Origin of the sequence: Candidatus Williamhamiltonella defendens (assembly GCF_900699045.1) — a bacterium.
Classification (GTDB): Bacteria; Pseudomonadota; Gammaproteobacteria; order Enterobacterales; family Enterobacteriaceae; genus Hamiltonella; species Hamiltonella defensa_A.
Window position 1 is genome coordinate 57,672 of sequence record NZ_CAADHL010000002.1, and the last position, 57,671, is coordinate 115,342.

Annotated in this window: 44 protein-coding genes, 2 tRNA genes, 1 other RNA gene and 11 pseudogenes; 32 read left to right on the forward strand and 26 right to left on the reverse strand. The window is 36.4% G+C overall.

Annotation, left to right across the window (positions count from 1 at the left end):
• The first annotated feature begins 38 nt into the window (after window positions 1-38).
• A complete protein-coding gene (locus CICURV3402_RS03370) occupies window positions 39-359 on the forward strand; it encodes a cation:dicarboxylate symporter family transporter (RefSeq protein WP_235667654.1) in 321 nt (106 codons plus the stop codon).
• Here CICURV3402_RS03370 and ispE read toward each other — a convergent pair.
• Window positions 269-1,156 (reverse strand): 4-(cytidine 5'-diphospho)-2-C-methyl-D-erythritol kinase, encoded by an 888-nt coding sequence (gene ispE, locus CICURV3402_RS03375; protein ID WP_158379852.1) that lies wholly within the window; start codon window positions 1,154-1,156, stop codon window positions 269-271. The genes CICURV3402_RS03370 and ispE overlap by 91 nt on opposite strands.
• Window positions 1,153-1,803 (reverse strand): lipoprotein insertase outer membrane protein LolB, encoded by a 651-nt coding sequence (gene lolB / locus CICURV3402_RS03380; RefSeq protein WP_158379853.1) that lies wholly within the window; start codon window positions 1,801-1,803, stop codon window positions 1,153-1,155. Before lolB ends, ispE begins: the two co-directional genes overlap by 4 nt.
• A 165-nt stretch (window positions 1,804-1,968) precedes the next feature.
• On the opposite strand from lolB, the pseudogene hemA reads away from it, so the two are divergent.
• The 6 genes and pseudogenes from hemA to yjgA form a co-directional block, all read left to right on the forward strand.
• Window positions 1,969-3,237: pseudogene (gene hemA, locus CICURV3402_RS07350) on the forward strand (glutamyl-tRNA reductase); the annotation flags it as partial.
• Window positions 3,238-3,339: 102 nt separating this feature from the next.
• A complete protein-coding gene (prfA, locus tag CICURV3402_RS03390) occupies window positions 3,340-4,422 on the forward strand; it encodes a peptide chain release factor 1 (RefSeq protein WP_158380009.1) in 1,083 nt (360 codons plus the stop codon).
• Between the two features lies 1 nt (window position 4,423).
• The gene (prmC, locus tag CICURV3402_RS03395; protein ID WP_158379854.1) at window positions 4,424-5,281 is read left to right on the forward strand and encodes a peptide chain release factor N(5)-glutamine methyltransferase; all 858 of its coding nucleotides are present in this window, start codon (window positions 4,424-4,426) and stop codon (window positions 5,279-5,281) included.
• Window positions 5,282-5,385: 104 nt separating this feature from the next.
• Window positions 5,386-6,078 carry a DUF1190 family protein gene (locus CICURV3402_RS03400; RefSeq protein WP_158379855.1) on the forward strand — a complete coding sequence of 231 codons (693 nt, stop codon included), beginning with the start codon at window positions 5,386-5,388 and terminating at the stop codon, window positions 6,076-6,078.
• Between the two features lie 19 nt (window positions 6,079-6,097).
• Window positions 6,098-7,257, forward strand: a pseudogene (locus tag CICURV3402_RS03405) (glutathionylspermidine synthase family protein).
• A gap of 25 nt (window positions 7,258-7,282) precedes the next feature.
• Window positions 7,283-7,840 (forward strand): ribosome biogenesis factor YjgA, encoded by a 558-nt coding sequence (yjgA, locus tag CICURV3402_RS03410; protein WP_158379856.1) that lies wholly within the window; start codon window positions 7,283-7,285, stop codon window positions 7,838-7,840.
• A gap of 52 nt (window positions 7,841-7,892) precedes the next feature.
• On the opposite strand, the gene CICURV3402_RS03415 is transcribed toward yjgA, so the two are convergent.
• A tRNA-Pro gene (locus tag CICURV3402_RS03415) sits at window positions 7,893-7,969 on the reverse strand.
• A 118-nt stretch (window positions 7,970-8,087) separates the two neighbouring features.
• Here CICURV3402_RS03415 and hemB point away from each other — a divergent pair.
• The 3 genes and pseudogenes from hemB to fre all read left to right on the forward strand — a co-directional run bounded on the left by hemB (window position 8,088) and on the right by fre (window position 11,934).
• Window positions 8,088-9,083, forward strand: a pseudogene (gene hemB, locus CICURV3402_RS03420) (porphobilinogen synthase).
• A gap of 640 nt (window positions 9,084-9,723) precedes the next feature.
• Complete coding sequence (gene ubiD, locus CICURV3402_RS03430) at window positions 9,724-11,211, forward strand: 4-hydroxy-3-polyprenylbenzoate decarboxylase (protein WP_158379857.1); 1,488 nt, start codon at window positions 9,724-9,726, stop codon at window positions 11,209-11,211.
• Window positions 11,212-11,934: an NAD(P)H-flavin reductase gene (gene fre, locus CICURV3402_RS03435; protein ID WP_158379858.1), complete on the forward strand. Its 723-nt coding sequence runs from the start codon at window positions 11,212-11,214 to the stop codon at window positions 11,932-11,934.
• A gap of 40 nt (window positions 11,935-11,974) precedes the next feature.
• Here fre and rpoH read toward each other — a convergent pair whose 3' ends face one another.
• A complete protein-coding gene (gene rpoH / locus CICURV3402_RS03440) occupies window positions 11,975-12,832 on the reverse strand; it encodes an RNA polymerase sigma factor RpoH (protein WP_158379859.1) in 858 nt (285 codons plus the stop codon).
• Between the two features lie 198 nt (window positions 12,833-13,030).
• Here rpoH and lpcA point away from each other — a divergent pair, with 198 nt between their 5' ends.
• From lpcA to asnB, 9 genes and pseudogenes are all read left to right on the forward strand, one after another.
• Window positions 13,031-13,651, forward strand: a complete 621-nt coding sequence (gene lpcA / locus CICURV3402_RS03445) for a D-sedoheptulose 7-phosphate isomerase (protein WP_158379860.1) — start codon at window positions 13,031-13,033, stop codon at window positions 13,649-13,651.
• Window positions 13,644-14,429, forward strand: a pseudogene (locus CICURV3402_RS07830) (class II glutamine amidotransferase). Before lpcA ends, CICURV3402_RS07830 begins: the two are co-directional and overlap by 8 nt.
• Window positions 14,426-15,388 carry an ABC transporter permease gene (locus CICURV3402_RS03455; RefSeq protein ID WP_158380010.1) on the forward strand — a complete coding sequence of 321 codons (963 nt, stop codon included), beginning with the start codon at window positions 14,426-14,428 and terminating at the stop codon, window positions 15,386-15,388. Before CICURV3402_RS07830 ends, CICURV3402_RS03455 begins: the two are co-directional and overlap by 4 nt.
• The gene (gene sapC / locus CICURV3402_RS03460; RefSeq protein WP_158379861.1) at window positions 15,375-16,274 is read left to right on the forward strand and encodes a putrescine export ABC transporter permease SapC; all 900 of its coding nucleotides are present in this window, start codon (window positions 15,375-15,377) and stop codon (window positions 16,272-16,274) included. The genes CICURV3402_RS03455 and sapC overlap by 14 nt, the downstream gene beginning before the upstream one ends.
• Entirely contained in the window at window positions 16,274-17,266 is a 993-nt protein-coding gene (gene sapD, locus CICURV3402_RS03465) for a putrescine export ABC transporter ATP-binding protein SapD (RefSeq protein ID WP_158379862.1), read from the forward strand. The genes sapC and sapD overlap by 1 nt, the downstream gene beginning before the upstream one ends.
• The gene (locus CICURV3402_RS03470; protein ID WP_158379863.1) at window positions 17,266-18,081 is read left to right on the forward strand and encodes a peptide ABC transporter ATP-binding protein; all 816 of its coding nucleotides are present in this window, start codon (window positions 17,266-17,268) and stop codon (window positions 18,079-18,081) included. Before sapD ends, CICURV3402_RS03470 begins: the two co-directional genes overlap by 1 nt.
• An 89-nt stretch (window positions 18,082-18,170) precedes the next feature.
• Window positions 18,171-18,950, forward strand: coding sequence for an enoyl-ACP reductase FabI (gene fabI / locus CICURV3402_RS03475; protein ID WP_158379864.1), 780 nt, complete (start codon window positions 18,171-18,173; stop codon window positions 18,948-18,950).
• Window positions 18,951-19,183: 233 nt separating this feature from the next.
• Entirely contained in the window at window positions 19,184-20,899 is a 1,716-nt protein-coding gene (gene yejM / locus CICURV3402_RS03480; RefSeq protein WP_158380011.1) for an LPS biosynthesis-modulating metalloenzyme YejM, read from the forward strand.
• A gap of 13 nt (window positions 20,900-20,912) precedes the next feature.
• The gene (gene asnB, locus CICURV3402_RS03485; protein WP_158379865.1) at window positions 20,913-22,577 is read left to right on the forward strand and encodes an asparagine synthase B; all 1,665 of its coding nucleotides are present in this window, start codon (window positions 20,913-20,915) and stop codon (window positions 22,575-22,577) included.
• Window positions 22,578-22,627: 50 nt separating this feature from the next.
• Here the strand turns inward: asnB and CICURV3402_RS03490 are convergent.
• A pseudogene (locus CICURV3402_RS03490) lies at window positions 22,628-23,174 on the reverse strand (DUF721 domain-containing protein).
• Window positions 23,175-23,279: 105 nt separating this feature from the next.
• Here CICURV3402_RS03490 and secA point away from each other — a divergent pair.
• Window positions 23,280-25,988 (forward strand): preprotein translocase subunit SecA, encoded by a 2,709-nt coding sequence (gene secA, locus CICURV3402_RS03495; protein WP_158379866.1) that lies wholly within the window; start codon window positions 23,280-23,282, stop codon window positions 25,986-25,988.
• Between the two features lie 667 nt (window positions 25,989-26,655).
• On the opposite strand, the gene adk is transcribed toward secA, so the two are convergent.
• The 11 genes and pseudogenes from adk to CICURV3402_RS06605 all read right to left on the reverse strand — a co-directional run bounded on the left by adk (window position 26,656) and on the right by CICURV3402_RS06605 (window position 36,846).
• Entirely contained in the window at window positions 26,656-27,306 is a 651-nt protein-coding gene (gene adk, locus CICURV3402_RS03500; protein WP_158379867.1) for an adenylate kinase, read from the reverse strand.
• A gap of 168 nt (window positions 27,307-27,474) precedes the next feature.
• The gene (gene htpG / locus CICURV3402_RS03505; protein WP_187306946.1) at window positions 27,475-29,397 is read right to left on the reverse strand and encodes a molecular chaperone HtpG; all 1,923 of its coding nucleotides are present in this window, start codon (window positions 29,395-29,397) and stop codon (window positions 27,475-27,477) included.
• Window positions 29,398-30,174: 777 nt separating this feature from the next.
• Window positions 30,175-30,765 (reverse strand): annotated as a pseudogene (gene recR / locus CICURV3402_RS03510) (recombination mediator RecR).
• A 21-nt stretch (window positions 30,766-30,786) separates the two neighbouring features.
• Window positions 30,787-31,113 (reverse strand): YbaB/EbfC family nucleoid-associated protein, encoded by a 327-nt coding sequence (locus tag CICURV3402_RS03515; protein ID WP_158379869.1) that lies wholly within the window; start codon window positions 31,111-31,113, stop codon window positions 30,787-30,789.
• Between the two features lie 41 nt (window positions 31,114-31,154).
• Window positions 31,155-33,075: pseudogene (gene dnaX, locus CICURV3402_RS07610) on the reverse strand (DNA polymerase III subunit gamma/tau).
• A gap of 43 nt (window positions 33,076-33,118) precedes the next feature.
• Window positions 33,119-33,676 carry an adenine phosphoribosyltransferase gene (gene apt / locus CICURV3402_RS03525; protein WP_158379870.1) on the reverse strand — a complete coding sequence of 186 codons (558 nt, stop codon included), beginning with the start codon at window positions 33,674-33,676 and terminating at the stop codon, window positions 33,119-33,121.
• Between the two features lie 274 nt (window positions 33,677-33,950).
• Window positions 33,951-34,115 carry a TfoX/Sxy family DNA transformation protein gene (locus CICURV3402_RS07615; RefSeq protein WP_407079072.1) on the reverse strand — a complete coding sequence of 55 codons (165 nt, stop codon included), beginning with the start codon at window positions 34,113-34,115 and terminating at the stop codon, window positions 33,951-33,953.
• 145 nt (window positions 34,116-34,260) lie between these two features.
• On the reverse strand, window positions 34,261-34,329 hold the full coding sequence (locus tag CICURV3402_RS07620; protein WP_407079075.1) for a hypothetical protein: 69 nt from the start codon (window positions 34,327-34,329) through the stop codon (window positions 34,261-34,263).
• A 392-nt stretch (window positions 34,330-34,721) separates the two neighbouring features.
• Window positions 34,722-35,309 carry an aminoacyl-tRNA hydrolase gene (gene pth / locus CICURV3402_RS03535; RefSeq protein WP_158379871.1) on the reverse strand — a complete coding sequence of 196 codons (588 nt, stop codon included), beginning with the start codon at window positions 35,307-35,309 and terminating at the stop codon, window positions 34,722-34,724.
• Window positions 35,310-35,345: 36 nt separating this feature from the next.
• Window positions 35,346-36,293, reverse strand: coding sequence for a ribose-phosphate pyrophosphokinase (locus CICURV3402_RS03540; RefSeq protein WP_158379872.1), 948 nt, complete (start codon window positions 36,291-36,293; stop codon window positions 35,346-35,348).
• Window positions 36,294-36,645: 352 nt separating this feature from the next.
• Window positions 36,646-36,846 carry a hypothetical protein gene (locus CICURV3402_RS06605; RefSeq protein WP_235667631.1) on the reverse strand — a complete coding sequence of 67 codons (201 nt, stop codon included), beginning with the start codon at window positions 36,844-36,846 and terminating at the stop codon, window positions 36,646-36,648.
• A gap of 362 nt (window positions 36,847-37,208) precedes the next feature.
• Between CICURV3402_RS06605 and ubiI the strand changes: the two genes are divergently transcribed.
• Window positions 37,209-38,393, forward strand: a complete 1,185-nt coding sequence (gene ubiI / locus CICURV3402_RS03550) for an FAD-dependent 2-octaprenylphenol hydroxylase (RefSeq protein ID WP_187306923.1) — start codon at window positions 37,209-37,211, stop codon at window positions 38,391-38,393.
• A gap of 81 nt (window positions 38,394-38,474) precedes the next feature.
• On the opposite strand, the gene ygfZ is transcribed toward ubiI, so the two are convergent.
• Window positions 38,475-39,452 carry a tRNA-modifying protein YgfZ gene (gene ygfZ / locus CICURV3402_RS03555; RefSeq protein WP_158379873.1) on the reverse strand — a complete coding sequence of 326 codons (978 nt, stop codon included), beginning with the start codon at window positions 39,450-39,452 and terminating at the stop codon, window positions 38,475-38,477.
• Between the two features lie 594 nt (window positions 39,453-40,046).
• On the opposite strand from ygfZ, the gene zapA reads away from it, so the two are divergent.
• The 3 genes from zapA to CICURV3402_RS03570 all read left to right on the forward strand — a co-directional run bounded on the left by zapA (window position 40,047) and on the right by CICURV3402_RS03570 (window position 41,411).
• The gene (zapA, locus tag CICURV3402_RS03560) at window positions 40,047-40,382 is read left to right on the forward strand and encodes a cell division protein ZapA (protein ID WP_158379874.1); all 336 of its coding nucleotides are present in this window, start codon (window positions 40,047-40,049) and stop codon (window positions 40,380-40,382) included.
• A gap of 77 nt (window positions 40,383-40,459) precedes the next feature.
• Window positions 40,460-40,638: non-coding RNA, 6S RNA (ssrS, locus tag CICURV3402_RS03565), on the forward strand.
• 161 nt (window positions 40,639-40,799) lie between these two features.
• Window positions 40,800-41,411 (forward strand): 5-formyltetrahydrofolate cyclo-ligase, encoded by a 612-nt coding sequence (locus CICURV3402_RS03570; protein WP_158379875.1) that lies wholly within the window; start codon window positions 40,800-40,802, stop codon window positions 41,409-41,411.
• 1 nt (window position 41,412) lies between these two features.
• On the opposite strand, the pseudogene serA reads toward CICURV3402_RS03570, so the two are convergent.
• The 5 genes and pseudogenes from serA to asd form a co-directional block, all read right to left on the reverse strand.
• A pseudogene (gene serA / locus CICURV3402_RS03575) lies at window positions 41,413-42,657 on the reverse strand (phosphoglycerate dehydrogenase).
• A gap of 4 nt (window positions 42,658-42,661) precedes the next feature.
• Window positions 42,662-43,318: a ribose-5-phosphate isomerase RpiA gene (gene rpiA, locus CICURV3402_RS03580; protein WP_158379876.1), complete on the reverse strand. Its 657-nt coding sequence runs from the start codon at window positions 43,316-43,318 to the stop codon at window positions 42,662-42,664.
• 86 nt (window positions 43,319-43,404) lie between these two features.
• Window positions 43,405-44,280, reverse strand: coding sequence for an O-antigen ligase family protein (locus tag CICURV3402_RS03585; protein ID WP_235667632.1), 876 nt, complete (start codon window positions 44,278-44,280; stop codon window positions 43,405-43,407).
• A 409-nt stretch (window positions 44,281-44,689) separates the two neighbouring features.
• Window positions 44,690-45,511: pseudogene (locus tag CICURV3402_RS07365) on the reverse strand (glycosyltransferase family 2 protein).
• A gap of 95 nt (window positions 45,512-45,606) precedes the next feature.
• Window positions 45,607-46,716: an aspartate-semialdehyde dehydrogenase gene (gene asd, locus CICURV3402_RS03590; RefSeq protein ID WP_158379878.1), complete on the reverse strand. Its 1,110-nt coding sequence runs from the start codon at window positions 46,714-46,716 to the stop codon at window positions 45,607-45,609.
• A gap of 90 nt (window positions 46,717-46,806) precedes the next feature.
• Here asd and CICURV3402_RS03595 point away from each other — a divergent pair.
• Window positions 46,807-46,894 (forward strand) — tRNA-Ser (locus CICURV3402_RS03595).
• A gap of 151 nt (window positions 46,895-47,045) precedes the next feature.
• On the opposite strand, the pseudogene CICURV3402_RS07160 reads toward CICURV3402_RS03595, so the two are convergent.
• Window positions 47,046-47,138: pseudogene (locus CICURV3402_RS07160) on the reverse strand (tyrosine-type recombinase/integrase); the annotation flags it as partial.
• Window positions 47,139-47,421: 283 nt separating this feature from the next.
• Here CICURV3402_RS07160 and CICURV3402_RS03600 point away from each other — a divergent pair.
• Window positions 47,422-48,177: a YciC family protein gene (locus tag CICURV3402_RS03600; protein ID WP_158379879.1), complete on the forward strand. Its 756-nt coding sequence runs from the start codon at window positions 47,422-47,424 to the stop codon at window positions 48,175-48,177.
• A 1-nt stretch (window position 48,178) separates the two neighbouring features.
• A complete protein-coding gene (locus CICURV3402_RS03605) occupies window positions 48,179-48,736 on the forward strand; it encodes a septation protein A (protein ID WP_158379880.1) in 558 nt (185 codons plus the stop codon).
• Between the two features lie 48 nt (window positions 48,737-48,784).
• Here the strand turns inward: CICURV3402_RS03605 and CICURV3402_RS03610 are convergent, their stop codons facing one another.
• Both CICURV3402_RS03610 and CICURV3402_RS03615 read right to left on the reverse strand, forming a co-directional pair.
• Window positions 48,785-49,495, reverse strand: a complete 711-nt coding sequence (locus CICURV3402_RS03610) for a TonB family protein (RefSeq protein ID WP_158379881.1) — start codon at window positions 49,493-49,495, stop codon at window positions 48,785-48,787.
• Window positions 49,496-49,571: 76 nt separating this feature from the next.
• Window positions 49,572-50,297, reverse strand: a complete 726-nt coding sequence (locus CICURV3402_RS03615) for an Ail/Lom family outer membrane beta-barrel protein (protein ID WP_158379882.1) — start codon at window positions 50,295-50,297, stop codon at window positions 49,572-49,574.
• A 479-nt stretch (window positions 50,298-50,776) separates the two neighbouring features.
• Between CICURV3402_RS03615 and cls the strand changes: the two genes are divergently transcribed.
• The 5 genes and pseudogenes from cls (at window position 50,777) to dusA (ending at window position 55,893) form a co-directional block, all read left to right on the forward strand.
• Window positions 50,777-52,243: a cardiolipin synthase gene (gene cls / locus CICURV3402_RS03620; RefSeq protein ID WP_158379883.1), complete on the forward strand. Its 1,467-nt coding sequence runs from the start codon at window positions 50,777-50,779 to the stop codon at window positions 52,241-52,243.
• 486 nt (window positions 52,244-52,729) lie between these two features.
• Window positions 52,730-53,152 carry an H-NS family histone-like protein gene (locus tag CICURV3402_RS03625; RefSeq protein WP_158379884.1) on the forward strand — a complete coding sequence of 141 codons (423 nt, stop codon included), beginning with the start codon at window positions 52,730-52,732 and terminating at the stop codon, window positions 53,150-53,152.
• 258 nt (window positions 53,153-53,410) lie between these two features.
• Window positions 53,411-54,241 (forward strand): annotated as a pseudogene (gene purU / locus CICURV3402_RS03630) (formyltetrahydrofolate deformylase); the annotation flags it as partial.
• Window positions 54,242-54,493: 252 nt separating this feature from the next.
• Window positions 54,494-54,718 carry a hypothetical protein gene (locus CICURV3402_RS06610; RefSeq protein ID WP_235667633.1) on the forward strand — a complete coding sequence of 75 codons (225 nt, stop codon included), beginning with the start codon at window positions 54,494-54,496 and terminating at the stop codon, window positions 54,716-54,718.
• 134 nt (window positions 54,719-54,852) lie between these two features.
• Window positions 54,853-55,893: a tRNA dihydrouridine(20/20a) synthase DusA gene (gene dusA / locus CICURV3402_RS03640; RefSeq protein ID WP_187306924.1), complete on the forward strand. Its 1,041-nt coding sequence runs from the start codon at window positions 54,853-54,855 to the stop codon at window positions 55,891-55,893.
• Between the two features lie 94 nt (window positions 55,894-55,987).
• Here the strand turns inward: dusA and CICURV3402_RS03645 are convergent, their stop codons facing one another.
• Entirely contained in the window at window positions 55,988-56,125 is a 138-nt protein-coding gene (locus tag CICURV3402_RS03645) for a hypothetical protein (RefSeq protein WP_187306925.1), read from the reverse strand.
• Window positions 56,126-57,671 lie beyond the last annotated feature (1,546 nt).

Consider the following 57,671-nt stretch of genomic DNA (forward strand, 5'->3'; position numbering starts at 1 on the left):
TGAGTATGCTACTCACCCCTTATGTTGTCTGGAGCATGATGACAAAAATAGTTGCCACTACTGATGTTCATCACATATTGAAATCAGGTCATTTTGTGATTGCCTCTTATGTAGGTTTGGGGATGATATTTTTAGTACATGCCTTGTTGCTCTTTCTTTCAGGTGTTGCTCCGAGAAAATTTTTTCGGCACGCTTGGCCTGTTTTTACTTTTGCGTTTACCATCCATTATAGCACGGCGAGTATTTCTCTTAATATTGAAGTTGCAACTCATCGGTTGAGGGTGTCTGAGTCTATTGCTAATTTTTTCAGCTTCCTTTTTAAAGGAGAAATTTGGGTGCTATATGTCACAAAACCATAGATCCCCTTGGGAACCTTCTCGAGTATGTCACGTGCCTCGGATTCTGTATTAAATTCACTAAAAATACAGGCGCCCGTTCCAGTTAGGCGTGCCGGCGCATATTTTGAAATCCAAGAAAGCAGTTCATCAACTTTAGGAAAATGTTTTCTTACAATAGATTCGCAATCATTATGATAAGGTGCGTCCAAAAGTGTTGATAGTGAGCGTCTGGGCGTGTTCCTTTTTAACTGAGGATCAGAAAAAACCATTTTGGTTGAAATCTTCACATCAGAATATAAAACTAAATACCATTTTAGGGGCCATTTAACAGGTTGCAGACGATCTCCTACACCCTCTGCAAAAGCTGAGTTTCCATAAATAAAAACAGGGACATCTGTTCCTAATTTTAAACCTAGCACTGCCAGTTCATTTTCGCTAAAATTGAATCTCCATAAGTGATTCAGGGCCAATAACACCGTTGCCGCATTAGAGGATCCACCCCCTAATCCCCCTCCTATTGGTACGTATTTTTTAATGCTGATCTCAGCCCCTCTTGGTAAAGAGCCTGTTTGTGATTTTTTTCTTGGCTGCTGTTGTAACAAACGTGCCGCTCGAACTACTAAATTTTGATCATGACTCACATTCGGGATGGGCGTCATTAAAAGGATTTGTTCGTCTTGGCGAGGCACAATCGTGATTTCATCCCCATAATTGAGAAAAATAAACAGGGTCTGCAATTGATGATAACCATCAGGCTGCTTCCCTGTGATATAAAGAAATACGTTAAGTTTTGCTGGAGAAGCCAAAACCAGTTTCATTTTAATATCCAATGATTTATTTTGAGTGTCATTCTCTGATCTTGATGATTTGGAGAAATTAAATATAGTTCAAGCCGTTCAGGCAATATTGGCGTTATTTTTGTATTGTAAGCTTGATAGTAGACCTTCCAGGTTTGTTCTTTTGTGTGATGAATCAGCATTTTTAGGCAAGATTGGTGATTCAAAATGATCTCATCAGCATCGCTCGATGCGCCTATAATCCAACGAGACAAATCTTCCAAAGGAATCGGTATTCCCGTGAATTTGAATAAAATCTCTTCTGCATCACCCTTTATCTCGCCTTGATCTTTATATTTAGCCATATCAACACGTCCATTGGTCACTTTCAGTTCAAATGCAGTTTGGCCAAGATGGCTCATTAACAATAAATGATAATTTTTAGGTGAATATTGTTGCCAAAAAAATCGCGCAGAGGCCTTTTTTTTATTAGAAAAATAAGCCACTGATCCCTGAATTTGAAATTGTTGAATTTGTTTTAATTGATGCTGATATTCTTGCCATTGATCAGAAACGATATGATTTTTTAATACAGAAGAGAATTCGGGGGCTTTAAAAGCGCTACAGGCAGCTAGTAATAAAACACTCAATGGTAATAACCGATAAAAACAAATTTTAAAGATTAGCATATTGACATTCTCTTTTTTAAAAAAATAGGATCATGAATGGAGGGCTGTTTTTTATAGATGAGAAGGATCTCTTCTATCACGTTGAATCCCACTCAAACAGTAGACCTTACTTTATCTCTATAAAAGTTTTTTAACTTTTCAGATCATCATCCAAAATTTCTTGTCATGACTTTATTCGCGCTAGGTGTTAATAATAAAACAACAGCTGTTGCTTTACGTGAAAAATGAGTTTTTTACCTGATTGTTTTGAACAGGAGTTCCATCATTTAATCTAAACAACCCTGGTAAAAGCAGCGGGTTTTTATTCACATGCAATCGCATTGAGTTTTATATTAGCGCATAAAATCAGTTAGGTTGAGAAAAAAACTGATTCAATGGTTATGTGAATATCACTATCTGAAACCTGAAGAGCTGATTAAAAGCTTCTACAACCTGAAGAGCTGATTAAAAGCTTCTACTAGTATTATGATGTTTAGGCGGTTGAGCATCTGATGTGTGTTGTGATCAGTCTAGACTGTCTGATATTAGGAGATCTACAAATTTTGGATCAAATTAAAAAGCATTTACTCGATCTCAACCGCACCAAATCCTGTCTTATGACCTAAAGCGGTTATTTCAAAAATCTTTTTCAGTCGCAAAACAAGTGTAAACTGAAACTGATATTGGTGTAAACGCTGTCTCTTTTGCGTTTTCTGCCTGCAGTCTAGCGAGGCGGATTTTTAAATCTCTTTCTAAAGTTACCGTATTATTAATTAGAGCAGAAGAAACCATTGAGTTGATGGCGCGTCATCTATTTAAACATAAGGTAAACGTCTTATTATTGCAAAATTATACTTTTGAAAAGGCACTTTGCTTCGGAAATGACTTCGGCACCGATGTCATCATATTCCAGGAGATATAGCATCCCGTTTATATGAAGCCAATATCACCATAAGCTCAATAGCTAGCCAGTTGCCATCATTGATAAAAACATGATTAAGGAAGCGCTTAAAAAACAACGACATTAGCCCATGATTTTTATAGATATTACGGTATTAAGAGACATGAGCCCGAAGTCGGTCATGTGCCAAATGTTTACCTCTATAATATCGATGACTTATAAAGTATTATTGAACGTCATCTTGCACATCGAAAAAAAGCCTTTTTCAAATCGGAGTCGATTATGAAATAAGAAAGTCTTAATTTTATCTCTTGGGTCAGATTACAAAGTGCGTCTGAAATGATTCGTAAATATAGTTCTAAAGCAGATCAAATACAGATTGCTCGCGCAGAAAAAGCATCATCGGCGATGCAAAAAGGAGATAATCTAGAAAAACATTGTACGCATTGATACATAAGCTGAGGGATTAGCTGATTCATGCGCCAACCTCTTCTTTGAAAGAACTAGTTATTAATGGTGAGATTGAGCGCTTTAATTTTTTGCATGAGAGCTTAGAATACTCCAGACTACTTCATTTTAAAAAACAGGTTGCTAAAAAAGATACCCTAATTAAAAAACGATTTCTTATCTCTTTTGTTATAGGACTGGCATTACAAATGAAGCCATCTTTTATTAAAAAATTAGAAGCATTACAAGAGCGTCACCAAGAGTTGCAAGCGCACCTTGCAAATCCTTTGACCATTCAAGATCAAGAACGCTTTCGTATGATGTCTCGAGAATATTCTCAGCTCAGCAACATTGCTGAGCTTTTTATAGAATGGCTTAAGATACAAAATGAGATGATAGCTACGAAAAGCTTGTTGCAAGATCCTGAAATGCATGAAATGGCCACTGAAGAATTAGAAAAAGCTAAAATTCAAAGTGAGCAATTAACACAACAGTTACAAATTTTGTTATTACCCAAAGATATCGATGATGCAAGAAGTTGTTTTCTAGAAATTCGGGCAGGTACAGGGGGTGATGAAGCAGCGATTTTTGCCGGAGATTTATTCCGAATGTATGCCAGATATGCCGAATCGCATTTGTGGAAAATAGAAATCATCAGTGCTCATGAAGGTGAGCATGGCGGCTATAAAGAAATGATTACCAAAATTTCTGGGGAAGGGGTGTATGGGCAATTAAAATTTGAATCCGGCGGCCATAGAGTACAAAGAGTACCTACAACTGAATCACAGGGGCGTATTCACACTTCGGCTTGTACTGTTGCGGTTATGCCAGAAATTCCTGAAGAAGAGTTGCCCAAAATCACTTTTTCTGATTTGCGTATTGACACATTTCGTTCATCCGGTGCTGGTGGTCAGCATGTCAATACTACAGATTCGGCGATTCGCATCACACATTTACCAACAGGCATTGTGGTTGAATGTCAAGATGAGCGTTCTCAGCATAAAAACAAGGCAAAAGCGATGTCTGTATTAGGCGCGCGTATGCACGCCGCGCAGGTGCAAAAAAGACAACAGGTTCAAGCTTCTGAGCGGCGAAATTTGCTGGGCTCTGGTGATCGCTCTGATCGTCATCGTACTTATAATTTTCCTCAAGGTCGCGTCACAGATCATCGTATCAATCTCACCTTATATCGTTTAGATGAAGTGATGTCGGGTAAGCTAGATATATTAATTCATCCTCTTTTACGTGAGCATCAAGCCGATCTTCTTTCCGCATTATCTGAACAGGAATGAAATGAATTATCAGCAATGGTTTATTGATACCATTCAGAGATTAGCTCAAAGTGACAGCCCAAAAAGGGATGCCGAAATTCTTTTAGGATATGTGACAGGTAAACCTCGTAGCGTATTGCTTGGTTTTAGTGAGACAAAATTAACGGTGGAAGAACAGGCATCGCTTGAAATCATAGTGCACCGTCGAGCGCAAGGTGAACCTATTGCTTATTTGATAGGTGAACGTGAGTTTTGGTCTTTGCCTATCCATGTATCACCGGTGACCTTAATTCCACGCTATGATACCGAATGTTTAGTAGAGCAAGCGTTGAAATATATCCCCCCGGGGAGTTTACGTGTTTTAGATTTAGGTACAGGAACAGGGTGTATCGCCTTGGCTTTAAGGCGTGAGCGTTCAGATTGCACGATTATTGGTACAGATATAAAAGAAGAAGCCGTTAAACTGGCTGCTCATAATGCAAAAAAACTGGGGTTGCAACATCTTTCTTTTTTTCAGGGAAACTGGTTTTCGGCTATAAATGGATATTTTTCTGTCATTGTCAGTAATCCGCCTTATATAGATGCCGAAGATCCTCATCTTAATAAAGGCGATCTGCGCTACGAACCGCTCAGCGCATTGGTATCGGCAGATGAAGGTATGGCAGATTTAAAACACATTATCAGAGAAGCTCCACATTATCTGACATCCTATGGTTGGTTGTTACTTGAGCATGGATGGCAGCAGTCAGATAAAATACAAACATTATTCCATCAAACCGGGTTTTCTTCTGTTTCCACTTGTAGAGATATTGGAGGGCATCCCAGAGTGACATCTGGTCAATGGGTTCCTACAGCATTGAAGGCTAAAAATAGAAAATAAACACACTGTTAACAACGCGTTTATTTTTTGATTTTAGATTTTTTAAAGAATGCTAATAAAGCTGGTGATAAAATCTTTGAAATAAAAATGTGAGGTAAATGACTATGAAACAGATCTATCATATCCATAAAGAAAAATTACGTAAATCTTGGCGCGGTTATCGGCTTGCTCCTATTGCATTATCTATTAGCACGGTATTTTTTTTAACAGCGTGTGAAAAATCAGATCAAACCGTCTCGCTTTATCAAAATGCAGACGATTGCTCCAAAGCCCATCCTTCTATGAATCAGCAGTGTGTACAGGCATATCAAGTCGCATTAAAAGAGGCGATAAAAACATCACCTAAATATGCCAGTCGTGAAGACTGTGTCGCTGAGTTTGGTCAATCACAATGTACTAAAGTAACATCTGAACAGGCGGACATACTGGCCACTTCATCCACAACAGATAAAAATAGCACTGTACAACCGCAGGAAAGTTGTGGCATGTGGATGCCATTAATGGCCGGTTACATGATGGGGAAAATTATGGGCGGAGGATTCAATCAGCAACCTTTATTTACTTCTCAATCTTCCACTAGCCCTATGAAGGATAAGTTTGTGGATGCTACAGGAAAAAATTATGGAGCAGCAACTTATGGTCGTACCATGAATCTGCCTAAAAGTGCCCTTGCTCCAAAACCTTCTGTCACAAAAACCCTCACTCGAGGGGGGTTTGGCCAAACCGTTACTCAATATGCCTCAATAAAACAGGGCGGTATTTCTTCAAAATCCTTCTCTCGTAGGTCCGGGAGATAATACGTGCTAGTTTTTCGTTATGAAACATGTCACCATTAAAGAACGTCCAGATTGTCGTAAAAAAGCGGATGAATTTAATTTTTATTTTCACAGCATGCATGGTAAAGATTACTGATATGAAGAAGTTTACTATCAATTGACCCTCGCTCAGATTGAAGAACTAGAAAATACAACAGCAAAGTTGTATCAAATGTGCGTAGAATCTGTAGAAAAGTCGTTAATAGTGAAGAACAACTGACCCAATTTTATATTCCTCGGCATTGCTAGGATTTTGTAAATGATTCATGGAATACAAACCAACCTTCTCTTTACTCACGCCTGGATTTAGTTTATGACGCTCAAAACACCGTAAAACGTCTTAAGAATAATGTTGATCAGTCCACTTCGTTGTATGAAACGTACATGTTTTCAATGGTTGTGGCTGGAAGATCAAATACAAGCTCAACACTTAAGTATGGAAGCAGACTAGTATAATAGTTTGCAAGAAAAATTGATTCAGCGTTTTATTGATCTTAAATCTCAATATGGCTTTACTTTTTTATATTTTACCGCTTATCAGGAGAGTGAAGAGGGTCTTGCCACAGTGCAATATTTAAAATACTGTGCAAAGAAGCAGATCTGGAAGGCCGATTTCTTTTTATTGGCGAGATTGGGTTAGGGGAAAAGAGCGAATTGACTTACCTAGATGATCAGGTTATCCAATATTTGTTCAAGCTCTACCATTAGGAATTTATATTTAGAGAAATATTCTCAACGAAATTAGAAGGCGCTTATATTAGTTGGTCGGAACCTGATTGGAAAAGCTTTATTTCTAATAAAGCCCTGTGACTTTTGTTGTGGGAGATGTGTCCCCATCATCCTAATCTTTTATCTGCTTATTTTATTAATGATCCTGCCATCAATTTATCTAATTACGTGGTTAAACCTCTTTTTTCAATAGAAGGGGAAAACATTGAAATCGTAAAAGAATGTGAAAAGATCGCGCAATCTGCAGGGCCGTATGGGGCAGAAAAGAAGATCGTACAAAAATTTTACCTATTACCCCGTTTTTTCGACAGTTATACTGTGATAGTGAATAGGTTGATTCATGATTAACCCTATAGGATAGGCTTACGTGAAGATAATGAATTAATGATGCAAGACCTTGCACGCTTCTATCCACATATTATCTTGAATTGATGACTTGCCGATGGCTTAAATATTGATGAATAGCAATAAAAAATCTGAACATGGTCTTAATGAGAGAGTTCAAAGAAAAAATGATAATCATAAGCAATCTATTTTTGTCAGTAAAAGTAAATTAAAACGAGATGCTGCGGCATTAAAAAAATTAGGCCGAGAATTGATTGATTTAAGCAAACAGGCTTTAAAATATATTCCATTAGATACAGATTTACTAGCGGCTATTGAGCTGGCTCAAAAACTAAAAAAAGAAGGCTATCGACGACAGATTCAACTGATTGGCAAAATGTTACGCTCTCGACAAGAGCAGCTACAATCGATTAAAACTGCATTAAATGAACGATATCACTGTGATCGTGAAGATATTGTACTTTTGCACCAATTAGAAAATTTGCGTGATTCGCTTCTAGAAAAAGGAGACAGGACGATTGTGGACCTATTGCAACTGTATCCATTAGCAGACCGTCAACATATTCGGAGCTTGATTCGAAATGCTAAAAAAGAAAAAGCGGCTGATCAATTTCCAAAAGCTTCAAGACAAATGTTTGAATATCTTCGTCTATTATCAAAAAATAATTAAAAGTGATTGAGATAAATGAGAAAGAATAAAAAAGAGGATTTTACAGGCTATTTGGTCGGCATGAGAGGATTTGAACCTCCGACCCCCGCCACCCCATGACGGTGCGCTACCAAACTGCGCTACATGCCGAAATTTTTGGTGATCCTATCTTTTTTTTGTTTTTATGCAAGCTTTTAGCTGGTTGCTAAGAATATATTTATTTCAGAGATTCAAAACATCGTCATTAATTATTGACTCTTAAATCAAGATGCACCATCACTTAGTAAATCAATATGAATGCTTGCCTAAGCACTTGCCCTATCGTCGTATGCGCCGTGGGCGCAGATATCGTTTCAGACGTCGTTTACTGACTGAATATCATCGCAGATTAAATGACCTGATTTACCACGTATTTATTATAGAACGTTACTTTCGTCGTGAAGAGATCGTTTTGATGCCTAATATTTTTAGGATGAGCCTTGATCTCTTACTAAAATAGGCAGAGCAGGTTGCTCAATTCAGTATTCCTGTGATGGCTTTATTTCCAGTGATTGAGCCGAGCCTCAAATCATTACAAGCAGAAGAAGCTTATCATCCCGAAGGATTAGTGCAACGTGCAATTCGCTTATTAAAAATAATTTACTTCAGTTGGATGTCTTAGCTGATGTGGCATTAGATTCTTATACTGAACATGCTCAAGATGGTGTTATCAAGTATCTTCAGGATGTGATCAATAATCTCATTAACAAGATTTTAGGACGGTAGGCTTTTTCTCAAGTAGACGCAGATATTATCGTGTCCAGCAATATGATGGACGGGCGTATTAGAGTAATACGATCTGAATTTGAAAGTAAGGTTTTTATAATATATCAATCATAGCGTATGCAGGAAAATATGCTTCCTGTTATTATCGCCCATTCCGTGAAGACGTTGGTTCAAGCTATCATTTTAATAGGGGCTATAAAAACATATCAAATGTATCCCGCTAATACCGATGAAGCTTTACAAGAAGTGGCTCTAAATATACAAGAAGACGATGATATGGTCATGGTAAAACATGGTATGCCTTGTTTGAATGTTGTACGCCGAGTCGAATAGACTATTAGAGTGCTAACTTTTACTTATCAAGTCTCTGTTGAATATGCTATGCATCAATCCGCCATCCAAGACGAGATGAGTACAAGAAAAAGACGTTATTATGGAATTATTACTTTATTTTAAGCACGTGGGTGCAGACGCTATCTTAACTTATTTTGCGAAATAGATAGCAAAATGGCTAAATGAAAATGCTCAAAAATAAAAATCTTATTTTTTGAAAATCATTATTTTTAAAACTTTTTTAAACTTGTTGATGAAGCATATTCATCAATAAGATAGAACGCATTTTACCATCAGGTTCTGAATAAATTGATTGTAATCCAACAAAAGAGCCTTCGATGATTAAAACAAGATCGCTGGGCGCTTGGGATTACGAGAATAGACTAATTTATCGAGTGTCCGCTCTTGTATTTGAGTGATAACGATATCTGTAATCACCGCCCACTGGTTTCCAAAACACACAAAATATCTTATGGCACGTGTCGCTCTGATACAGTGGGTGTGAATATTGTGCGGATCAAAATGGATCAATAAATAATTGAAAAAAGGTTCTTCTACTTAGAAGCGCTTGCCTCTCAATCGCTTTTCGACTCTGACCAAGGATGTCAGAAAGGACACTTTTATCGTTCTAAAAGTTCTTAGGCTCAAAAAACTTATCCCCGCTTGCAATACAATAAATACCATGATTTTATCATACTGCAGTACGTTAAAAGACAATCAATAGTATAGTATATACGGTACTCTAAATAAAAACGCTGACAATATCTTATAAACGATTTATTTTAATTTTTAAAACGTGATCAATTATGAAATACAAAGATCTCAGAAATTTTTTAGTCTTACTTGAAAAAAAAGGGGAACTCAAACGTATCAATCAAACTATTGACCCTTTTCTGGAAATGACCGAAATTTCTGATCGTACTTTGCGAGCTAAAGGGCCCGCTCTGTTATTTGAGAAGCCAAAAGGGCATTCTATGCCGGTTCTGTGCAACCTTTTTGGTACTACTCAAAGAGTTGCAATGGGGATGGGACAGAAAGACATCAGCACCTTGCGTGAGCTGGGTCAGCTATTAGCTTTTTTAAAGGAGCCAGAACCCCCCAAGGGTTTTCGTGATTTTTTTTCTAAATTGCCAAAATTTAAACAAATTTTAAATATGCCGACTAAAATAATGACATCCGCGCCCTGTCAGGAAGAAATTTGGAAAGACAATGTAGATCTCAGTCGTCTCCCTGCGATGCATTGCTGGCCAGGAGATGTTGCACCGCTCATCACTTGGGGACTAACTATCACACGAGGTCCTCATAAAGAGCGACAAAACTTAGGGATTTATCGTCAACAGGTGCTATCAAAAAATAAGATCATTATGCGATGGCTTCCACATCGTGGCGGAGCATTAGATTATCGAGAATGGTATAAAACAAATCCTGGGCAACCCTTCCCTATTGCTGTCGCTTTGGGCGCTGATCCCGCAACTATTTTAGGTGCAGTCACACCTGTGTCTGATACACTGTCTGAATATGCATTTTCAGGTTTATTGCGTGGCTATAGAACGGAGGTCGTCAAGTGCCTTTCCTCTGATCTTCAAGTGCCCGCTAATGCTGAAATCGTTTTAGAAGGATATATTCAACCAGAGGAGACAGCTGCAGAAGGGCCTTATGGTGATCATACAGGTTATTATAATGAAACTGAGCATTTTCCTGTTTTTACAGTTACTCATATCACCAAACGACAGGACGCCATTTATCATTCCACCTATACGGGCCGCCCCCCTGATGAGCCTTCCATATTGGGGGCTGCTTTAAACGAGGTTTTTATTCCTATTTTGCAAAAACAATTTCCTGAGATTGTGGATTTTTATTTGCCTCCTGAAGGGTGCTCGTATCGTTTAGCCGTCGTCACTATAAGAAAGCAATACGCTGGCCACGCTAAACAAGTCATGATGGGCGTGTGGTCATTTTTACGTCAATTTATGTACACTAAATTTGTGATTGTTTGTGATGATGATATTAACGCTCGCAATTGGAATGATGTGATCTGGGCTATTACGACCAGAATGGATCCTGTAAGGGATACTCTATTAATAGAAAATACACCGATTGATTATTTGGATTTTGCTTCCCCTGTTGCAGGGTTAGGGTCAAAAATGGGCTTGGATGCCACCAATAAGTGGTCAGCAGAAACTAAACGCGTCTGGGGGCGGTCTATTAAGATGGATAAAAGTATTTGTGATCGCATTGATGCCATTTGGGACGAACTGAATATCTTCAATCAACAATCTATTAAGAAAAAATAAATGGCTACTCTAAACTGTAAAGTGAACTCAGTAGAATCCATTAACGATACAGTCTATCGGGTAAAATTAACGCCTTTAGGCGAATTTTCATTTCAGTCGGGGCAGTATTTGATGATCATCATGGGCGAAGGTAACCATCGTCCATTTTCTATGGCATCCACTCCCCTAGAAAAAAAAGAAATTGAATTACATATTGGGACTTCAGATTCTAACACCTATGGCATGGCCGTGATGGATCGTATTTTTCAAAATAGAGGGATTGATATTGATATCCCGCATGGTCATGCCTGGTTTCGTCAAGGCAGCCGGCACCCTCTTTTATTGATTGCCGGTGGGACAGGGTTTTCCTATGTACGTTCTATCTTATTGAGTGCGTTATCGGAACAACCTCATCGTGAAATATCCGTTTATTGGGGGGGGCGTGAATTAAAGCATCTTTATGATTTAGAAGCATTACAGGCCTTGAGTATCCAGCATTCAATGTTTACTTTTGTGCCCGTTATCGAACAAGCTCAGCCAAGTTGGAAAGGAAAAACAGGAACGGTATTAAACGCTGTTTTAGAAGATTATGAGCTGCTAACGGAACAAGAGATTTACATTGCGGGTCGTTTTGAAATGGCGAAAATTGCGCAAAAGCAATTTTGTGAAAGGCGCAATGCAAATTCAGCCAGAATTTATGGGGATGCTTTTGATTTTCTTAAAACAGCATCTCAAAATTTTTAGGAAAATCGAACTCCCGATTTTTTAGGTCCTTGATAAAAAATTAAATGCCTATGGATAAACGTAATTTTTTCATCGCATTTTTTTCTAATTGACGAACCCGTTCGGGAGATACACCATAACGATCCGCTAATTCCTGTAGCGTCGATTTGTTGTCATTATTCAGCCAACGCGCGCGAATAATATCTTGGCTACGTTCGTCTAAATCTTTTAATGCAACCCATAGACTGTCCGCCGCATGATTTCCCCAATTATTTTCTTCGATATTATCTGCAAAATCAGAATTTTTATCTTCCAGATACATTACAGGCGCAGGCGATTGACCCTCGCGAGATTCATCTTCTAATGGTAATTCAAATGCCATATCCTGTGCTGACATGCGTGATTCCATTTCTCGAACATCTTTACTGGTCACGCCTAATTCTTTTGCCACCATGTCAACTTCATTTTGACTAAACCAACCCAAACGTTGCTTCGCTTTGCGTAAATTAAAAAAAAGTTTGCGTTGAGCTTTAGTGGTCGCCACTTTAACGATTCGCCAGTTACGTAAAACGTATTCATGAATTTCTGCTTTGATCCAATGAACCGCAAAAGAAACCAAGCGTACACCCATGTTCGGGTTAAAACGTCGAACCGCTTTCATCAAGCCGATATTACCTTCTTGAATCAAGTCAGCTTGAGGAAGACCATAGCCAGAGTAATGACGAGCGATGTGTGAGACAAAACGTAAATGAGATAAAATAAGCTGCTTGGCGGCATTTAAATCGCCGTGAGAATGAAGACGTTCCGCTAAGGCCCGTTCTTCTTCTTCGGTAAGCATTGCATAAGAATTCGATGCTCTAAGATAAGCTTCTAAGCTACCATGAGGCATTAAAGCCAGAGTGGGCATTTCTTTCATCATGTAAACATCCTCTCATCAATTTTTAGTATGGATACTAATGATTCTTGAGATACTTTCTATTAAGGGTTAATTTAATCGCAGGATGCAATAAAATAAATTGCCGTATTGTAACATTGAAAAAAGAAGATTCAAGCATTAACCAATGAGCCTATGCTGATGGCTTAAACACTCTTACCGCATCAATAGAGAGAAAAGAACATGTGTATTGATTTAATTCGTTTTGAGTTACAGCAAGCAGCGCAGATTTTAAATCAGTTTATGAGCGAAGATAAAAATCTTGATCCTGTTAGACAGGCGGCTTTTTTGTTGATTGATACCTTTCACGCAGGTAAAAAAGTCATTTCATGCGGTAATGGGGGCTCTCACTGTGATGCGATGCATTTTGCTGAGGAACTAACGGGGCGTTATCGCGAAAATCGCCCCGGGTATCCGGCCATTGTAATTTCTGATGTTAGTCATATTTCTTGTGTCGGGAATGATTTTGGTTATGAGCATGTCTTTTCTCGTTATGTAGATTCAGTGGGTTGTGAAGGCGATGTATTATTCGCTTTGTCTACCTCGGGTAATTCTAAAAATATCATTAAGGCCATCCAATCAGCACGACAAAAAAAAATGAAAGTCATTATTTTGACGGGACAGATGGGCGGTGCAATGTCAAACCTTGCTGATGTCAAAATTTGTGTTCCTCATCATGGGTACGCTGATCGTATTCAAGAAATTCACATTAAAATAATACATATATTGATTTTTCTGATTGAACAAAAAATGGACATCAACAACGAATCTCTTAATTTTTTAAAGGAGGAAGGCAATGTGTGAATTGCTGGGTATGAGTGCCAATGTATCCACAGATATTTTCTTTAGTTTTACAGGGGTTATTAAACGGGGAGTACAGGTCCTCATAAAGACGGCTGTGGCATTACACTATACGAAGGCTACGGATACCATACATGCAAAGATTATCAGGCTTGCTTTCATTCGCTTATTGCTCGTTTTATACAAGACTATCTTATTAAATCTAGCATCGTAATCTTACATATTCGACAAGCTAACACTGTCTCATTAGAAAATATACATCCGTTTACTATGGCTGTATGCGGGCGATACTAGACTTACGCTCATAATGATCAATTTAAAGATTGCGAACAGCTGGATACGGGCGCTATAACACCTATTGAGAACACAGATAGTGAAGATGCGTTCTGTTGGATACTTAGCCAATTATCAAAGTGTTATCATTCTATTTCAAAGTGTTGGTCATCTGTGTTTATTTTATTGAAGAGTTATCAACCTAATTAAGAAAAGTAGGAATTTTTAATATGTTACTGTCTGATGGAGTGATATCTTATGGCCTTCTGCGCGACCCAATTGTTCTGGATCACCAGTCGTGCACTTTTTGGCAAAGCCACTTTATTAGATTAAGATATAGAAGTGGCTTTTCAACAACAGACCAACTCTGATGATGTGGTGAATGTAATAGCGACTAATCCACTCACTACTAACGAAACATGGGAAAATGATGCCAAGAGAATGTCTGCTTTTTCGCTTTTGCGAAAGCACGAGGGCATCATCAAAACAAAAAGTACTGATATCATGATCATTTTGGCTTTACATCGCGTTTTACTGTTTTTTATGATCCTGCCGATACTCTTGCTTATTAGTTTTAGCCTAAAATTTTTTCCTGTTTTAGCGCCTCTGCATCATATCTCCCTAGAACAAGCTTTCTATCATTTTTTTAATGATCTATTACAATGGGATTTCGGTGTTTCAAACACTAACGGGCAATCGATCACAGATCAAATCATAGTGATTTTCCCCGCTACTATGGAATTATGTTTTCTTGCGTTTTTGCTGGCCTTGTTTTTAGGTGTGCCATTGGGCATAACAGCAGGTATAACAAAAGGGAGGTGGCCAGATACCGTGATCAGTTTTTTAGCGTTGATCGGATTTTCGATACCCGTATTCGTATTGGCATTACTTTTCATCCTTTTTTTTTCCATGCACTTGAATTGGTTAGCTTATTTCGGACATTTTTCAACTTTAAATCACATTCAACAGGTCACGGGTCTGTCTTTAATAGACAGCTGGTTTTCTGTAACCAATAGAAAAGAGCATATGATAAATACATTAAAACATCTCATTCTGCCTGTCACTGTATTGACCATTCATTCCTGTAGTGAAGTCATACGCTTATTACGTATCAGTACCTATCATGTGATGAATCAAAATTATATTAAAGCAGCGGCAACACGGGGATTATCTCTTTTGACAATGATTTTTTATCACATTTTACCTAATGCACTGCCTCCCATCATCACCAAGCTAGGCTGGCAGTTTTCAACCATATTAAGTTTGGCGATGATCATCGAAGTAATTTTTGATTGCCCAGGATTGGGGCCCTGGCTGATAAACGCGCTCACTGATAAAGATTATGCGGTGCTCTCGGCCGCTGTCACTGCAATAGGTTCGACTGTGTTGATCATCTGTCTGATTGCAGATGTTTTAGGCATCCTCATGGCCCGTCCACAAAAAAAGGAATGGTATGCCCTTCGATAGCATTGGAAACGTTTATAGTGAAAAAAAACCACCCGGTATTTTAAAGACGATCTGGCAGATTTTTTACACAGATATACTGAGTATGACTGGTTTTTATGGTGTTCTCTGTTTGGTGCTAGTTTGTATTTTTGGACACTTGATTGCCCCTTATTCTGCTGATCTGGTTTTTGAAAATCAGATCTTATTGCCGCCTTCTTGGTCACATAATGGGAGCGTATCTTTTTTTTTTGGTACGGATGATCGAGGAAGAGATATTTTGAGCCGTTTATTGTCAGGAGCAGCGATGACCTTTGGATCAGCATTACTGGTTACCTGTATCGCCGCGTTATTGAGCTTATTGATAGGCGTATTGGGGGGTATGAGTCGAGGTTTTACGGCGTTCGTAATGAAACATATTTTTGATACTTTATTTGCTCTTCCTTCTTTATTGATAGCTCTCCTGATTGTGGCTTTCTCATCTCCATCTTTATTCAAAGCAACCTTGGCAGTTTTTTTGGCGATTTTACCGAGAATGACCCGCACTGTTTATGATCTAATCCGTGATGAGCTAGATAAAGAATATGTGATTACGGTTCGTTTGGAGGGTGCCTTAAAATTATATATTTTATTCAGCATTATTTTGCCTAATATTTCTGCAACGTTGGTGATGGAATTAACACGATCTTTATCCATGGCGATCCTTGATATTTCGGCACTTGGTTTTTTAAATCTAGGTGCCCCTTTTCCCTCATCAGAATGGGGGGCCATGTTAGGCAGCTCGATACATTTACTCAGAGAGGCCCCTTTGGCGGTTTTTTTTCCTAGTATATTGATTTCAATTAGTATTCTTTTTGTTAATATAGTAGGCGATGGCTTATACAGAGCTATCAATAAGAGTGTGCGGTGATGCCACTACTTGATATTCGTAATCTGACCATTACCATTATGACGACAGGTGGCCCTGTAAAAGCGGTTGACAGGGTCAGTATGATATTAAGTGAGGGCGAAATAAGAGGTGTAGTGGGTGAATCTGGCTCCGGCAAAAGTTTGATTGCCAAAGCCATTTGCGGTGTGAGCAAAGAAAGCTGGCGCATCACAGCTGATCGTTTTCGTTTCAATGATATTGATTTATTAAAATTATCCCCTCGTGCACGGCACAAATTAATAGGACAAAATATTTCTATGATATTTCAAGAGCCCCAGTCCTGCTTGAACCCTGCAAAAAATATTGGCATACAATTGATTCAATCAATACCAAGCTCGACCTACAAAGGTCGTTGGTGGCAAGTGTTTCGCTGGCGTTTGCGGCGTGCTTTTGAATTACTTCATCGGGTTGGTATTAAAGATCCGAAAAAAATGATGAAAAATTATTCTTATCAATTAACACAAGAAGAATGCCAGAAAGTCATGATCGCCATTGCATTAGCGAATCAACCCCGACTTTTGATTGCAGATGAGCCCACCAACTCGATGGAGTTAGCAACTCAAGCACAAATTTTTCGTTTTTTAACACGTTTAAATAAAAATAATGGTACCACTATTTTATTGATCAGTCACGATCTACACATGATAAGTCATTGGGCAGATCGAATTAATGTATTATATTGCGGTCAAACAGTAGAAAGCGCGGATCGGTATGAATTATTAAATACGCCTTATCATCCTTATACTCAAGCCCTGATCCGCTCAATGCCTAACTTCGGACATTTTCTGCCACATAAAAGCCGCCTGAATACTTTACCCGGCGTTATTCCTTCATTAGATCATTTACCCATCGGTTGTCGTTTAGGGCCTCGTTGTTCTTATGCACAAAAAATTTGTATTAAAACGCCTAAATTAAGACAAATAAAAAATCATGCTTTTGCCTGTCATTTTCCGTTAAACATGGAAGAGCAATAATGTCGGACTGTCTGCTTGAAGTGCGTAACCTCAGCAAAATTTTCTACTACCGTACAGGGTTTTTTTTTCAAAAATATGATGAAGCATTGAAGTCTGTCAGTTTTACTTTAAAAGAAGGTAAAACCTTGGCAGTGATAGGCAAAAGCGGCTCTGGCAAATCCACACTAGCCAAAATATTATCAGGCAGGATAGAGCAAACTGAAGGGGAGTTATTACTCAATGGCCATCTTCTTCAGTATGGTGATTATGCTTATCGTAGCAAACAAATACGGATGATCTTACCCGATCCGGATATATCACTTAATCCACGTCAAAGAGTGGGAGAATTATTAAATATCCCGCTTAAATTACATACCTGTTTAACGGATTTAGAACGTAAAAAACAAATACATAAAATTTTACGGCAGGTCGGTTTGTCTGCAGAACATGCGAATGATTACCCTCATATGCTCACTTTAAGTCAAAAACAACGTATCGCCTTAGCCTATGCGCTTATTTTGCAACCTAAAGTGATCATTGCCGATGAAATTTTGATTTCATTGGATATGCCGATGCAAGCTCAAATGATTAATTTAATGCTTGAATTACAAGAAACACAGGGTATTTCATATATTTATATCACTCAACATTTTGGCATCATCAAACACATCAGTGATCAACTGATAGTTATGAGCGAGGGGAAAATTATAGAGCATGGTCACACCGCTGAAGTTTTGGCTTCGCCTTTACATCATGTTACTCAAAACTTAATTACACGCCATTTTAGTCAAGTATTAACGGCGGGGTCTTGGCGTCAAGACAATAAAGATTTTTAATATTCGAATGCATTGATATTAAAAATATAGGGTTCGCCTATTTTCTAGCAGCCTCATTCCGTCAAAATCATCAAATAAGGATAATCACTATGAGTTTTCTTGCCGAAAAACGTATTCTCATCACAGGTATTGCTAGCAAGCTTTCTATTGCTTATGGAATAGCTCACGCCATGAAACGTGAGGGGGCTGAGCTAGCCTTTACTTATCAAAATGCAAAATTAAAATATCGCGTAGAAGAATTTGCCAAAAATTTGGAGTCAACATTGGTTTTTCCTTGTGATGTTGCCAAAGATAAAAGCATCGATGGTTTGTTCTTAGAATTATCTCAACATTGGCCTAAATTTGATGGTTTTGTGCACTCGATTGGTTTTGCGCCTAGAGATCAATTAGAAGGGGGGTATATTAAAGCGGTCACTCGTGAAGGTTTTCAAATTGCACATGATATCAGTAGCTATAGCTTCGTTGCTTTGGCTAAAGCTTGCCAAAAGATGCTCAACGAAAACGCGGCTTTACTGACCTTAACCTATTTAGGTGCTGAGAGAGTGATCCCAAATTATAACGTGATGGGTTTAGCCAAAGCTTCTCTCGAAGCGAATGTCCGTTATATGGCCAATGACTTAGGGCCAAAACAGATCAGAGTTAATGGTATTTCTGCTGGTCCTATTCGTACATTAGCCGCTGCTGGTATTTCGGATTTTCGAAAAATGCTGACACAATTTGAAAAAATGGCACCCATTCGTCGTACAGTGACAATCGAAGATGTGGGGAATTCAGCCGCTTTTTTGTGTTCTGATTTAGCAGCGGGCATCACCGGTGAGATATTACATGTAGATGGCGGTTTTAGTATTACGGCAATGAATGATAATTAATATCAAAAATCTATATTCCAGATCGAACGCTATTATCTTATCCGGATTCAAATGTTATCTTGAAAAAGTAAAAAATTAGCATTTTTTATTAAAGCAGAGAGTAAGTTTTTAATCAAGTACTGCAATGCCTGATGCCATTGATTGATATAGATGTTTTAATCAGAAAATAAATAGTTTCATTGAGTTAAGGATAAAAATTGGGCAAAAAATTGCATATAAAGCCATTGACTATTTTGCGCATGAAGCGTCAGCATTATAGAGAAAAACTCTCTCAGATGATCAGTTGGGGGCATTGGTTTGTTCTTTTTAATATATTTTTAACTTTAATATTTGGCAGCCGATATTTATTTGTATCTGACTGCCCCACTTCTTTTTTAGGGCGTGTTTATGCCTTGGTCGGTTGGCTTGGGCATTTTAGCTTTATTATTTTTGTGGTTTATCTTTTAATCTTATTTCCGTTAACCTTCATTATTTTTTCTCAACGCTTACTTCGATTTTTTTCTGTTATTCTTGCGACATCATGGCTGGCATTACTGCTTATTGATGGTGAAATTTTTACTCGATTTCATTTACATATGACACCTATGATATGGGCGTTTTTAATTAACCCTGAACAAACTCAAATGAGCCGAGATTGGCTGTGTTTGTTTATTGCTATACCGATTATCTTTTCGATTGAGATGTTAGTTAGTATTTTTTGTTGGCAAAAATTAAGAACATCCACAAAAAAAATATTTATTAATTTATTAATAGGGTTGTTTATTACTGCTTTCTGTACTTCTCATATTTTATACAGTTGGGCTGATGCGCATTTTTACCGACCTATTACTATGCAAAGATCAAATCTTCCTTTTTCTTATCCTATGACGGCACGCAATTTTTTGCAACAATATGGTTTATTCAATCAACAAAAATATGAAAAACAGCTGATAGAAAATGACAAAGTAAATGCGTCATCGATAGAGTATCCCCTGAGTAAACTTACTTTTGACGATAAAGGAAGTGGCTACAACTTATTGTTGATTGTGATTAATAACATCAAAACCCCTGATTTTGAAAAGGCGATGCTTAAAGCCGGCGCATTTGCTCAAGCGCATCTTCAATTTAAAAATCATTACAGCTCAGGGAGTAAAGAAGAAACTGGATTATTAGGGCTATTTTATGGAATTTCATCCACTTATCTTGATAGCATCTTATTTACTCGAAAACCCTCTGTGCTCATTTGCTCGCTAGAGGCACAAGGCTATCAATTTGGATTATTTTCCTCTGATGGTTTTAAAAACCTTCTGTATAGACAGGCTCTATTCACAGATTTTTCTTTGCCTGCGCCTATGTTACAGAGCAACCGAAAAACCACTGAAGAATGGTATAAATGGTTTAGTAAAAAATTAAATACGAGTCCATGGTTTTCTTATATTCATTTTAACACTTCCTCAACTGCTATAGAGCCATATGAGGCGCGTATCAAAAATATTGATCAACAGATTTCAGAGATAATAGATGTCCTGAAAAAAGATCATCAGTTCACTAAAACGGTTATTATTATTACAGGCACATATTCGGCTGCAGAAAATCAAAATAAAATAATTCCTTCTAAGGTGCCTCTGATCGTTTATTGGCCAAAGATCTCTATGCAAATCATCCACAAATTAACCAGTCATCAAGATATTATGGCGACGATCATGCAAAAATTGTTACATACTACAACGGCAGTTAAAGAGTATTCACAAGGTGAGAATCTTTTTACGCCTGAACGCCTATATCCTTGGATATTAACAAAAAAAAATAAAAAAATACTGGTAGTGACACTCAATACAATGATCGTTCTGGATGATAATGGCAGTTACCATACTTACGATCAAAGGGGGAATATAATCCAAAATGATACGTCAGGATTATCACTTTTATTGCAGGTTTTAACTGAAACAAAACGTTTTATTGCAGATTAATAGGAAAATGATTATGTGTTCTATTTTTGGAGTGTTGAATTTAAAAACAGACCCAGCCGAATTACGAAAAAAAGGGTTAGAAATGTCGAGACTGATGCGACATCGTGGCCCGGATTGGTCTGGTGTTTATGCTTGTGATAAAGCTATTTTGGTACATGAGCGTTTATCCATTGTTGACATCAATGGCGGCGCTCAACCTCTTTATAACGCGAAAAAAATCCATATTCTTGTGGTCAATGGTGAAATTTATAATCATCAAGCATTACGGGAAAAATATAAAGAACGATATGAATTCCAAACGGATTCAGATTGTGAAGTCATTTTGGCGCTGTATGAAGAAAAAGGAGAGCAGTTTTTAGATGAACTTCAAGGAATGTTTACCTTTATTCTTTATGACGAAGAAAAAGGCACTTTTTTAATCGGGCGTGATCACTTAGGGATCATCCCATTATATATGGGAGAGGACGAGAATGGTACCCTGTTTGTGGCTTCTGAAATGAAAGCGCTAATGCCTGTTTGTCAAACATTAAAAGAGTTTCCTCCAGGCAGTTATTTTTGGAGCAAAAATAAAGAAATCACCTCCTATTATCAGAGAGATTGGTTTGATTATCATCAAATCAAAGAGAATACAATAGATCAAAAACAACTGATAAAGGCATTAGAAGATGCTGTAAAAAGTCATTTGATGACGGATGTCCCTTATGGATTACTGCTTTCAGGCGGTTTAGATTCTTCTATTATTTCTGCTATCACCAAAAAATTCGCGGCACGCAGAGTGGAAAACAACCAATATACTGAGGCTTGGTGGCCACAACTGCATTCATTTGCTGTAGGTCTGGAGGGCGCTCCTGATTTATTATCTGCAAAAGAAGTGGCAAAAGCGCTCGGCACAGTTCATCATGAAATTCATTTCACTGTTCAAGAGGGTATAGATGCGATACGAGATGTGATTTATCACGTTGAAACCTATGATGTCACCACTATTCGTGCGTCTACACCCATGTATTTAATGGCTCGCAAAATTAAAGCCATGGGAATCAAAATGGTGCTCTCTGGTGAAGGATCAGATGAAATTTTCGGAGGCTATCTTTATTTTCATAAAGCGCCTAATGCGCAAGCATTTCACGAAGAGACGGTACGAAAACTACTGTCATTACATGTGTACGATTGTGCTCGAGCGAATAAAGCAATGGCAGCATGGGGGGTGGAAGCTCGAGTCCCTTTTTTAGATAAATATTTTCTAGATGTGGCAATGCGCATTAATCCAAAAGAAAAAATGTGTGGTCATGGAAAAATCGAAAAACAGATTTTACGCGAATGCTTTCAGTCTGACTTGCCTGCAAAAGTGGCCTGGCGTCAAAAAGAGCAATTTTCTGATGGCGTGGGTTACAGTTGGATAGACTCTTTGAAAAAAAAGGCAAATCAGCAAATCAGCGATCAACAGCTTGAAGCAGCACATCTTTGTTTTCCTTACAACACTCCAACATCGAAAGAAGGCTATTTGTATCGTGAGATATTTCAGGAATTATTTCCGCTACCATCTGCTGCAAAATGCGTTCCAGGAGGGCCTTCGGTGGCTTGTTCTTCCGCGAAAGCAATGGAATGGGATGCGTCTTTCAAAAAGAGCGCCGATCCTTCTGGCCGTGCAGTAGGGGAGATACATCAGTCCCCTTATTAAGCACGGTTTATCTGAAGAGGTTTTCTGGTACTGCTTGAAATTTTCCTCCTTTAGATCGGCGGCGTGGATGTCGAGTTGTTTACTAACCCTGCTAAACGTTTTAAGGCATCGCTGAGTTTTTTCGGACTCTTGCTCGCTAGGTTCACTAATTACTGGGCTGTTTTCAAGCTCAGGCAGCAGCGGTTTAATTCATCGATTTCTTTTTTTCATTCCTTCGAGTTTTTGTTTCGTATTGTGAAATTCTAACATTAAGATCGGATTAATCCTGATGTGGATTGAACACAATGATGGTAGAATTTGTTTTCTCAATGCTGAGAGAAGGTTAAGCTGTTCATAACGTAAACGCATCATCCAGCTTCCATTAGCAATGTCTAATACTAAAATATTTTGTCGATAATTGGCGACACGGCACCATGGTTGTAAAGGGGGTGACAACAATTTTTTTACAACCGCATTTAACTTAAGCAATCCAATGGCATGTTGCTCTATGTTTTTAGTTTGATCGGGTTGTGATAAAAGCTCTTCGAGCCTATCTTCTTGGCTTTCTTTTTGGAGCAAAATGTTGAGTCTTTGTGGTCGGCTTTGACGTTTTGGCATGTTTGAAACCTGTTTGATGATAAAATAGTTTTGCTTCAACCAAAAATACTGTACAGCATTTATCTTCTTTCTTGAACCTTTTGTCTTTTAGAGATACTCATCATCATGTTAATCAAATTACTCACTAAAGTATTTGGCAGCCGTAATGAGCGTACTTTGCGTCGCATGCATAAAGTTGTTGATCTGATCAACAGCATGGAATCAAAAATTGAACAATTATCGGATGAAGAATTATCTGCTCAAACTTCTCAATTTCGAGAACGTTTAGCGGCAGGTGAGGCATTACAAAGTCTACTACCAAAAGCTTTTTCAGTAGTACGAGAAACCAGTAAACGTGTTTTTGATATGAGGCATTTTGATGTTCAGCTCCTCGGAGGCATGGTACTCAATGAACGTTGTATTGCAGAAATGCGTACAGGTGAAGGTAAAACATTAACAGCGACTTTACCGGCCTATTTAAACGCTTTGACCGGACGAGGCGTGCATATTGTGACGGTCAATGATTATTTGGCCAAACGAGATGCAGAAAATAATCGTCCGTTATTTGAATTTCTTGGGCTTACTGTAGGTATTAATCTCGCTGGCATGAACTCGAATAGCAAACGTAAAGCTTATCAGGCTGATATCACTTATGGTACTAACAACGAATATGGGTTTGATTATTTGCGCGATAATATGGTGTTTAGTCCAGAAGAGCGTGTCCAACGGGAACTATATTATGCACTGGTAGATGAAGTCGATTCTAATTTGATTGATGAAGCTCGAACACCACTGATTATTTCTGGCCCTATTGATGATAGTTCTGATAGATACATTCAGGTCAATACACTGATACCTCACTTGATTCGACAAGAAAAAGAAGATTCAGATACCTTTAAAGGCGAAGGGCACTTTTCGGTGGATGAAAAATCCCGTCAAGTCTATTTAACAGAACGTGGCTTGGTTTTAATCGAAAAAATGTTAATAGAAAATAGCATAATGAAAGAAGGGGAATCACTTTATTCCCCTGCCAATATTATTCTCATGCACCATGTCACGGCAGCATTACGGGCACATATGCTTTTTATACGTAACGTGGATTATATTGTTAAAAAAGATGAAATACTCATTGTAGACGAACATACAGGGCGCACTATGGAAGGTCGCCGTTGGTCTGATGGCTTACATCAAGCAATAGAAGCTAAAGAAGGAGTGCACATTCAAAATGAAAATCAAACCCTTGCCTCTATCACCTTCCAGAATTACTTCCGATTGTATGAAAAATTAGCAGGTATGACAGGGACTGCGGATACGGAAGCGTTTGAATTCAGATCTATTTATAAATTAGACACCATCGTGATTCCTACAAATCAGCCTATGATACGCCAAGATTTAGTGGATTTAGTGTATATGACAGAGAAGGAAAAAATGGAGGCAATTATTAAAGACATTCGCTCACGTACTGCCAATGGGCAACCGGTTTTAGTTGGCACTATTTCCATTGAAAAATCAGAACTTATCTCTTCTGAACTACAAAAAGCAGGTATCCAACATCAAGTTTTAAACGCAAAATTTCATGCAAAAGAAGCAGAAATTGTTGCCCAGGCAGGCCAGCCCGGGACGGTCACCATTTCCACTAACATGGCAGGGAGAGGTACTGATATTGTATTGGGTGGCAGCTGGAAAAGTGAAATAGCGGCGCTGACTGATCCTTCTGAAAAAAAGATGATGGCGATTAAAGAAGCTTGGAAAATTCGTCATGATGCGGTACTTGCCTCAGGAGGATTACACATTATTGGTACAGAACGTCATGAATCCCGCCGTATTGATAATCAACTGAGAGGCCGTTCAGGTCGTCAGGGAGATGCAGGGTCATCCCGTTTTTATCTATCGATGGAAGATGCATTAATGCGCATTTTTGCCTCTGAACGTGTATCTGGGATGATGCGTAAACTAGGAATGGCGCCTGGAGAAGCGATTGAACATTTATGGGTCAGCAAAGCGATTGAGAATGCGCAACGTAAAGTAGAGAGCCGAAACTTTGATATTCGTAAACAACTGCTTGAATATGATGATGTTGCTAACGACCAACGTCGAGCCATTTACAGGCAACGTAACGAGTTATTAGACGCCAACGACATCAGTGACACGATCAGCAATATACGTGAAGATGTGTTACAGATGATTGTTGATCGTTATATTCCCCCTGCATCTTTAGAAGAAATGTGGGATGTTCATGGTTTGGAGCAACGATTTAAAGAAGATTTTGAACTGAATTTACCTATAGCTCAATGGTTAGAAGAAGAACCTCAGTTATATGAGAACACCCTGCGTGACCGTATTTTACAGAAAGTGATTGAAAGCCATCATCAAAAAGAAGAGAATATAAGCGCTCAAATGATGCGCAGTTTAGAAAAAAGCGTCATGTTGCAAACCTTAGATTCTTTATGGAAAGAGCATTTAGCAGCGATGGATTATCTTCGTCAAGGGATTCACCTTCGGGGATATGCACAAAAAGATCCCAAACAGGAATATAAACGGGAATCTTTCTCTCTGTTTTCTTCTATGTTGGAATCATTAAAATATGAAGTGATCAGCTTGCTCAGTAAAATTGAGATCAGTATGCCGGAAGAAGTGAAACCTGTGGAACTTGAATATTTGAAAGAAACAGAATGTGCCGGGAAGCAACAAGAATTGAGCCATCAAAATCATGAAAAAACCTTACAATTAGTATGGGAATCAAAACACAAAATCAATGGCGAAAAAATAGGTCGCAACAATCCTTGCCCATGTCAGTCTGGTAAAAAATATAAGCAATGTCATGGGCGTTTATGATTTGAAAATAAAAAATTTTTTCTTTCTTTAGTTTTTTCTTATCTTGTCGATTACTGACCCCAAAATGTTTTTTAATTGTGATTTATTGTATGGTTGAAAATGTTTTTGATATTAATAAATGGTATTTTATAAAAAAGCGTTACTTAAGTATTATTTTTAAATTTAAAGGAGGTCAGTGTGGTAGCCACAAGATGACGCCTATTTATTAATGCAATAAATCCTAATTCAACGAGCTTGTATTAGTCATCAAAAATTAGTTCTATGGCATCGAGTGTTACTAGCATTCATTTTTACTAGCTTTAATAATAAACATCAGATAAAGCCTTGCTTACCCAATAAAAACTAAAATAAATAGGAATTTTATGAAAACTATGACGTTAAAATGAGAGGCTAAGATATCTCTGGATGCGACAAGATACCAGAGCTCCTATCATAATGGGTAAATAGGCAGCGATTATTTTTCTTTAGGAACTGGTGTTTTTTCCTAGTGGAATCTTCATAGGAATAGTATTGCTAATAACTGGATTTTCTTGCTGCAAGATGTTCTAATTCTTACAACGACTAAAAGTGTGTAACATTGGATTTTGACCATTAGCATACTGCATGACAATGGTTGTTAATATAGTATGATATCGATCCATTCGTGATTCAAATTTCATTAATCTATCTAACGTTCACCGAGGATACTCGACAGCTGTTGACTGACTTCATTCACTGTTCGAATACCATCTAATTTGAAATATTTTGTATCCCCTCTCTTTGCGCGCTGACAATAATAATTGACTAATGCCATTGTTTGCTGGTGATACTCCAGCAATCGTTCGCGAACCGTGATTGCTTGATCATCTTTGCGTAGTGTTAAAGATTCACCCGTAATATCGTCTTTGTCTGTAATTTTCGGGGGATTAAATTTTAAATGATAAATTCGCCCAGAGGGCATGTGGACACGCCGGCCTGAAATGCGTTCCACTATAAATTCGTCTGGCACCACCAATTCAAGTACATAATCAATTTTAATATCGGCTTCTGCCATTGTATCCGCTTGGAGAATAGTTCTAGGAAAACCATCCAATAAAAAACCTTCTTTGCAATCTTCTTGACGAATACGTTCTTTGACTAAGGCAATCACTAAATTGTCATTGACAAGCTTTCCTTCTGCCATGATACCTTGAACCTGCTGCCCTAATTTTGTACCGGCTTTTACCGCGGCACGTAACATGTCACCAGTAGAAATTTGTGCAATCCTGTACTTTTTCATAATAAATTGGGCTTGAGTCCCTTTGCCAGCGCCCGGAGCCCCCAGCAAAATAATACGCATGACATTAATCTCCTTTATTGTTTATTAGATGAGTTATTAATTAAAGTCCGCGACTATAGCATTTCTTGTGGATCTGACAAAAAGGCGTGAATAAAAAGGAAAGTAGAGTGATAAACAAAAATTGTGGCCGTTTATTAAAACGGCCGATTCGCACCGTGTGTGCAGTAATTAAGCCATCAAGAATTCGTTCACAGCTCGGAGAAAATGATGTGGATCATCTAACGTACCTCGCTCAGTCAATAACGCTTGATCTAATAATAAATTAATCCATTGAGCAAACAGAGTATCATCACTGACCTCTGAAGCCCGTTTTACTAATAAATGATTAGGGTTTAACTCAAAAATATATTTGACCTCTGGCGCTTTTTGACCTGATGCAGAAAGTAGTTTTGCCATTTGAGTGCTAATTTCATCAGCATCTGTTGTCACAATCGACGGTGTATTACTTAAACGATGTGTAAAGCGAACTTCTTTGACCCTATCACCCAACAAGGTTTTGACTCTCTCAATAAAAGGCTGTAACGCCTGTTCTATTTTCTTCTGCTCACCGTGATGATCTTCGTTAGCCATCTTATTGAGTGATTCATCTGCTTTGCTAATAGATTGAAAGCTTTTACCTGAAAAATCTGTTAAATAACTCATCATCCATTCATCAATACGATCAGATAACAGTAAAACTTCGATCCCTTTTTTGCGGAATAATTCTAAATGTGGGCTATTTTTTGCAGCAGCATAACTGTCTGCTGTAATAAAGTAAATTTTTACCTGCCCCTCGTTCATACGACCGAGGTAATCTTCCAAAGAAACACTTTGAAGAGAACTGTCTGTGTGAGTGGATGCAAATCGTAATAATTTAGCGATAGCTTCTTTATTAACAAAATCTTCAGCGGGGCCTTCTTTTAAAGCCATACCGAATTGTTGCCAGAATTGCTGATATTTTTCACTGTCTTCTGTAGAGAGTTTTTCCAGCATTTCTAATGCACGTTTTGTCAACGCGCTTTTTAAATTTTGAGTCACTCGATTATCTTGTAAAATTTCACGAGAAATATTCAATGGTAAATCATTAGAATCGATTAATCCGCGAATAAAACGCAAATAATTTGGCATAAATTGTTCGGCATCATCCATAATAAACACACGTTGCACATACAGTTTTAAGCCGTGTTTATGATCACGATTCCACATATCCCAAGGTGCTTGAGTGGGTATATAAAGTAGACTTGTATATTCCTGTTTACCCTCTACTTTATTGTGACTCCAATTAAGCGGGTCGGTAAAATCATGAGTAATATGCTTGTAAAAGGCTTTATACTCATCATCTGTGATTTCTGATTTACGACGAGTCCAGAGGGCTTGAGTCTTATTAATTTTTTCCCATGTAACAACAGTTTGGGTTTTTTCATGAAGATTATTTTTTTCTGTTTCACTACCCTTCTGGTTTTCGTCTTTATTTTTACACTCAATCTCAACGGGTAATGAAATATGGTCAGAATACTTGCTAATGACAGAACGTAATCGCCAGTCATTTAAAAATTCGTCTTCTCCTTCTTTAAGATGCAGGGTAATTTCTGTACCTCGATCTTCTTTTGTGATTGTGGCAAGGTTGTAATCTCCTTCTCCTTTTGACTCCCAAAATACCCCTAATTCAGATGCAACGCCTGCACCACGAGTGCGCACTGTGACTTTGTCTGAAACGATAAAGGCAGAATAAAAACCAACACCGAACTGACCGATGAGTTGATTGTCTTTCGATTGATCCGATCCGAGTGAATCTAGAAAAGCTTTGGTTCCAGACTTTGCTATGGTGCCAAGATTATCGATGACTTCATCACGGGTCATACCAATACCATTATCGCTCAATGTCAATGTTCGTTTGTCTTTATCAAAAGACAGGCGGACACGAAGCTCGGCTTCTCCTTCGTACAATGCTGGTAAAGAGAGCGCGCGAAAACGTAATTTATCCGCCGCATCAGAAGCATTTGAAATTAATTCACGTAAAAAAATTTCTTTATTGGAATACAGTGAGTGGATCATTAAACTAAGCAGTTGTTTTACTTCAGACTGAAACCCACGGGTTTCTTGGTCTTGCATACTCATGAAGCTACCTCAATCTAAATTATTGTAATGAAAGAGAAAAAGAAATTTTTTATCAATTGATTTCTAAACTAAAAAAAGGTGTCTACGACATGGGGTTAATAAAGAATTGTTTCAAGTGCTGTATATTAAAAATAATGATAGAAATTTTTTACTTATCATGTAAGTATATGATTAAATTTAATCATGCTTTTAATAAGAAATATTTAAAATTGATTTACAATGATAATGCTTATGCGCCATAAAGTATTGTTAGTCGAAGTTTTAAAATTAAGTTAACTCAAGCAAAAGAAAATTAAAAATAATAAACTTTCGTCTTTCTTCTTAAGAAAGAAATAGAGTAATTTACATTTTATAAGTATTTATTTACTGGTACAGCTTAATTAAATGATAATATCCGCATTGTATTTTCCCTAGTATAAGACAATTCAGCACCTGATCTTATGTAATAATTAAGGTTTTTATTTTTTTCTTTCTTCCAAGCCTTATTGCATTCATTATAATTTTTTATTAAAAGTTTAAATTTACACTTAAATCTAGTTTGACGCCATATCTTAATATTTATTCATATAATATGAAGAAAACTTTAATGTTTTTCTTATTTTCTTACCTTTAATAAATAAAATCAATTATAAATTTTATTTATTAAAGTCGATGATAAAAACTCGATTTTTACAAAAATAATTTTTGCTATGGGGCGACTGTTGATGTAATTTATCTTTAAAGAAGTAGTCCAAATAAACTCAAATACTATATTTACAAAAACGACTTTACTCAGTTAAAGTTCATTAGCTGCCGTCTCACTAGTGCATGAGATAAAGTGATTTCATCGACCATCTCAAGATCCCTCCGATAGGTGGTACAGCATGGAAAATTTTAGTCGCAGATATTCCGTCCTCCTCACACATATTATGTAAGATAGTTCGCAGTAGCTTCACCTTACACTGTCGGGTTCATTACTAAAATAACTTCCTTGATGGGCTCCGTAGATAATCGCTGCTCAAGTAAAGGTAAACCAATATTATCGGGGTCAATACTATCTAAAGGTAACAAGCGTCCCATAAAAATAAAGTAACGGTTAGAAAATTGCCTTATTTGTTCAATGCTGCAAATGTCTGAATAAGTTTTTGCGACACAGATTTAACCCATTTTTCTTGATAAACATTAGAAAAATATCACAGCAAGATTGTTCAGTAAAAGCACGACACACAACCACAGTGGCCAATTCCGACATCTTTTTTAATAAAGACTCTGCTAAATGTATATCCTTACTGCGATCACTTTATAGCAATTAAAAGCCATACGTCTGGCAGACTTTTGGTCTATCCCAAGCAAGTGGCGTAATGATTTTATCAAAGCTTCAATAACCCAACTAGTTTACATGAGCTAGAATGGTAATTTTAAATCTGAGGTTAAAGAGATGTTTTTAGAGAGTAATCGGATTTTTTTTGTTTTTTGTTCTGAAAGCTGTTTCACTCCGTGGTTGAATGCAGCAGCAAGCAGTTCTTCAACAACTTTTTTATCAGTTTCTTTTACCAGTAATCTTGAATCAATTTTAACCTCAATGCAATTGCAAGCCCCATTGAGCACTATTTCAACTAAACCATTGCCACTTTTCCCAGTGATTTTTAATTTATCAATTTCTGTCTGAATTTCCTGCATTGTATCTTGCATTTTTTGTGCTTCTTTAAAGATTTCTTTATTATCAAGCATAATAAACCTCTCGACATAATATTGAATTATGCATATAAAAGTTAAATAGGGCGAATGCTATTTTTATCTATCTCTGCATCAAAGAGCCCACAGAGAGTATGAATAGTATCGTCCGCTATGATTGACTGACATGCCTTTGTCAGCATTTCCTCATAAATCTGTTTCCTTAACTCCCATGGAGTTAATTGTAACGCATCATCATCTTCAATAATAATAATCTCAATTATATTATTATAAAAATGATTTAAGGCCTCAGTAAGAATTTTATGTGCTGAATCTGAATTAAGATGACGTTGAGCAGAGCGTAAATGCAAGTAAATTTTGTGATTGAGCGTTTGCTTTTTAAAGGAATTTAAAGCAAGGTGATACACCAATTTTGGCAAACCTAATTGTTCCACTTCTGCCGCCCATGGGTCACGCTTTATGACCTCTTCTAGCAACTTAGAGAGCAACTCCGGTGAGTTTTCATCTTCTAATACTGGAGATAAAACTTTCTGTTTCGATAATAATTCTTTTTCAGAGAACTTGTGTGTATTCGAATCGTCGATTGCTTTTTTTTTAGCTTTAGCAATGAATGAATTTGATTGAACGATTAATTTTTCTACAGGAACGGATAGCTCATTTTTTAGATTCTCTTTTTTTTTAGACGTAGGCGCGTACTGTAATTCTAGTAATTTTGTTCGTGTTTTTAATATTTTAGTTGTATTTAATACTTCTACTATAGGAGTCTCTGGAGCTTTGTTATTGAGCGCTGCCACATTTTCAGTCGTTTGTTTAGACAAACGTGGCACAAAAAAATCTTCGGTGCTATAAAAAAAATTTTTTTTTTATAGATTCAGACTTTGAATCTGAAAAAGATTTTTTGGGATGAAACGCTAACGCTCTTAGGAGCGTTATTTCCACTCCCATACGGTGATTAGGCGCATAAGGAAGCTCTTTACGCCCAATCAATAACGTTTGGTAATAAAATTGAATCTCTTCAGGAGCCAAAGTCTTGGCTAGTTTAGATAAACTAAACTCAATATGTTTTGGTTCTACTTCAGTGTATTCTTTATAAAAAGTCTCTGGTAATAATTGTTTGATAGCAATACGATGGAATAAATTTAACATTTCTATCAGAAAATTCTCCCAATCTTTTCCAACAGAAGCAGCTTGTTCTATCTCGAACATTATTTTTTCAGCATCAGCTTTAGCCAGAGCCTCAATAACAGATAATGCTTGCCCATCATCAAGTATCGTTAGCATTTCACGAACAATTTGAGTACTCACTGTCCCAGCTCCAATAGCAACCGCTTGATCGGTAAGACTTAAAGCGTCACGCATACTACCAGAGGCCGCTTTCGCCAATAGTTTTAACGCTTCAGTCTCACTATCAATTTTTTCAGCCGCTAATATTCTTTCTAGCTGATTCAGAATAACCAGTGTATGTAATGTTTTGAGATGAAATTGTAAACAACGTGAAATAATAGTGACGGGCAATTTTTTTGGTTCAGTGGTTGCTAGTAAAAATTTCACATGAGAGGGCGGTTCTTCTAAACTCTTCAGCAATGCATTAAAACTATGCCGTGAAAGCATATGGACTTCATCTATCAAATAAACTTTAAAACGACCTTGAGTGGGGGAATAGGGCAAGTTATCTAGTAATTCACGTGTATCCTCTACTTTAGTACGAGATGCCGCGTCAATTTCAATTAAATCGATAAAATGTCCCTGTTCTATTGACTGACAATGAATACACTTACCACAAGGAGTGGCAGTAATACCGCTAGTACAATTCAGCCCTTTTGCTATTAAACGAGCAATAGAGGTTTTCCCTACTCCACGCGTACCAGATAAAAGATACGCATGATGCATACGCCCCAGAGAAAAGCTATTAATAAGTGCAGTTAAAACATGTTCTTGGCCTACCACTTCGGAAAAAGTTTGTGGCCGCCATTTTCTGGCAAAGACTTGATAGCTCATTTATCTTTAATTATTCAATTAATAATTTATTGAGTTGATGGGTTTATTCAAATGAAACTAAGCTGTAACACTCAACAGCTTGAGAAATTAAACGTTTTTTCCCACCTAATACAGGTAACTCAATAATAAAAGCAGCGTGGGCAACTTGCCCGTCAAGCCTGCGGATAAGTTTTATTGTTGCTTCAATAGTGCCACCAGTGGCTAGTATGTCATCAATAACCAATACTTTATCACCGGGCTTAATACTGTCTTTGTGTACCTGTAATTGGTCACAACCATATTCTAAATGATAATTTTCACTAATGGTTTCTCCCGGCAATTTATCAGGTTTACGTACAGGAATAAACGCCAAACCTAAAGCAAGAGCAAGAGGAGCACCAAATAGAAATCCCCTTGCTTCAATAGCTACAATTTTATTTATTTCAATGGTTTGGTAGTGTTCTACCAAAATTTCAATACTTGCAGTATAAGCTTCTGGATTAATCAATAAGCTGGTAATGTCGCGAAATTGTATTCCTGATTTTGGATAATCTGCAATGGTTTTTATATTATTTTTAATATATTGAATTTTATTTATAATAGTTGATCTTGAAAAATGCATGGTACAAAAAATCCTGTATTAAATTAATAATTGTCCTACTCAAAGAGTTTTTCATTAACCTCATAAAGTAAATCAAACTCCGTGGCCGGTTTTATAAAAGTTTTTCTCTGTTTCTATTCAGACGAGTTTTGTAAATATAAAAACAATTTTTTGCCTTTGCGGGATTTTTTATTTCTTCATACTACTCAAGTAATTCATTATGTAAAACTGAAGGTAATACTGCACAATGATAACCATTTATTTCTCTAGCTAAAGCTAAGAGAACATTAAAACCTCATGATGTATTTAAAGATTTTAATTTAATGTAAGTACATTTTGCCACTTTAATTCTTAATTCCTTAGCGCTTTTGACCCCCACTTCCCACAGTAATTTTTCAATAGTAATACTCAAATTAGATAAATCTTTAAGCCTGACTGGCTGAGATTTTTTATTCAACATTGCAGCTTTTGAGATTTCTTATGCCAGTTGAATGAAGTAAAAAAAGCAAATTTTGATTTTCCCATAATATCGAATCAACGAAGTAATAACGCAATAAAATCGGCATCCCTCTTTTTTGATAAACTAAATTAGACATTTTGCTTGTTTAAAAAACATTCTCAATTTGATCATTCGTACGCAAATACAATTCTCCATCAAAAACAAGTGCAAACATGATCTCATCAACCAACAAAGCATATCCACCAAACTGTGAACGATAAGTGATGGGCTAAGAAAAGTGAAAGGGGATTTCACCTGTTTAATTTTTTATTCTGATATATCCTTTATATTGTTGATATTCTTTATAATTGAAGATCTAACGAGTATTTTTATTAGTGTATGCAGTAACACTAATTATTAAGTTGTAAAGATACTTAATAAACACCGAGTTTCCAAACAAAAAATGTGTTTGTAAACATTTAGATTTCAATTATGCGAAATACTTTGAAAAATTGAATTAATTTTTGATATTCAAAGATCATTTTCTAGCATTGTTTTACATAAAATGATAAAATTTTGTATCAGTGTTTTAGAGATACATCTTTATGCCTGCAATAAGATTATTTTTTATTTAGACATTGATGAATGTAAGTGACGTACTGCTTTTATCATATTTTCTGTAAATAAAATTTCAGTGAAAGTGAGGCACTCATTAATCGCATGATCAATTAGTTTTTTGTCACTAACGGGGGGCTTACCAAGCACAAAGCCTCCAACCTTACTGGTGTTACCGGGATGACCAATCCCAATTCGTAAACGATGAAATTCACTGTTGTTGCCCAGTTTTTTCTGAATATCTTTTAAGCCGTTGTGTCCCGCATTGCCGCCGCCTGTTTTAAATTTGGCTTGCCCTGGTAAAAAATCTAACTCATCGTGTACCACTAATAACTCTTCTGGCAAAATTTGATAAAATTTTGTTATGGCAAAGACCGCGGTACCACTCAAATTCATGAAAACATCGGGGATCATTAAAAGTACGTTGTGGTTTGCGAGTTTTAATCGCCCTGTGTAACCAAAAAATTTTGGTGATTTTTTTAATGATAGGTTATGACGTTCTGAAAGCTGTTTCACATACCAAGCTCCGGCATTATGGCGGGTTTTTGAATATTCAGCCGTTGGATTTGCCAAACCAACAATAAGTTTAATTTTGCTCATCTGTCATCCTGAAAACGAGAAAAAATATGGGAGCGATTAATGTTGAAACATCGCTGAAATAGATTCCTCGTTACTGATTCGTCGAATCGCTTCTGCCAGCATACCAGATAAAGTTAAAGTTCGAACGTTGTTTAAAGATTTCATTTCCCGGGAAAGCGGAATAGTGTCACAAATAATTACTTCATCTACCAATGAATTTTTGATATTTTTCGCTGCCTCCCCAGAAAAAACAGGATGTGTCGCATAAGCAAAAACCCGTTTTGCGCCCCTTTCCTTTAGAGCTTCAGCCGCTTTGCACAAAGTGCCGGCAGTATCAATCATATCGTCAACCAAGATACAATCCCTAGCTGCCACATCTCCAATGATATGCATTACCTGAGAGACATTTGCTTTAGGACGGCGTTTATCGATAATGGCCATGTCGGTGTCATTCAATAATTTTGCGATAGCACGGGCACGAACAACTCCACCAATGTCTGGAGAGACCACAATAGGGTTTGATAAATTTTGTTGTAACATGTCTTCAATTAAAACAGGACTACCAAATACATTATCAACAGGAACGTCAAAAAAACCTTGTATCTGTTCTGCGTGTAGATCGACTGTTAATACACGATCGACTCCCACACTAGATAAAAAATCCGCCACAACTTTTGCAGTAATCGGGACACGAGCAGAACGGACACGACGATCCTGGCGAGCATAGCCAAAATAAGGAATAACCGCCGTAATACGCCCCGCTGAAGCGCGACGTAAGGAATCGATCATAACCACCAATTCCATAAGATTATCGTTAGTAGGAGTGCAAGTAGATTGAATGATGAAAATATCATCGCCTCTTACATTTTCGTTAATTTGTACGCTCACTTCTCCATCACTAAAACGACCGACCGTCGCTTGGCCTAAACTTATATATAAGCGATTAGCTACACGTTGAGCCAGTTTAGGAATGGCATTACCAGAAAAAAGTTTCATATCAGGCACGGGAAAAACCTCAATTAAGAGCAAAAGAAATATATGTTAACCTGATTTAATTGTAGTGTTAATTGAATTTGTAAACTGTTCAAAAGAGACACGCTTTAGAACTCATGAAAACAATAAGCAAAAATAGGGGCGAAGTAAGGTCAGCAACGTTATTTAGTTAATTGATATTTTTAATTAATTATAAAATGCTGTGTATTTTATAACTACCAATAAAGCGGCAGATTCACCTCACCTTAGTGGGGTTCGGTGAAAAGCCCATACCTTAGGATGCTGCATAAGTCATAAAGGAGTATTTTTAAAAAATTTCTCCTGTAGCCGTGTATTACATTGACATATTCTATTTTTTGCATTTCTAAGCGATTAAACTGCCTAATGCTTCTTCGAGTTGTCTTTGCGTTAATCCGTGCAAAGCAAGCAATATATTGGGAAGGTAATCTTCTTTCATCAGTTTTGAAATTTTATTGAACTTAATATCTGGCTTAGTATATTCAACTGGTTCCCCCTCCTTCCAAAATACTGAGTATTGATCAGAAAAATAAGAGATAGAATTCATTTGTTCTTATCGGAAGCGTAGTGCTTTTATTTCGTCTATTGTGGATTGTTCAAAATAAGAATGAAAAACAGTATCCTGATGTAGTTTTTTGTACCCTGTATCGATTTTCTGAAAAGAATAGATTCCTGTTTTGTTAAGAAAGATCGATTTTTCATCATTTTTTAAAAATGCCACGTTTTATAAAAAATAGAGGTAAGAATTCAAATTGAATACTATTTAAGTTTTATTCTATAAAAATTCAACTATGGATTATAATCCCACTAAATTATTGACACGCTCAATTCCGTACGCGTTCATTTTTAATTCGCAGACTTCATTATTCTTATAAGAGGTTTAATAAATCGGCAAAGGAGAAAAAATAGATGCAATCTGTTGATATTGTTATTTCTGGTGGTGGCATGGTGGGTTTGGCATTGGCTTGTGGCCTAAAGGGTACAGGCTTGAGTGTTGCTCTTTTGGAAAAAGATTCACTAGATCAAAAAAAAACTCTTTTTTCGAGGGATAAGACTTTACGCGTATCTGCTATTCATGCAGCGAGCGAACAATTGCTTAAGTATATAGGAATTTGGGATCAAATTTTAGTGCAGGGTGCCTGCGCTTACACCAGTATGGAAGTTTGGGATAAAGATAGCTTCGGGAAAATCTTTTTTCACGCTCAGGAACAAGGTTGTCATCATCTTGGTTACATTATTGAAAATCAGGCTATTGAGCAAGCACTTTGGCAAAAGGCCACTGAGTCAGATCATATCACTTTATTGGCGCCTGCCTATTTTCAACAGGTGGCCTGGAATGAAGAGGCCGCTTTTGTAACCTTGGCGGATGGGCGTTTGTTGAGCGCTCTCCTTGTTGTTGCAGCGGACGGGGCTCATTCATACTTGCGTCAATATTCAGCGATCCCTGTTACTTTTTGGGACTATCATCAACATGCATTAGTCGCTGTGATTAGGACTGAACAACCTCATCAGAAAACGGCTCGACAAATTTTTTATGGTGATGGAATTTTGGCTTTTTTACCCTTAGAGAATGCGCATTTAAGTTCTATTGTATGGTCATTGCCTTCTAATGAATCGATTCATTTCTTTCAATGTCCTGAAACACAATTTAATCAATCTTTGGCGGTCGCCTTTGATATGCGTTTAGGGCTCTGCGAACTGCAAGGGCAAAGAAAGACTTTTCCATTAAAAGCTCGTTATGCACGTAGCTTTGCAGCTCATCGTTTGGTATTGGTCGGTGATGCCGCTCATACCATTCATCCTTTAGCAGGGCAAGGCGTTAATTTAGGTTTTATGGATATCGCAGAGTTAATTTCAGAAATACAACGGTTGAAAATGCAAGGTAAAGACATCGGGCATTATCCTTATTTACGTCGTTATGAACGACAGCGTAAGCAAAGCGCGGCTTGCATGTTAGCTGCTATGCAGTGTTTCGGTGTGTTATTTTCAGGAAATAAGCCTATCAAAAAGTGGATCCGTAATACGGGAATTAATCTGGTCAATCAATGTCCGAGTATTAAATCAAAACTTTTTCATTGTGCTATGGGATTATGATGGATCAAATTTTTTAAAAGATATAAAATTTTTATAAAAAATTTTGCCCGTAGACCTTCGATTGCCCTCCTCACGAATCTTTTATAAAAATCTACGAGATATCACTAATCGCCCATTCTCATCACCTTTAACTCTCAATATGGCGTCTTTTTGGAAATGATGATTTAATATTGCTTGCATCCATAAACTGTTATCTTGAAGTTTTACAGTTGCCAATACAACACCGGTTCTGCGGTAGTCTTCTCCCATCTGCATTTCGAGAGCTTCACCTACATCAGGGACCCGACATGCTTTGCCTGTCAGCCAATAAAGTGCTTTTTTATTCACTCCCCGATATTCTGTTCTTGCGATGACTTCCTGCCCTGTATAACAACCTTTGCTAAAGCTGATCCCCCCTAAAGCCTGCAAATTAGCAGCCTGAGGAATAAATTGCGCTTTATTTTTCGCCTCTATAATAGGGAAACCCGATTCAATATCTAATGCTAGCCATTGTGCACTGTTTCTACATACGGCTTGATCTCGGAGTTTTTGGATCAAAAAATCTTCCTTTTTTAAAGCGTGTGATACCAGCAAAAAGCGTTCTCTGGGCGAAGAAAAATACAATAGACTGTAATCATCTTCGTGCACTACAGGCTCCTTTTCTGTTGGTAGTTTTTCAAAGCAGTTTTTCAATACTTTTCTTGCTTGATTACCTGCTATCCCTAATAAAACGACGCTCTCAGCGATGTTTATCTCCACTTTAGAGAATACAGAATACTTTCTAAGTTCCATTACTTCATCATTTAATATGCTTTTTCGAGCGATAAAAGCTAAGCCTTTTAAATAATGAAATAAGCGTACCGTGCTTAATATTTTTCCTTTAGGATCACAATGTGCACCTAAGATATGTTGATTTGCCTTTAACAATGGGACATCTATAGTGATTTGCCCTTGAAGATATTTCACTCGATCTTTTCCTGTGACTGTGATTAATCCCCAGTCATTAAGCAAAATGACAGTGAATTGTAACTGCTCAGCAGGTAAAGACGCTTGGTGAGAGAAGAAAGATTGATAGAGCATATGATCTCCTTAACGAGCGATATATTTTTTATAAAAACTAAGGAAGGAACCCATGAGATATATTTAATTTATCATGATGATGATTTTAGCATTGAAATTGTTTACCAATCTATCAAATGACTTGGAATGCGCTTTTGTTGAAGGCTAAGATATGATCTTAGTAGGGAGAATTATAAAATTTATCAATACAGATGAATGGCCTGTCTCAAATTTTGTTCTTCGAAATGAAGAGGGAATAATTATTGCGTACAATTTAAAGATGTATTTGATAGTATCAGATGAAAAACTATATATGATGCATTTCTGTCAGAACAAGACGTAATTTTCAAAACATATAACCTTAATAGAGTCGTTGGTGCTGCGGTGATCCGGCAGTTTTTTGGTAACTATCTAAAGTATTAATAGCCTAATAATACTATATTTAACTTGCTTTCTTTCTTGGCATTTAAAATCCTTGATTATTGTTTTAAATAAAATATGATTACTTAAGTGCATAATGAATGATATGTATTAAAAAAATTAGATATCGATTAGAACATATTTCTGACACTTTAACTGAGCGACTTCATAGAAAAACGAGGCAAAAAAGCACGTATGTCCGTAGCACTCCAACCCGTGGAGATCGAAATTTTCGGTCGTTTAATCCGAGTGAATTGTCCGGAAGAACAAAAAAAAGATTTACATGAAGCGGCAGAAGAGCTAAATCAACGGTTTCAAGATTTTAAAATTCGTACGAAAGCCATTGGAACTGAGCAGCCGGCTTTCTTTATTGCCTTGAATCTTTGTTACGAATTAAATCAAGAAAAAAAGAAAGCCTGTTCGTTTGTATCCAGCACGGACAAACGTATGAGATTACTTCAAAAAATTATTGATGACGCTTTGTGTGATCAGGTTTCTGTGTCTAAAATAGCGACTTCATCATTTGAATAAATGAAAGATAATGGTTTTGAGCATCTTGCAGCACACTTTTTGTGTTTTTTAGTTAATTTTTAAATCAGTACGATAATATATCTCTAGAATGTTTGCCAGCGGCTCAATCCCATGAGCCGATATTGAATATAAAAATATGTTGTTTTTAACTTGTGAGCATGCTTGATTCGTCAAGAACCCTAAGAGTTATGACTCCATATTGACATTGAACAAAGGGTTCAAGGGCCAAAGCTTACAGCGCCATCTTGAAGACCGCATCAATTTATTGATATGCTATATAGTGATAGCTATTTGTAATGGTAAAAAAATAAAACACCTTAATCGTGTCTAAATTATTTTTAATAAAAAATTAATGATTATTTAATTAATTTTAAAATCAGTACTTTCAGGTTTACCTGGTATAGGTGTTCGGTCATATTGATAAATTTTCATATGACAGAAGAGAATCTTCTTCTGAGACAAAAAATTCGAGAGAAAATGCGTGAGCATCGACGTTTATTAAGTGAAGAAAAACAAAGATTAGCGTCACAATCCGTAATTCAACATATATCGATACATGAAAAAATCTCTCTCGCTCAACATATTGCTGTTTTTCTTTCTTTTGACGGTGAAATTTCTACACAGCCTCTCATCGAATACCTTTGGCAACAGAATAAAAAAGTATATTTACCCGTAGTGGATCCTTTTCTGGAAGCTCATTTGCTGTTTGTCCCCTATCATAAAAGCACGTCTCTGATCAGGAAAAAATGGAATATTTTTGAACCGCCACTAGAGCAGACACAGGTAATACCTTTTGAAAAGCTTAATATCCTATTTGTACCATTAGTGGCTTTTGATAAAAATGGACAGCGTTTAGGTGTGGGAGGAGGATTTTATGACCGAACCCTTCAAAAGGCTATATCAACAGGCCCGTATGCAATTGGTTTAGCTCATGATTTTCAACAGGTGAAGAGTTTTCCTATCGCTAAGTGGGATATGCCACTGCCAGAGATTGTGACACAGAGCAAAATCTGGCAGAGGCCATCTTAATTCAGGCTATTTTCATAATAATCACAATATAATTGGTCCCGTCGATCTCCTGCATTAAACGCGCTTGTTCTTTTATTTTATTGGATATCTGAGTTTTAACATCAATCACCACATAGCCGACTTGCCCATTTATTTGTAAATATTGATTTGAAATTCTTATTTTTTGCTCAAAAACATTTGATGCATCTGATTTAAAATGCTAGGACGATTTTGATAAAAATATTAAGCGGTGGATGTTTTTGCGATGATAAAAGAAAGAGACGTGTGAAAAATTCACAGAAGAAAGTGTAGAGCCATTATCATAATATTTCATCAGTTTTACTGATACTTTATTGCCGATATTGTTTTTGGCTTCTTTTGTTGATCCAGCAATATAAGGAGTTAGGATCAGATTATCAAATTTACAAAGCTTTGATTGCAAAGGTTAGTCTCTAACTAGAAGTCTCCTCAGGAAAAACGTCTATGACTGCTCCCGCTATATACTAATTTTTAAAAGCATTCTATAGAGCATGAATATTAACAACCTTACCACGTGACGTATTGATGAGGCGTGATCCCCGTTTCATTTGAGATACATTCTTATCTGAGATTAGATTTTCTGTTATGGCATGTTTCTAGAGCATGCAATCTGATTACATCGCTGATGTTTAAAAAATAACGAAGATCAGTGATTTGGTGAGCATTGCCACCCGCAATTTTTGCTCTATATCATCGAAAAACCTTGCAATCCGACACTTTCTGCTAAAATCCCTAATTGCATGCTGATATACCCATAGCCTATGAAGGCTAACTTTTTACCTCGTACTTGATAAGCACTTGAAGATTGCTTATATCATGCACCACGATGTGCCTTTGCATTAGCAGCCTGGATCCCTATCAAAGGGATGAATAATTCACCCAATGCCATTTCTGCCACTGAATGAGTATTTTAAAAAGGCGCATTCAAAATGGGGATGCCTTTTTTGCTGCAGAATTCGGATCAACATGGTTGATCCCAATACAAAAACATCTTAATGAAATGAGTTTTTTGCAGAAGCAAAAATTTCTTCACGGAGATCCGTGCATGAACGGATACCTATAAAATAAGCATCACGAACGGCCTCTTTCAGTGACCCCTTATCTAATACCCTTTATGATATTTAATATGAGAATAACCCGCCGCTTTTAAGTGATCAACAGCAGTTTGATGGATCCTCTCTAGCAATAGTAACTTAATGTTACTATTTTCAAGTAAAAATTTTGTCACAGTATCACTCCATGATTTCAACAGTATTGGAGGTTGCAATTAAAACAGCATCTGCTGGACGACGGGCAAACAGCCCCACGGTTACAACCCCTGCAATTGCGTTGATTTTATTTTCTAAATGGATGGGATCGTCCATATTTAAATGACGAACATCTAATATAATGTGACCATTATCCGTGATCACCCCTTGCCGATATTCAGGTAATCCCCCTAGTTTTAAGAGCTCACGAGCAACGTAAGATCGCGCCATTGGGATCACTTCGATTGGTAAGGGGAATTGATCTAATATGTTGACTTTTTTTGTATGGTCCACAATACAAATAAATTTTTTCGCCATGCTCGAAATGACTTTTTCACGAGTCAATGCCGCGCCTCCGCCTTTTATCATCTGCTTATAGTCATTGACTGCATCAGCACTGTCTACGTATATATCAATAATATCGACCTCATTGGTATCTAGAACAGGAATACCGATATTGTTAAGTTTTCTGGTGGAATCCTCAGAGCTCGAAACGACTCCTTTGACACGTTCTTTGATGGGGCCTAGAGCATGAATAAAGTGGGTGATCGTTGAACCTGTTCCTATTCCGATTATCATGTCTGATTTTACATAATTTAAAGCCACCAAACTAACGGCTTTTTTCATTTCATCTTGAGTCATCGTCAATTCACTATTGATTTCATGGGAATAAAAATAAAAGTAACATCATTCATGTGAATGAATTTCGATATCCATGTTTTTTGATTTTAATGTTGTGTTTTAAAGTAGACAGAGCGACTGGATAATATCGCAGTAAGAATCACAAATAAATGTCCTTCAGAAGAATCTAGCAAAAATGAATTAAAGAAATGACAAGCCATGTAACTCATCAGTACCGCGATAAACATATTTTTGATTTCACTCGGTTGTTGACAAGCCGAGCGAAAAAAATACCACATCCACAGAAGAAAAACAGTCAGCCCGAGCAATCCTGATTGAAGGGTTTGAATTAAATATTCATTATGCGGATTATGAATGATGAAATCACCTTGTTTAGAAACATGCTCAAATGAACCTGCACCGTGGCCTAAAATTGGCGCTTCCTTTATTAGTTCCCAGGAACGTAATGCAAACATTGTACGTAAGCCCATTGAAGTACTACAGGCCTCAAGTAAATTTATCTGTGATGCGGCTAAACAAGTTTGGATTTCTTTTATGCCAGTATGCATACGAACATTTGCCGGATTTGGCACAATCACAAGAACAGCCCCTAAAACAAGCGCGACTATGATCATTTTCAATTGATAGGTTTTCGGACATAATAAAAAAATCCAGGCAAAAAAAGCGACTACTAAAGCAAGATACCCTGTTCTACCTTGTACTATAAAAAAGATATTATAAACACCCAGGCAAGTCAGTAATGCATACGCGCCATATTTTATTCCTTTGTGATGAAAAGTTTGTTGCAACCAGATCAGCACGGCAAAGGCCATAAAAAAATTTTGGGTAATATGCATCTTAAAAACAGTAGGATTGCTCAGGTAGGCTTTGCCAAAAGGAAGATCAAACTCCCAGATGAAAAAACTGGTTAATAAAATAATTGCATTCGCCAATAAAAATCCTTTTACAAACTGTTTGGACAACGATTGAGATATTAAAAAAAAAAGAGAAAGTGGCAAAATAAATAATAGTTTTTTGTATTTATAGATTATCTTAACTCCATAGACATTGTATTGAGTCAGGATGGAGAGAAGTAATAATAAAAACACAAGGGCAGGTAACCAAATGAGAGGGTTTTTATATAAAAATTTTATAAAATATCCATTAGGTTTTGATAATACACAGAATAACGCCAATACAAGTAAAAAATGCATTAAAACATTAGAGGTAGGTAACGAAAAACCTAAAAAGAATGCGATCACAGTTGCAAATGTAGTGAAGCGGTGTTGAGGTGTAAAGTAATTGAAAAATGTAGCGGCAAATATCATTGAGGATCCTAAATTTAAAGAATGAATTTCATACAGAGAAAAATATAAACAAATAGCGGAACCACTATAATGGCCGCCACCATCTGTTTTGAATAGCGGAGCAGTTCGAGAATAAATAGTCTCAATAGACCATGTAAAGTTCAAAAAGATTCGACTGTGACCGTATTCTGTAGCGAATCAACTGATTTTGAGCTTTTTGCTTAAATATATGGGGTGTTATGAGGAAGATCTCTGTTAAAAGAATGATAACTTTCTATCTATCTATATTGCGATCGATGCCCCTGAATTTTTAGCCAGATATTTTGGTTTTAAGCCGTGATTTTTATGAAATTTTACAAAACGATAATCTTTATCACTATAATGACCTGCAAATTCTTTATCGTATCCATATAGACTGAAAAATCTTGCTCTAGATAAAAAGAAGATATTCGGATGCTATCGACATGCTTTTTTTGTTTGAGGATTGGTTCGATAAATCCGATAAGAAGATCGCTTAGGATTTCCTGCATTGAAGAGATATCTAAAGGTGTCTTCTAGAAGTTTACAATCGAGATCCATCAAAATAATTTGATCCGATTTTTCATACACAATACCTAAATTTCTTGCGTCGGATTGATTTAATTTAATATCATCAGTGTTTTTTAACCAAGTGATATTCAGATCAAAATGATTTACTTTATATTTTCATGGAGAGAAATCATCCATAATTACCAATTTAACCTGGTTTTTAATATCATCAAGGTAGTTTGCATACTCTCTCAATAAAGACTATACAGAATTGATATTGATTTGCTTGCAGTAAAAATAAGTGATGTAAGTAAGTTTGTATATGTTGTTTATCTAACATATGCCTTTTTTGACAAAATCGCTGTCTTGCATTTTTCATCCTAAGGGTTTAGGAATACGGTAGGCCTATTAAAAATTGAAAACATACAGATATTAAAGTTTTGTAAAAATCAACTAAATTCTATTTTTTAACTTTCATAATAGCAAATTTAACATACGCCGAAGAGGCTCAGCGGCACCCCACAATAGTTGATCGCCAACAGTAAAAGCAGATAAATATTTAGGCCCCATACTGAGTTTTCGTAATCGACCCACGGGGAGATCAAGAGTACCGCTGATCGCAGCTGGAGTGAGTCCATTTAAAGTCGCTTGTTTTTTGTTTGGAATAACTTTAACCCATTCATGATAAGAACCCAGAATTTGTTCTATCTCTTTAATAGAAACATCTTTTTTTAGTTTGAGTGTAATCGCTTGGCTGTGACAACGCAAAGCGCCGACGCGTACGCATATGCCATCAATGGGAATCATCGTTTTATTGTTTAAAATTTTGTGGGCTTCCACTTCAGTTTTCCATTCTTCTCGAGTCTGTCCATTTGCTGAAGCGATATCAATCCACGGAATTAAACTTGTTGCTAAAGGCGCTTCGAAACAGTCCGTTGGAAGATCGCCGCTCTGTGTTAATGCCATGATCTCGCGCTCTATTGAAAGAATCGTTGCAGCGGGATCTTGTAGCTGTGACCCTACTTCTGTATACAAAAACCCCATTTGAGTTAATAACTCACGCATATGACGTGCCCCGGCCCCTGAAGCAGCTTGATAAGTTGCAAACGAAACCCATTCGATCAAAGAGGCATTAAACAATCCTCCCATGGACATCAGTATTAGGCTCACGGTGCAATTACCGCCGACAAAGGTTTTAATCCCTCTATTTAAAGCACATGCAATCAGGTTTAAATTCACAGGATCCAGCGCTATAACACTGTCTTTTTCCATCCGCAATGAAGAGGCGGCATCAATCCAATAACCCTGCCAACCTGTAGCACGTAATTTCGGATAAACTCTGTTGGTATATTCTGCTCCCTGGCAGGTCAGAATGATATCTAATGATCTTAATGTTTCGATATGATAAGCATCTTGTATTTTGCCTATTATAGAAGAAAAATCAGGATTGGCTTGACCTTTTTGAGATTCTGTTGTGGAAAAAAAAACTGGGTATAAGCGTTTAAAATCATCGGTTTCTTTCATACGTTGCATTAATACCGAGCCAACCATTCCACGCCAACCTATTAAACCTACTTTTTTCATAAAATTTTCCTGATGAAGAGAATTGAAAATAATAAAATTATCTACTACTTTACAACACTGTAGACAGTGTTTATAGTGTGATCCGCATTTGGAGGGGTGGCCGAGTGGCTGAAGGCAACGGTCTTGAAAACCGTCGACGGGCAACCGTTCGTGAGTTCGAATCTCACCTCCTCCGCCATAGTGATCAATAAGTTATATTAAATACAGAGACACCCAAAAGTATCTATTAGAATTGACTGAGCGTATTTTTACTTTTAAGACATCATGTTAAATATATTTAAAGAAAGTGTGATTCTAACTTTCCTGTCGTACATCAGAACCTGACTTTATGATTCATGTCCGCTGAAGAGCTGCTTATCTTTTGTACTCCCTTTGTTATCTGAAATATTATTAGCTTTCAGATTATGAAACGTACAGTCAAGTTTTTAAGCTATTTCTATTATTACCTTGACTGCATTTTATTTACTCTCTTGCTACCCCATCTGTAAACACGAGGCATACTAGCTACCTAAGGATGAACCGAGGTTTTGCTCCGCAATGTTTTATATTCTTTTTTAATCACTTCACACAAACAAAAAACTGACAGATGTCAAAACCCTGTTTAAAAATAGAAAAATATTCGTATTATATGAAATTTTAAGGCGCACAAGGTACTTTAACGAGAGTATAATGCGTCGTTTTTTATGTTGATTTTTAGGAGCTTCTATGTCTATCACGGCAAATCGCTTATACCGTGACAGTTTTAATTTTTTGCGAAATGAATTATTCACGATTGTATTGCTGACATTATTCGCTGCATTAACAACCGTCATGATTAATTATTCATTATTACCCACCCAGGAACAACTGAACATTTTAGAAACCACAAAAAACCAGATTGACGCTCACAATATAGGGATTAAACAGATCATCTCTCAGATGAGCCCTGAGCAGCAAATGGCAATACTGAAAATATCCGCTTGCGAGATTTTTTCAATACTCTTGGGTCATGTTCTTTTAATAGGAGGGATGTTAAGTATCATGATAGAGATATCAAACAATCGCCCTGTCAGATTTTTGAAAACTCTGTCTATTTTCTTACCTGTACTGCCTAAGTTATTTTTATTAGTTTTTATTTGTACGTTATTAATCCAATTTGGACTAGCCGCTTTTATTGTTCCTGGTATTATGATCGCACTGAGCGTTTCGTTCTCTCCTATTATTCTTATTAATGAAAAAGTAGGGATTTTTTCGGCAATAAACCGCAGCAGTAAAATGGCATTTACTCATTCTCGTCTCATTATTCCAGCGATGTTGCTGTGGGGGAGCAGCAAACTCTTGCTGTTGCTGTTTCTTTCAATCAATCAAATTAATATTTCTTCTCACAATACGATGATACTAATATTTAACGCTGTGAATTATTTTTTATTGGCATTCTTACTGGTTTATTTATTTCGTTTATATATGTTATTGCGGGCATAAAATGAAAACGATTTTAGATTTGATCCCATTAATCATATTTTTTATTTTTTATAAAACATATGACATTTTTATTGCTTCCGGTGCATTGATTTTTTCTAGTCTTTTTATTTTGGCTCTAGTTTGGATAAAATATCGAAAAATAGAAACTATGATGCTTGTTAGTACAATTATTGTAGTGGTATTGAGCAGCATGACATTAATTTTTCACAGTGATATTTTTATTAAGTGGAAAGTGACCATCATTTATTTCTTATTCTCTGCGGCTTTACTAATCGGCGATTGGATATTTAAAAAAACGTTAATACAACGCTTTTTAGGTAAGGAATTGAGTTTACCTGATCACATTTGGTCAAGAATGAACTTGTATTGGGCACTCTTTTTTTTAATCTGTGGTATCACTAATATTTATATTGCATTTTGGTTTCCGCTATCAATTTGGGTTAATTTCAAAGTGTTTGGTTTGACCGCGGCCACTTTTTTGTTCACTTTGTTGACGGTTGGTTATATTTATCGCTACCTCGCTCAAACTGATAAAAAAAATGATATGAAAAGCCACTGAAAAGTGGCTTGAGAGTTTTAGAAAATCCCCCATTTATTCTACTGGCATTTAATTATTGTCGATCTTAAAAATAATCACTGTCACGCAGTCTTTAAAGGGATTCGCTTGAAATTTCCACTTTTTCATCGCTGTTTTTACGTTGCGTTCAAAAATATGAGGGGGATCAGATTCTAGTAGACGTATATTTTTTACCCTACCTTGATCATCAATGTCATATTGCACCTTCACTTTTCCCTCAATCCTGAAAGCCAAAGCTCGCGCAGGATAAACAGGTTTCACTTTTTTAAACGATCCCGGCTCTGTATTTACTTCTATAGTAGAAGAGGAAGCCGTGTAGTTGGATTCAATAACATCAACTTCTCTTTTTTGAATTGGTTGAGTCAAAAAATCGGGATCGGAAGAGGTTTCGTTTTTGATCACCGGCATTTTGTTTGGGACGAATTTTTTAGAGGGGTGTTTTTTGGTTTTTTTTATCGGGCTATATTTATTTTTTTTAATCGGTAATGAGGGCAGTTCAGCATAATCAATAAGATTCGCTGGTGTTGTAAATTGTTGAGAGTGCTGTTTGATAAAAGAGGGCTTTAAAAAAGAAGAGCTATGATAGTTCATGTGTACTTTTAAAGATGAAGGCGCTAAATTTTTGGGTGGGATCTCAATAAAAAAATGTAAAAGCATAAAGATCAAAAAAAGATGCAACCCTAAAGAAAATAAAAAAGGCCAAGCTTTTAAAAAAGGCCACTGCAAATTTTGATTTGACATTCTTTATGGTAAATTTTTAATAAATGATAAAAAAGCCACCGGAAGGTGGCTTTATAAATATAAAAATTTCGATCCACTAAAAACGAGTGCCTAGAGAAATTGCCAAAACACCTCTTTTTTGACCACCGGCCATTTTAGCATATTCATAGGAAAGATCGGTAACGATATTTGGCAAAGGGTTAAATTGAAATCCTATCATGCCTGCAGGGCTGGTTTTTTTCATATCTGCAGGTTCAGGATTACCCATTTGTTTAGTAGTGGCGTTTCCGTCTATTTGTATTTTTCTTTTTGAGTAAGCGATGCCTGCTGCAGTATAGACACTCACCCATTTATTAAAGCGATAGCTCAGCCCTATCAAAAGAGAATAATAATTAAACTTTGATGGATGATCACTTATTATTCCGCTTATATCATTCTTGATAACAGCTCTTTCTTTTTTCCCTAAATAAGCGAAAGAAGAGATGCTTCCCAGCTGTGGATCTATCTCATAACGATACTTAAGGTTCAACCCTATCGGGTTAACATCTCTATTAATTTGGAAGCATTTAGATGTTGTTTTACTGCTTGTTTTATATGAACTCCAAGCGTGACCGCCGGATACAGAAGTGTCTAATTCAGCGTTTACAGATAAAATACCGAACGTTGAGCCTACTACTAATAGGCTATATATTAAAGCTTTTTCATAAAAGCATCCTATTTGTTTTGTATAAAAATATTTTATTGCCAATAGAAAGACAAAAATAAAAAACACAGATAAGATTGCTACTTTATATTGTATAAGATAAAGATTATTTATGTACATGATAAAATTTTTAACAGCTTTATATTAGATTTTATCTAATTTTGTTTTATTAAATTCACTTACTTTGGGTAGAAACATCCGTCAATTTTGGTGTTAAGATTCTTTACCTAAGGATTTTTAATCAGGTAACTTTATAGAATAGATAGTATGATAAAAAGTTGGCTGAATTAAAAATAAATGCCTAAAAAAATTGCCGTCATACCTTTTTTATTGCCATTAAACATTTAAGTTTAATCATAAAAAATTAACAACGATATTTAACATGAACCCCTTCAGAATTAATATCTTTCTTAAATTCAAGGTTGAACTCTTTTTTATTAATTCCACATTAATTTTAATGTGTCACCGACATATAAATTATGTACTAATTCAGCATTTGCAGATGAAATACAGAGAATGATGTTTAAAATATTATTTATGTCATTAATTTACTCACTTATTTTGATAAATGCAAAAAACAAAAGGATTGTAATTTATTTATGAACACATTTTACACCTTTATCAGCTCGATTGTGTTATTTGGATATTGGCTACTGATTGCAGGGATCACATTACGTATTTTAATTAAACGACGAGGCGTTCCCTCTGCTATGGCTTGGTTATTGGTGATCTATATTTTTCCTTTAGTCGGCATTATGGCTTATCTCTCTTTTGGTGAACTTAATTTAGGTAAGGCTCGGGCACTCAGAGCAAAAGCTTTATGGCCATTAACAACAAACGCATTAAATCAATCAAAAGACGCCAGACAGCTTTTTTTTCCTTCACATAGTGCTGTCTCAGAGCCTTTATTTAAGCTCTGTGAACTTCGTCAAGGAATCGGTGCGATGAAGGCGCATAAATTAGAGCTACTCACTACTAATGAGCAAACGTTAAAAAGATTGATCAGAGATATTAAACAGGCTCGATATGATATAAAGATGGTTTTTTATATCTGGCAAGTAGGGGGATGGGTAGATGAGATTGCCGAAGCATTAATGGCAGCAGCACGTCGAGGTGTTAACTGCCGTCTCATGCTCGATTCTGCAGGAAGTCGAGCTTTTTTTCGTAGCCAGTATCCCACAATGATGTTGAATGCAGGTATTCACCTTGTCGAAGCTTTAAAAGTGAATGTATTACGTATGTTTTTTCGTCGTATGGATTTAAGACAACATCGAAAAATTGTGCTGATTGATAACTACATTGTATACACAGGCAGTATGAATATGGTCGATACTTCTCATCATACTAATAAAAAAAACAAGGTGGGTCCTTGGATTGATCTGATGACTCGAATGGAGGGTTCTATAGCGACTGCTATCGGAATGGTTTATGCTTGCGACTGGCAAATGGAAACCAGTAAACACATTTTATCTGAATTTTCACCTCACAAAATTGCTCTTAAAGAGCATGATAAAGCAGCAGGCCCTCTTCAGGTGATTGCCTCTGGGCCAGGATTTCCTGAAGACATTATCCATCAAGCGCTGTTAACGGCAGTGTATTCTGCACGTGAACAACTAATTATGACGACGCCTTATTTTGTCCCGAGTGAAGACTTGCTGCATGCTATTTGTACGGCTTCTCAAAGGGGAGTGGAGGTGATCATTATTCTTCCCTATCTTAGCAATTCTATGATAGTAAGTTGGGCAAGTCGCGCATTTTTTGCTGACTTATTAAAATCCAAAGTTAAAATTTATCAATTTCAAGGAGGAATGCTACATAGTAAAAGTGTTTTAGTAGATAAACAGCTAAGCTTAATTGGAACCGTGAATCTCGATATGCGAAGTTTATGGCTTAATTTTGAAATTACTGTTGCGATAGATGATTGGGATTTTGGAGAAAATTTGGCCTGCCTGCAAAATTATTATGTGAAAAATTCTATTCTTTTAGATAAAGATCAGTGGGAAAAACGATCTGTATGGCAGAGCATCATTGCGCGATTGTTTTATTTTTTTAGCCCCTTTTTATAAAAATAATAAGATTGATAAAATACATAAAAAATCAATCTTCTGATTAAGATGAAAAGTATTTATAAAAATCACGTGTTTATTTTTGTTATGACTCATATTAGTCTATGCGATTAATTTAACTACTTAAAAAATTAAGTTTAGCTTTTATTAAAAAGCTCCCCAGTAGATTTTTAGTTTTGTTAATTTAAGTTAAATTAACAAATTTGAGACAATATTTTCTTAATCATATTAAGAAAGAAAAATTAACTTTAAAGAAATATATAAATTTAAAAAACTTATTATTTAATAGTAAAATCATGTTTTTATAAAACAACATTTTATTAAAAAGTAAAAATTTGTCTAAAATGAAAGTAAATTTGAAAAATTTTAGCTTTCAAAAGCGTAAAACTTTTGCACTGACTTAAAGTTCGCTATTGCAGAAAAGAAAATAGCATTCTATTATTATTTACACACCCTCTAATATTATTTAAATATGAGATTATAACAATGAGTGAAGCTTTAAAAATTCTTAATAATATACGTATGTTGCGTGCTCAAGCCCGTGAATGTAGTCTTGAAACATTAGAAGAAATGCTTGAAAAATTGATGGCTGTAGTTAACGACCGCAAACAAGAAGAAAATAAGGCTAAAAAGGATAAAGAAGAATATAAACGTAAATTAGAAAAAATGAAGGCGATTTTAGTTGAAGAGGGTATTGACCCTAACGAATTATTGAAAATAAGTACTTCTAATAAGGTAACATCTAAAATAAAACGCGCTATTCGCCCTGCGAAATATCAATATCTTGACGAAAATGGTGAAAAAAAGACTTGGACAGGTCAAGGTCGTACTCCTGCGTTAATTAAAAAAGCGATTGAAGAAAAGAAACAATCATTAAAAGACTTCTTATTAAAAGACGGATTATCATAATGGATTTTATCCATGATAATCATCAAGATTAATTAGGTATTATTAAAAATACTCTCTTATTTCTAGAGGGTATTTTATACTCTTAAAAAGAGTATTTTTCTCTAAGGCGAAATTTAAAAAAATTTATTAATATATTTAAATAATTTAATCATATAAGTTGGGATTTTTTTATTTTCATTCAATTTTTCCTAAATAAGTCCATAAATTTTAATATCAAGTAAATTCAGGATCTAAATAATTCATGTTTAAAAAAAAAGAGAAACAAAAGTACTACAAACCATTTGCCATGATTCAAAAGGGTTAATTGCTAAAATTACGCATATTTGTTATGAACATAAACTCAATATTGTTCAAAACAGTGAATTTGTAGATCATCTCACTGGTCGTTTTTTTATGAGGACAGAGCTTGAAGGGATCTTCGATAATGTGGCTTTATTAACTAATTTAGAAAAAACATTACCTATAGGTATGCTTCAAAAATTATATACTATTCGTCGGCAACGTATTATGGTTTTAGTGACAAAAGAAGCACATTGTTTAGGTGATCTTTTAATCAAAACCGCTTATGGTGATCTGGATGCAGAAATTGTGGCAGTCATTAGTAATCACAATGAACTTAGAAATTTAACGGAGCGTTTTGATCTGCCTTATCATTTTATTAGCCACAAGGCGTTAAGTCGTGAACAACATGAGCATAAATTGATTACTCAAATAGATCACTATCATCCGGATTATATTGTATTAGCAAAATATATGAGAGTTCTCACTCCTACCTTTGTCACGCATTATCCTCATCGAATTATCAATATACACCATTCATTTTTACCTGCATTTATCGGGGCTCGTCCCTACCATCAGGCATATAAACGAGGGGTTAAAATTATTGGCGCTACGGCACATTATGTAAATCACTGTTTAGATGAAGGTCCTATTATCATGCAGGATGTGATTAATGTAGATCATTCCTATACAGCTGAAAATATGATGCTCGCGGGGCGCGATGTAGAAAAAAATGTATTAAGCAGGGCTTTATCTTTAGTATTAACTCAACGAGTTTTTGTTTATGGCAATCGTACTATTATTTTATAATGTTAAGTGATTTTTATGAACATGCCCCAGTAAACTTAAAGTGTACCTTCTATAATCTATGGGTATTTTTTGATTAACTGATGAAGGAACGAATATGGCAAGTATATTGATAATCAATGATCATCCTGTCGATCGATTAGCGATTAGCATGTTATGAGAAAAAGAAAACTACACTACAGCAGGTAAAATAATTCAATCCAGATTTAATTTTAGGTTGATATTAATATCCATTCTCTCAATGGCATTGATCTCGTGCTCTGCTTACGTCATCAAGAGTATAAAGGCGGGATACTTATTCTGGCAGGGAAAGACAAGACTCACTATATCACCCGTTGTAAACAAGCGGGCGCAGCCGGTTTTATTAGCAAACGCAATAATTTGTCTGAGCTTACAAATACTTTATGCTCTATAGAAGCGGGTTATAGTTTTTTCCTTTGTACGCGCGAAATTTTCTTACAGAAAGTCTTTTCAGATTAAATAGATAGGATTCATTAGTTGTCTACGAAAAAATTACAGGTTTTATCCTATTTAAGCAAAGGAATGAAAATACTCGACATTGCAGCACAAATAACGCCTTTTAATTTTTCTTAAAAGGTAATATACAGAATAAAATGTTTAAAAATCAAACGATTAAAAAATCTCAAATAAAAGAAAGAATCGCAACTCAGCCCGATTTGACTCCAAAATATTCCCCTCACCGCTTTTGCGTTGCGCCCATGTTCGATTGGACCGATCGCCATTGCCGCTATTTTCATCGTTTATTAACAAAAAACGCCCTTCTATATACAGAAATGGTGACTACAGGCGCACTCATTTGTGGTCAAGAAGACTACCTTGACTATAGTGAAGAAGAACAACCTGTTGCATTACAGCTGGGTGGCTATAATCCGTTTGAATTAGCTCAGTGCACACAATTAGGCGAACAAAGAGGTTATCAAGAAATTAATTTAAATTTAGGCTGCCCCTCTCCTCGAGTCAAACAAGGCGCCTTCGGAGCAGCCTTGATGCAAGATATTGAACAAGTTTGTGTTTGTTTGAAAGCGATGTGTGACGTATCCTCAATTCCCGTGACCATCAAAATCCGTATTGGTGTAGATGAGCATGATAGCTATGAATTTTTGTCTCAATTTATAGAAAAGATTTCACGTGAAATTAATACTGTGATTATTCATGCGCGAAAAGCTTTGCTGTCTGGATTGAGTCCAAAAGAAAATAGAGAAATACCCCCATTAGACTATCCTCGGGTTTATCAGTTAAAAAAAGATTTTCCAGAGTTAAATATTGTGATTAATGGTGGGATCTCTACACTAGAAGAAGCGAAACAACATCTGCAATATGTAGAAGGTGTGATGATTGGCCGAGCCGCTTATCAAAACCCAACCCTTTTAACTCAGGTTGACTCTGAGCTTTTTAATGCACAAGACCCTCTAAGCGATATTACCGCTTTAATCAAAGCATTTTATCCATATATTGAACAAGAATTATCTCGTGGCACTTTTTTTAACCATCTGATTCGACCTATGTTAGGCTTATTTCAAGGGTGTGCAGGTGCTAGACAATGGCGTCGTTATCTCAGCGAACATGCTTATCAATCAGGAGCAGATGTGTCTGTGATTGACAGAGCGTTATCTTTTGTGACACCCCATGATTAGCACTCTTTTAAAAAAGACTTAGAGTTTGACTCCAGGGTTTGTGTATCTATCTGAATCTGATCAAAGCACTATAATAACGATTAAAATGAACCTATTACCAAGAAAGCATCGGATTTTCGGAGGTAACATTAGGAACAAAATGATTAGTGACGTTCGCCTCAGGGTCTTTAGGAATTACAGCGAAACTACTCTGAGTAAGTTGATCAATGTTCATACTATGTGCACCAAGCATGACTTTTGCAGTAGACTCACTCACGTCTTGCAGAATAATTGCATTTTTCTTTTCACGTTTGGCTTTTTTAGATATGAACAGATGAAGAGCTTTTCCCTAATTTTGCCATTGATATTGGATGTGATCTAACGTCACCTGGTTTAATGTTAATGTATTCTTTCCTTCTTTATCCTAAAGAATGGTTTTTACCTGATCGTCAGCAGGAAATTCCACGTCACCATTTCGATAGGTGCAATCATAAAAATCATCCCACTTCCCTCCATTAGCGTGATCGATACTACGACTTAATGCAAGAATGTCATCACCAGCATGTCCGTGGAGTTTATTCTTACCTTGCTCTTGTAAGGCTCATCAAAATCATTAACATCTATATCGTACAGGCCATTTTAGTATCGCTGATTTTGATGTGATGATGTTTTTCTTTATTCATAAAATCGATCAAAAAAATCTCTAACGCTTTCTGTGACAGCGTACTCCAGCTGAGAGCGTAGAATCGTGTTACCGCCTTTCGGATGGGTTGAGTCATCTGATCAGTGTGTATGGGAAAAATGATTTCATCTATTTCTGGTTCTGATTAATCGTTTTGATTGTTGTTTACTACTGTTATGGGTATTTTTCGATCATAGAGCCTATTTCATATACGTATTGTCACGCGTTTCCTATTAAAAAGTTTGTGCCTCTGTAACTGAAAAATATTCGCTTTTCATTACCGTTTATTTTATCGTTAAAAAGTGTTTCACTTAGAATGATATTTTGTTCTTTTGCTAGAACAATTTTATTCTCTTTTACTTTTATGATATCCAGGCTTTGGCCTGAATCAGCCTTAAATAAGATGTTGACTTAATCAGACGGTATTTTTTGCAAAATAGTCTTAATGATTGAGATCATATAAATAGTGATTTTGTACGTTCAATATCCCTTCAAATTCTTCTTTTTATTCCAGTGTATCAGGCCACTGGAGAGTCATCAGCGCGCCATCTTGAGTATAAAAAATCGTATTTTTATCTACAATGAGCGCCGTAGACTCTTGAGAGTCTTTGCAATATAACGATCTCATGATTAACGTTGTGTAAGTGGTGTTGGCATTTTTAATGCCATATGTTTAGATCGTACTCTTTTCCTCTTTCATTAAGACGGATCGATTCTATATCTCGCAATTTATAACGCAGATAAATATCAATGAATTCATTGTTTTCTTCTACCATAATTACTTTCACATCTTGTGGTTGAGAATGATTTAAAATATTAAAGGTGTCTGGATCCTTTTGATCCTATCGCTTGACCAGATTCTAAATTAAAAATATCCGAAAAATGACCGCCTTGATATTGCTTGTTCCTCTCCTAGGAAAAATAATTTTTTTTGAGATATCTTATTGCCTTGTCATTTCTTCCACCAAAATCAAAAATGATGCTACTATCTTATTTTAGCTTTAAAAACGCCGAGAATGAAGCACATAATTCTGATCTACCTATAGGCTTGTTTTTAATAAAATGGATATTTTCAGATAGCTGAATCACCTTGATCATGTTTTTGTGGTTTTTGTTA

What these genes read in the sequence shown, in the direction of transcription:
- CICURV3402_RS03370 (WP_235667654.1), top strand. Translation starts at nt 39, where the DNA reads ATGACAAAAATAGTTGCCACTACTGATGTTCATCACATATTGAAATCA.
- ispE (WP_158379852.1), bottom strand. Translation starts at nt 1,156, where the DNA reads ATGAAACTGGTTTTGGCTTCTCCAGCAAAACTTAACGTATTTCTTTAT.
- lolB (WP_158379853.1), bottom strand. Translation starts at nt 1,803, where the DNA reads ATGCTAATCTTTAAAATTTGTTTTTATCGGTTATTACCATTGAGTGTT.
- prfA (WP_158380009.1), top strand. Translation starts at nt 3,340, where the DNA reads ATGAAGCCATCTTTTATTAAAAAATTAGAAGCATTACAAGAGCGTCAC.
- prmC (WP_158379854.1), top strand. Translation starts at nt 4,424, where the DNA reads ATGAATTATCAGCAATGGTTTATTGATACCATTCAGAGATTAGCTCAA.
- CICURV3402_RS03400 (WP_158379855.1), top strand. Translation starts at nt 5,386, where the DNA reads ATGAAACAGATCTATCATATCCATAAAGAAAAATTACGTAAATCTTGG.
- yjgA (WP_158379856.1), top strand. Translation starts at nt 7,283, where the DNA reads ATGAATAGCAATAAAAAATCTGAACATGGTCTTAATGAGAGAGTTCAA.
- ubiD (WP_158379857.1), top strand. Translation starts at nt 9,724, where the DNA reads ATGAAATACAAAGATCTCAGAAATTTTTTAGTCTTACTTGAAAAAAAA.
- fre (WP_158379858.1), top strand. Translation starts at nt 11,212, where the DNA reads ATGGCTACTCTAAACTGTAAAGTGAACTCAGTAGAATCCATTAACGAT.
- rpoH (WP_158379859.1), bottom strand. Translation starts at nt 12,832, where the DNA reads ATGATGAAAGAAATGCCCACTCTGGCTTTAATGCCTCATGGTAGCTTA.
- lpcA (WP_158379860.1), top strand. Translation starts at nt 13,031, where the DNA reads ATGTGTATTGATTTAATTCGTTTTGAGTTACAGCAAGCAGCGCAGATT.
- CICURV3402_RS03455 (WP_158380010.1), top strand. Translation starts at nt 14,426, where the DNA reads ATGATCATTTTGGCTTTACATCGCGTTTTACTGTTTTTTATGATCCTG.
- sapC (WP_158379861.1), top strand. Translation starts at nt 15,375, where the DNA reads ATGCCCTTCGATAGCATTGGAAACGTTTATAGTGAAAAAAAACCACCC.
- sapD (WP_158379862.1), top strand. Translation starts at nt 16,274, where the DNA reads ATGCCACTACTTGATATTCGTAATCTGACCATTACCATTATGACGACA.
- CICURV3402_RS03470 (WP_158379863.1), top strand. Translation starts at nt 17,266, where the DNA reads ATGTCGGACTGTCTGCTTGAAGTGCGTAACCTCAGCAAAATTTTCTAC.
- fabI (WP_158379864.1), top strand. Translation starts at nt 18,171, where the DNA reads ATGAGTTTTCTTGCCGAAAAACGTATTCTCATCACAGGTATTGCTAGC.
- asnB (WP_158379865.1), top strand. Translation starts at nt 20,913, where the DNA reads ATGTGTTCTATTTTTGGAGTGTTGAATTTAAAAACAGACCCAGCCGAA.
- secA (WP_158379866.1), top strand. Translation starts at nt 23,280, where the DNA reads ATGTTAATCAAATTACTCACTAAAGTATTTGGCAGCCGTAATGAGCGT.
- adk (WP_158379867.1), bottom strand. Translation starts at nt 27,306, where the DNA reads ATGCGTATTATTTTGCTGGGGGCTCCGGGCGCTGGCAAAGGGACTCAA.
- htpG (WP_187306946.1), bottom strand. Translation starts at nt 29,397, where the DNA reads ATGCAAGACCAAGAAACCCGTGGGTTTCAGTCTGAAGTAAAACAACTG.
- CICURV3402_RS03515 (WP_158379869.1), bottom strand. Translation starts at nt 31,113, where the DNA reads ATGCTTGATAATAAAGAAATCTTTAAAGAAGCACAAAAAATGCAAGAT.
- apt (WP_158379870.1), bottom strand. Translation starts at nt 33,676, where the DNA reads ATGCATTTTTCAAGATCAACTATTATAAATAAAATTCAATATATTAAA.
- CICURV3402_RS07615 (WP_407079072.1), bottom strand. Translation starts at nt 34,115, where the DNA reads ATGTTGAATAAAAAATCTCAGCCAGTCAGGCTTAAAGATTTATCTAAT.
- pth (WP_158379871.1), bottom strand. Translation starts at nt 35,309, where the DNA reads ATGAGCAAAATTAAACTTATTGTTGGTTTGGCAAATCCAACGGCTGAA.
- CICURV3402_RS06605 (WP_235667631.1), bottom strand. Translation starts at nt 36,846, where the DNA reads ATGAATTCTATCTCTTATTTTTCTGATCAATACTCAGTATTTTGGAAG.
- ubiI (WP_187306923.1), top strand. Translation starts at nt 37,209, where the DNA reads ATGCAATCTGTTGATATTGTTATTTCTGGTGGTGGCATGGTGGGTTTG.
- ygfZ (WP_158379873.1), bottom strand. Translation starts at nt 39,452, where the DNA reads ATGCTCTATCAATCTTTCTTCTCTCACCAAGCGTCTTTACCTGCTGAG.
- zapA (WP_158379874.1), top strand. Translation starts at nt 40,047, where the DNA reads ATGTCCGTAGCACTCCAACCCGTGGAGATCGAAATTTTCGGTCGTTTA.
- rpiA (WP_158379876.1), bottom strand. Translation starts at nt 43,318, where the DNA reads ATGACTCAAGATGAAATGAAAAAAGCCGTTAGTTTGGTGGCTTTAAAT.
- asd (WP_158379878.1), bottom strand. Translation starts at nt 46,716, where the DNA reads ATGAAAAAAGTAGGTTTAATAGGTTGGCGTGGAATGGTTGGCTCGGTA.
- CICURV3402_RS03600 (WP_158379879.1), top strand. Translation starts at nt 47,422, where the DNA reads ATGTCTATCACGGCAAATCGCTTATACCGTGACAGTTTTAATTTTTTG.
- CICURV3402_RS03605 (WP_158379880.1), top strand. Translation starts at nt 48,179, where the DNA reads ATGAAAACGATTTTAGATTTGATCCCATTAATCATATTTTTTATTTTT.
- CICURV3402_RS03610 (WP_158379881.1), bottom strand. Translation starts at nt 49,495, where the DNA reads ATGTCAAATCAAAATTTGCAGTGGCCTTTTTTAAAAGCTTGGCCTTTT.
- CICURV3402_RS03615 (WP_158379882.1), bottom strand. Translation starts at nt 50,297, where the DNA reads ATGTACATAAATAATCTTTATCTTATACAATATAAAGTAGCAATCTTA.
- cls (WP_158379883.1), top strand. Translation starts at nt 50,777, where the DNA reads ATGAACACATTTTACACCTTTATCAGCTCGATTGTGTTATTTGGATAT.
- CICURV3402_RS03625 (WP_158379884.1), top strand. Translation starts at nt 52,730, where the DNA reads ATGAGTGAAGCTTTAAAAATTCTTAATAATATACGTATGTTGCGTGCT.
- dusA (WP_187306924.1), top strand. Translation starts at nt 54,853, where the DNA reads ATGTTTAAAAATCAAACGATTAAAAAATCTCAAATAAAAGAAAGAATC.
- CICURV3402_RS03645 (WP_187306925.1), bottom strand. Translation starts at nt 56,125, where the DNA reads ATGCTTGGTGCACATAGTATGAACATTGATCAACTTACTCAGAGTAGT.